The sequence below is a fragment of the Fischerella muscicola PCC 7414 genome (assembly GCF_000317205.1).
Lineage (GTDB): Bacteria > Cyanobacteriota > Cyanobacteriia > Cyanobacteriales > Nostocaceae > Fischerella > Fischerella muscicola.
In genome coordinates this window covers 1-46,343 of the sequence record NZ_AJLK01000146.1, presented here as the reverse complement: position 1 = coordinate 46,343, position 46,343 = coordinate 1, and the positions used below count along the sequence as shown (strand labels likewise).

The window sequence follows — 46,343 nt, the reverse complement described above, 5'->3', positions numbered from 1 at the left end:
AAAGAAATTCAACTGCTTTAACAAACAGAGTTCTTTCAAAAAACTCTAACTGAATTTTATATTTTTTATTTCAAATTCAATCATTTTCATAATTTTTCATATTATTAAATCTGCAAATTAAAAATCTGCACCAGCCCAATAATTATTAGATAAATTGCCACTATATAGTTCAGCAATCTAGGCAGTAAAAGAATTAGTATTCCTGCTATTAGCGCTACAATTCCATTAATATTAATACCTATTTGAATTGTATTACTTGTTTGGGCAAGCAAAATTGGCATGTCAAACATAGCTTGCTTTTGATGAGAGGTGTTAATTCTCAATATTAATCCAAAATAGTGACAGCAAAAAACGGTAGAAGATTTTCATCCCCTACCGTTTTCAGTTTAAATTTTAGATTCAACCCAAAATCTTATTCAACTCCAGGCGTCATCAATTCCCGGCGCTGTTCACCTCTGACTGTGACATTACCGCTCTCATCGACATCAACAATGGCTGTATCGCCTTCCTTGATGCGACCAGACAGAATCTCTTCTGCGAGGCTGTCTTCTAGTAAGCGCATAATGGCTCGACGTAAAGGTCTTGCACCGTAACTGGGGTTGTAACCCTCCTGCAACAAGCGCTCTTTGAAGCGATCGCTCACTTCGAGATTGATTCCTTTCTCGGTAAGACGACCAAATACTTCTCGAAGCATAATGTCGGCAATTAGCATTACCTCTTCCTTATTCAGTTGACGGAAGACGATAATTTCATCCAGACGGTTGAGGAATTCTGGACGGAAGTAGTTCTTCAGTTCTTCGTTGACTAAGAACTTAATCCGGTTGTATTGAGATTCGCTTTGGTCTTCAGCAAACTCGAAGCCGATACCGCCGCCACCTTTTTCGATTACCTTGGAACCGATGTTAGAAGTCAAAATCAGCAAGGTGTTCTTGAAGTCTACGGTGCGACCTTTGGCATCAGTTAAACGACCGTCTTCCAAAATTTGCAGCAGCATGTTGAAGACATCGGGGTGCGCTTTTTCGATTTCGTCGAATAACACCACGGTGTAAGGACGACGGCGTACTGCTTCAGTAAGCTGACCACCTTCGTTATAACCAACATAGCCTGGAGGCGAACCGATTAACTTGGAGACGGTATGACGTTCCATGTATTCGGACATATCCAGGCGGATCATCGCTTCTTCCGAACCGAAGAAGTAAGATGCCAATGCTTTTGCCAACTCGGTCTTACCGACGCCGGTAGGCCCAGAGAAGACAAAGCTAGCAATGGGTCGGTTGGGGTTCTTTAAGCCGACACGAGCGCGACGAATTGCCCGCGAAACAGCCTTCACAGCATCTTCTTGACCGATTAGGCGCTGATGCAAGGTGTCTTCCATGTGCAGCAGCTTTTCGGACTCAGACTCGGTGAGTTTGTTGACTGGTACACCCGTCCAAGAAGCGACAATGTGGGCAATGTCTTCTTCTGTAACTACTGGTTCTTCACCCTCTGTGCGGCCAGTACCAGTTTTGCTTTGAGCGATCGCACGAATTTCGGCTTTGATTTCCATTTCACGATCGCGCAGTTCTCCGGCTCGATCAAAGTCTTGAGCGCGAACTGCATCATCTTTTTCTTTTAAAATTTGCCGCAGTTCTCTGTCTAACTCTTTGGCTGCGGGTGGCAGTTGGGAGTTAATCAGACGGACCCGGGAACCAGCTTCATCGATTAAGTCGATGGCTTTATCTGGTAGGTAGCGATCGCTAATGTAGCGGTCAGACAATTTTGCCGCCGCAATCAAAGCTTCGTCAGAAATCTTCAGCTTGTGGTGTTGTTCGTAGCGGTCACGCAGACCACGTAAAATTTCAATTGTCTCATCGACAGAGGGTTCGCCGACCATCACTGGTTGGAAACGGCGTTCTAAGGCTGCATCTCGCTCTATGTGCTTGCGGTATTCATCTAAGGTTGTAGCACCAATACATTGCAATTCACCTCTAGCCAAGGCTGGCTTGAGGATGTTTGCTGCATCAATTGCACCTTCTGCCGCACCTGCACCAATTAGGGTGTGTACTTCGTCGATGACTAAAATGACATTTCCAGCCTGGCGAATCTCATCCATGATCTTCTTCAGGCGCTCTTCAAATTCACCCCGGTACTTTGTACCTGCTACGAGTAAACCGATATCCAAGGTGACTACGCGCTTGTCTTCCAGAATGTCGGGGACATCTTTGTTGGCAATGCGCTGCGCCAAACCTTCAGCGATCGCGGTTTTACCAACCCCTGGTTCCCCAATCAAGACTGGATTATTTTTGGTGCGGCGACCCAAGATTTGAATCACCCGCTCAATTTCCTTGGCGCGTCCCACCACTGGATCGAGCTTGCCGTCCAATGCCATTTGGGTCAAATTCGAGCCAAACTCATCCAAGGTCGGGGTTTTGTTGCCGCGTGATGGACCTCCTTGTGTAACCTCAGCGGTCTCTCCCAGCATCCGGATCACTTGAGTCCTTACCTTAGAAAGATCCACACCCAGATTCTCTAGCACTCTGGCTGCTACACCTTCCCCTTCTCGGATCAGGCCCAACAGCAGATGCTCGGTGCCAATGTAGTTATGCCCTAATTGGCGCGCTTCTTCCAAGGATAGTTCCAGAACTCGCTTTGCCCGTGGCGTAAACGGAATTTCCACGGCTACAAAGCCTGAACCCCGGCCTATGATTTTTTCTACTTCAATCCGAGCGTCTTTGAGATTGACGCCCATAGATTTCAGCACCTTAGCCGCCACTCCGGTACCTTCTCCAATCAGACCCAAGAGGATCTGTTCGGTACCAACGAAATTGTGTCCCAGGCGGCGTGCCTCTTCCTGGGCCAACATGATTACCTTAATGGCTTTTTCTGTGAAGCGTTCAAACATGGCATTTTTCCCATCACCTGCGTCGTGCCGGTACGCTGATTTTAGCACAGCCAAATCGATTGAATGTCTGTATAAAGAAATAGACATTCAATCGGGATCACCCAGCCTTCATGGGAAATTGCTAACTTTTTATTACTTTTTACTGAGTGTGTATTGAGGAGTCTGAATTTACTGTCTTTGTGGAGATTGACAAGCGAAAAAGAGTTTGGACTTGCAATGTTTTTAATGCCAATCCCAAGGAAAGATATATATCATATTTTTTTGTAACTGTCAATTTTCCATTGAACATTATGAATTTTTTTATAGGTAGTAAAAACTGCATAAAATTAAGAATTTTTATCAAAAATTAATTATTTTTGGGAATTGGGGATTGGGTATAGGGGAGAAGGGAAGGGAGACAAGGAGGACAAGGGGGACGACTTGGAGGATAAGGAAGACAAGGAAGAAATTACCTATTCCCTGTTAAGAGTTAAGAGTTCCCTCTTAGCAACCACTAACTACTAACAATTGACCATTGACAAATGACTTTTGACCACTAACCACTAACTACCCTTCGGGTTCGCCAGTCCCCCTACCCTTACCTTAAGCCCTCCGGGTTCGCAGTCGCTCATGGGGGACTCACCGGCCCCCACGACCGACAGGGAGTGGGGATTGGGGGAGAACCCCCTGCGTAAGAGTCGCTGTCTCACCACTTCGTGTCTACGTGACGGAGACCGCCTTTTTGGGGGGCTGGTCTCACCAACAAACAACAAACAACAAACAACTATTAACAATCAACTATAGACCAACTGTATAGCTTGAGGCGATCGCTCATTTTGATACGTAGCTTTTCCAAAGAATCTGGAAATTCTGGATATTGGATATTTCCTAACCACAAAATCAAGGCGTCTTCATCGTTATCTTTATAGTAACGCCTTCGCTGTCCTGCTGTTTTAAAGCCAAATTTTTGATACAGAGAAATTGCAGCTTTGTTAGATACTCGGACTTCTAGGGTAGCTCTTTCTAAGCCCAGTTCATAAGCAGCCTTAAGCAAGAAATAAAGAATAGCCTGTCCTAAACCTTGACCTTGGTATCGAGGATGAACTGCCAAAATGGTAATGTGGGCTTCTTCTAAAATTGACCAAAAGCAACCCATCGCCAGCAGATTGACAGTAGACAAAGGTGCAAATAAACCGAGTAAAACGCTGTTAGGACTATCTATCTCTCGTTGATAGGCATCTAGTGTCCAAAGACCACCAAAACAAGCCTGATCTAGTTCCACAACCGCACTCAAATCATCTGTTGTTATTGATTTCAGTTCTAATTGGTCAAAAGTCATTTGTCAATTGTCAATAGTTAGTGGTTGGTTGTTGGTTGTTGGTTGGTGGTTGGTGGTTGGTGGTTGTTGGTGGTTGGTTGTTGGTTGGTGGTTGTTAACCATACCCAATTACCGATTACCCATTACCAATTACCCATTACCGATTACCCATTACCAATTACCGATTACCCATTACCAATTACCGATTACCCATTCCCAATCAATGCCGAAAGACAGGGGCGAACAAGCACGTTATTCGGTAAACTGGGAATCGGCATATCCGCTCATCGCTTGTAATTAGTACGAAGGACAACTCTTAATAGTTATGGTATCGACTCACCCTGCCGGGGTTCAACTTTCTGGTAGACAGTATTTACCGCAAACAGGTAGTCACACTAATCTTTCACCCAATCAAGAACTTTTACCGCTGACTGCAAAAGTAAATAATCAAGACCACCTAGAAATAGGGGGTTGTGATGTGACTACTCTTGTGCAGCAGTTTGGTTCACCTTTATATATTTTGGATGAAGAAACCCTGCGAATAGCTTGCCGCCAGTACCGGGAAAGTTTCCAGCACTATTACAAGGGTGAATCTCAAGTATTATATGCCTCCAAAGCTTGGAGTTGTTTAGCAGTCTGTGCGATCGCTGCCTCAGAAGGCTTGGGAATTGATGTTGTCTCTGGAGGTGAACTCTACACAGCCCTAAATGCGGGTGTGAGTCCTGAAAAAATTTACTTTCACGGAAATAATAAATCTCGAGAAGAATTAACTCTGGCAATTCAATCAGGTTGCACGATTGTTGTGGACAACTGGTATGAATTGCGGAGTTTGGTGGAGATAGCTGAAAAGATGGGGAGAACCGGAGATGGGGAGAATGTAGAATCAAACTCTCCCCACCACCCCACCACCCCACCACCCCACCACCCCATCCGGATCATGCTGCGCTTAACACCGGGTATTGAATGTCACACCCACGAATATATCCGTACGGGACACCTGGATAGTAAGTTTGGCTTTGATCCCAATGATTTAGATGAATTATTTGCTTTTGTCAGTCAGCAATCTGTTTTAAACTGTGTAGGTTTACACGCTCATATTGGTTCTCAAATTTTTGAACGCCAACCACATCAGGATTTAGCAGCTGTGATGGTGCAGTGGATGAGTAAAGCTGCTGGTTATGGTTTAACTGTGACAGAGTTAAATGTTGGTGGAGGTTTGGGGATAAAGTATACAGAATCGGATGATCCCCCTAGTATTGAAGAGTGGGTAAAACCAATTTGTGAAGTCATTCAACAAGCGTGCGCAGCGCAAAACTTACCACTACCAAAATTATTGTGTGAACCAGGGCGATCGCTAATTGCCACAGCTTGCGTCACAGCTTACACTATAGGTTCTTCTAAAGTTATTCCAGATATTCGCACTTACATAGCAGTTGACGGTGGTATGTCTGATAATCCCCGTCCGATTACTTACCAGTCAGTGTATCGTACTGTAGTTGCTAACCGCATGTCTGCTTCCTTGACAGAAACAGCCACAATTGCTGGTAAACATTGTGAATCAGGGGATATTTTGATCAAGGATGCCCAACTACCCAAAACTGAATCTGGAGATATTCTCGTAGTGATGGCAACTGGTGCTTACAATTACAGTATGGCATCTAACTACAACCGCCTGCCCAGACCGGCTGCTGTTGTAGTCGCAAATGGCGAAGCAAATTTGATTTTGCAACGCGAAACTTATCAGGATTTGATTCGACAGGATTGCCTACCAGAAAGACTCAAAAATTAGTCAAGCGTCAATTGTCCATAGTCAAGTGTCCATAGTCAAGAGTTGTTTACTAATGGCTAATGACTAATGACTATTGACTAATGACTAATGACTATTGACTATTGACTATTGACTATTGACTTACTTTATTAGAGGTGAAAGGTAAAATCCAGATGTCATGGGAGATTGGTGGAAGCAATGGCTGATAAACCAAGGTTGGTCTCAGCCTTTGCTGCTTGAGACTCTGGATATTGTTTTAGTACTGGCGCTGACGTACATGATACTAATGATTATCAGTGAGCGCCGGACACTGTGGATGGTGCGAGGTTTTATTATTCTGATGCTGGCATCAGCCATCAGTGGGAAGTTACAGCTACAATTGCTAAATTTTGTACTAGAAAAATTAGTGATTGGCTGTGCTGTCGCAATGGCAGTTGCTCTCCAATCCGAGTTTCGGCGATTTTTGGAACAATTGGGACGTGGCGAATTCTGGCAATTATTTCAACCGTCCCGTCTAGCAGTTCCTAAATCTGATAGTGTAATTGATGAAATAGTCGAAGCAGTCAGAGAACTGTCGAAAAATCGGATAGGTGCGCTACTAATTTTGGAAACGACTGGCCCTATTGATGAACGGGATTTTTCTGTACCAGGAGTAAAACTAAACGCTGAAGTGTCCAAAGAGCTAATACAAACAATTTTTCAACCGAAAACTCTCTTACACGATGGTGCTACATTGATACGAGGTTCTCGGATCGTGGCATCGGGTATAATTTTACCGCTTTCGGGACGTACAGCTTCGCGCCAGTTGGGAACACGCCACCGGGCGGCGATGGGAATAACTGAGCGAGTCGAGAATTGCATTTGTGTCGTTGTATCTGAAGAAACAGGTTCTATTTCTTTAGCGGAAAAGGGAACTCTAAATAGACCACTGACGATTACGAAGCTGAAAGAGTCTTTAGAAGCGAGATTTTCACCAACTGTGGATCGGGAGGCTGTTGCCCCTGGTTTGATCAGTTTGGGTCGTCAGATTCGTAGTCAGGCCTTAGCATTGGTTTCACGTTTACTCGGATTACCATCGACCGCATCGCGAGACAAAAAATGACAGCACAACAAACTGAACTGCAATATCTGCCTCCTGACTTAAAACGAGAACTACTGCCCAAGCACGTTGCGGTGATTATGGATGGCAATGGTCGATGGGCAAAGCATCAAGGGCTACCCAGAATTATGGGTCATAAAGCTGGTGTTGATGCCTTAAAAGATTTACTTCGTTGTTGTAAGGATTGGGGGATCGAAGCCCTGACGGCTTATGCATTTTCTACGGAAAATTGGGGAAGACCGCACGAAGAAGTTGATTTTTTGATGACTCTATTTCAGCGAGTTTTGCGTCAAGAACTGCGGGAAATGGTGGAAGAGAATGTGCAAATTCGGTTTGTGGGTAATTTGAGTAGCTTACCGCGATCGCTGCAAGCAGAAATTAGCCGTGCGATGGAAGAAACGAAAGATAATTGCGGGATCAAGTTTACGATCGCTACCAATTATGGCGGCAGACAAGAAATTATTCAAGCTTGTCGAGCGATCGCCCAAAAAGTCCAACAAGGTTTACTCCAGCCAGATGAAATTGATGAAGCGACGTTTGAACGTCATCTTTACACCATCGGTATTTGTGACCCTGATTTATTAATTCGCACCAGTGGAGAAATGCGAGTTTCAAATTTTCTTCTCTGGCAAATAGCCTATTCAGAAATATATATAACCGATACTCTCTGGCCTGATTTTGATCGCCATGAATTCCACCGCGCTTTGTGTGCGTATCAGCAACGGGAAAGAAGGTTTGGGAAAGTGTGAGGGGTGTGAGGGGTATGAGGAGAAAATATTTATCTCTCAAGAAACACAGGGGGTATAGGGGTGTAAGGGTGTAGGAGAAAAATTGTGTTTATTTCATATGTTGCTAGTGGTATTCGCCGCTAGTGTAAGGCTCACTTCAAGCACATCTCCACTCCTCACACTCCCCCCACTCCTCTACTCTTCTTCACTATGGTCCGGAAAACACAGCCTGTTCTACATCTCGCCGACTCAAAGAATATTTAAAGGCGCGTTGGATATCTTGTCCATTTTCTCCTACGTTGAGATATCGAACCACAATTTGCTCAATGTCTAACCAAAGTTCTGCTTGCCAACTAGGACGCTGTACGCGCCAACAATGTAGTTGCATTTCATCTTGTTCACAACCTTGTTCTCTTAACCACTGCTCGATTTGAGGAAGAGGGTGATTATATAGTGGTGTGTCAGAAGGGGGAAGAGACATAACAATTAAAAATTAAAAATAAAGAGTTGTAATATCAATCCTACAGGTTGGAAAGCAGCTTCACCACGAGTTAAGCCAATGGTGATCGCTAACAGTAAGCAACCTAAAAATGTTAAACCCAGGATAAACAAAGCGAAGATTTCACCAGATGAGAGGGGGCGATCGCTAGCATCAAGATAAGCTGATTTAGACCAGTCGTAGGAACGGGAAACGGGACGATTTAAATCGGGAGGTGCTTGAATTACTCCAAACCGAGAATAACCAATTTTTAGGTCATAACTTAACCGTCGTTCTGGGTTACTTAGGGTAGCGTAGGCTTCGTTGAGTTGCTGAAATTTGGCAGTGGCGACAACTGTAGGTAAGCTTGTAGTATCAGGATGATAGCGTTTGCTCAATTCCCGATAAGCACGACGGATCTCGATTGGCGATGCACTCGGATGCAGTCCTAGCAGAGTATAGTATGTATTCTCGCTGCTTTGTGACATTGCACCATTCTGATTCACGGCTGTTTGATTCACCTAGCGCTAAACTTTTTTCTAATATTTTAAACTTACTCTGTAACTCCTGGTCCAAGCAGAGGGGGTGGGGAGGTGGGGGGTGTGTAGACATGCTTTGCGGGGCTTAAGGTAGGGTGGAGTAGTAAATAACCAATCAACCACTAACTACTAACTACTAACCAATATACAGACGTGCCATGGCACGTCTGGTACAACCACTAACAACCAACAAACAACAAACAACAACCTTATGAAAATAAATCAGCGCGGGGTTTAAAATTTTCAATCTGCCGTATTTTTTCGTATAATTGCCGTTCTTCTTGGCTAATATTTTTAGGAGTAACTATTTGAATTTCTACTAATTGGTCGCCGCGTTTACCTTTGTCGGTGGGATAACCCTTACCAGCTAAACGTAATCTTTGTCCAGACCTAACTCCGGGAGGTATGGTCATTTTCACCAAACCATCAAGGGTTGGTGCTTCAACTTGACCTCCTAATACAGCTTCACTGGGAGTAATGGGGATTTGACAGTGAATATCTGTGCCTTCTATTTTAAAAAGAGGATGAGGTTCGACGGTAATTTTTAAATATAAATCACCGCCATTAATGCCTTGATTTCGGAGACGAATCGTTTGACCTGTTACCATCCCTGCGGGCATTTCTACTTCTAGCGATCGCCCATCCTCTAAGCGAATTCTTTCCAAACCACCCTGATAAGCTTTTTCTAGGGGTAGAGATAATCTTGCTTCAATATCTCGCCGGGTAGGGCGTTGGTTTGGGGTGTATGCAACTTTTGTTCTCGGGGTACGGAAGGGATCGGCATTGGTAGTATTGGCAGTCGTAGATGTGGCGTTTCGACCTGTTTTGACACCAATGACTTCATTAATAAAGGTTGTAAAATCCGAATAATTACCAGGGTTTACATCCTGAGTACCGCGACCATTGCTACGGCTATCCGCGCCCCAAGGTTTTTTCTGTGCTTGTTTGTCGAAGCCTTTTTGCTTCCAGTAGCGACTAAATTGGTCGTATTGGGCCCGCTTTGTAGGATCGGAGAGAATTTCATAAGCTTCACCGATATCCTTAAATTTTTCCTCTGCTGCTTTGTTCCCTGGATTCAAATCTGGGTGATATTGCCTAGCTAAGCGTCGGTAATTTTTTTTAATTTCTTCATTGGTGGCATCTTTAGATACTCCCAAAACTTCGTAATAATCGCGAAAATTCCGCAAATTCTGCATAATCAGTTATGATTAAAGATTTAGTTTTTAAGATAGTTGGTAGTTGATTGTTGGTTGTTGGTAGTTGATTGTTGGTTGTTGATAATGAATGATCAATTGTTAGCGGTTGGTAGTTGTTGGGGAAAACAAATAACCACTAACCATTAACCACTAACTATTACTAATTACCTATCAATATTGACTAAATCCGAAATTCAAATCAATATTTATCACCTTTTTCTAACTAAATATTCAGTATTTTGCATTAGCAGTACATCTCAATAGCGAAGGAGTGATAATTTTTTACCTAACAAGCTTGATTACCAATCATCGTCATCATCCCAGTTATCTTGATAGGTGGGGCGAGAACGGCGTGAAGAACCACTGTTGTCAAAGGCAGAGGAACGACTGTCTCGGCCATAGCTTCTGTCGTAATCTCTGCTGGGACTGCGATCGTAATCTCTGCTGGGACTGCGGTCGTAATCTTTACTGGGACTGCGGTCGTAATCTTTGCCGTAGCCTCGGTCATAGTCTCTGTCATAGTAATCGCGATCGCGGAAAGTGTCTCTAGGATAATCCCGGTCTTTATCACCACCACCTGTAAAAATGTCTTTGATCGCACCCAACAAATCGTCATCTTCTTCTTCAGCGTAGTACTGGCGGACTTCGCGGTTGAGGTCATACAAGGCATCTTGTAGGTCGGCGTAAGCTTGATCTATGCCGCGATCGTCATTTTCTTTTAAACTCTCGCGCAGTTCCCGACAGATGTTGTCAATTTGTTGACGACGGTTGCGGGCAAATGCCATACCAAAATCTAGTGCTACTTCCCGTAATTGTCTTTCGGCTTGTAAAATCAAAGCCTCAGCCCGCGTACGTTTTTCAACTTTTTCTTTACGTTGTCTGTCTACGTCAGCAAATTTCTCGGCTTCTCGAATCGCTTGTTGAACTTCACTTTCACTCAAGGTAGAAGCACCTTGAATTGTAATACTCTGCTCTCTACCTGTGGTTCTATCTAAAGCAGTTACCTGTAATATGCCGTTAGCATCGATATCAAATGCTACTTGAATTTGGGGAATACCGCGAGGTGCTGGGGGGATACCGTACAGCTTGAATCGCCCTAAGGATTTGTTATCTGCTGCCATTTCCCGTTCACCTTGGACTACGTGAATTTCCACAGTGTTCTGGTTATTTTCTGACGTGGAAAAGATGTCAGAACGGCGGACAGGAATAGTAGTGTTGCGGGGAATTAGTACTTTCTTGACGCCACCTATAGTTTCCAGTCCCAAAGATAAGGGTGTCACATCCAATAACAATACATCCTTGAGTTCGCCAGCGAGAATTCCCGCCTGAATAGCCGCACCCACTGCTACAACTTCATCAGGGTTGACGTTTTGATTGGGTTCTCTGCCAATCATCGCCCGTACTAGCTGCTGTACCATAGGCATCCGTGTAGAACCGCCTACTAGTACAACTTCGTCAATATCATTAGGGGTGAGTCCAGCATCTTTTAAAGCGCGTTTGACAGGGACACGTAACCGCCCTAACAAGTCATCGCATAAGCCTTCAAACTGGGAACGAGTCAGGCGAGTTTCTAAGTGGACAGGTCCTTCTTCCGTAGCAGCGATGAAGGGCAAGTTTATTTCAGTGACGCTGACAGCAGAAAGTTCGATTTTGGCTTTCTCCGCAGCTTCCATCAAACGCTGCAAAGATTGTCGTTCTCTTCTTAAATCTACTTTTTCTTGTTCGAGAAATTGTTCTGCTAACCAATCGACTATTTTTTTATCAAAGTCATTACCACCGAGTTGAGTATCACCACTGGTAGCTTTCACTTCAAATACACCGTCACCAACATCTAGGATGGAAACGTCAAATGTACCGCCACCCAAGTCAAATACTAAAATGGTTTCCGTCTCACCGCGATCCAAACCGTAAGCCAAAGAAGCAGCAGTTGGTTCGTTAAGAATTCGCAAAACTTCCAGACCAGCAATTCTCCCAGCATCCCGCGTTGCTTGCCGTTGGGAATCATTGAAATAGGCGGGAACGGTAATTACTGCCCCTGTGACGGGTTCCCCCAAGTATTTACTGGCATCTTCTGCCAATTTCTTGAGAATCATTGCCGAAATTTCTTCTGGGGCAAAATCTTTATTTAAACGGGGACAAACAACTTTAATATTGCCAACTTCATCTTTACGAATGGTATAAGGTACACGCTTCGATTCTGGACTCAGTTCACTGTACCTACGTCCCATGAAACGTTTAATTGCAAAAAAAGTATTTTGAGGGTTGAGGACAGTTTGTCGCCTCGCCATTTGCCCTACGAGGCGTTCGCCGTCTTTGCTAAAGCCAACTACGGAGGGAGTTGTTCGCATTCCTTCTGCATTGGCAATAACCACCGGCTTGCCACCCTCCATGACGGCGACTACAGAGTTAGTTGTACCCAAGTCGATGCCTACTACCTTGCCCATGCGTTAAGTTTCTCCTAGTATTTCTATATAAATTTTTTGTTTAGAACTAATGCTTGATTTATTGTATCTTGCTGTTGATAAATACACCTTCAACCAGGTTCGCTGTTAGCATCTTGTGAATTTAAAACACCAACTGGAAACTCATCTTACTCAAATAGTCCGCGATCGCGACCCTTACATGGCAAGTGCTGGCCATTTTTTTGTTCAAGAATACATTCGCGCCTCATTTGCACAGTGGGGGAGTGTGGATATCCACACCTTTTATGTGGGTGGTAAAGCTTGCAAAAATCTCGTCTTGAACTTACCTGCTGCTGTGGATTCACAAAAAAGAGACTTGCCACCAATTTTAATTGGTGCCCATTATGATGCTGTGCCTGGTTCTCCAGGAGCTGATGATAATGCTACAGGTGTAGCAGTGTTACTAGAGTTAGCAAGGATGTTTGCAACAGAACCAATCAAATATCCCCTGCAACTTGTAGCTTTTGATATGGAAGAATATGGTTTATTAGGTAGCATTGAGTATGCAGCGAAGTTACAAAAAGAACAGCAACCACTACGCTTAATGATTTCTCTCGAAATGTTAGGTTACTGTAACTCTAACCCTGGTTCCCAAATTTACCCGCCACCTTTACAACATATTTATCCTAGTCGTGGCGATTTTATTGGTTTAATTGGTAATTGGCGAACCTTAAGAGATTTAATCAGCATTAGCCGCAGTATTCGGAAAGTTGGTGTAGCAAGTCAGTGGCTACCAGTACCTAATAAAGGTCATATAGTCCGGCAAACTCGACAGAGTGATCATGCCCCTTTTTGGGATGCGGGTTATCCAGCAATTATGATTACAGATACGGCTTTTTTGCGAAATCCCCACTATCACAAACCTAGTGATACAATTGCCACCTTAGATTTAGATTTTCTGACTGGTGTTTGTCAGGGTTTGGAAAAGGGAATTCGACGGTTGTGAAGGCAGAGGGCAGAAATCAGAGGGCAGAAGGGACGTAGTATGTGGAATCAAACCCCAACCAAGTGGGGTTTTAGACCTAGATGGGCTGAATTTAGTAATTATCAGACTTTTTCGGTGTGCGATCGCCTACTAGAAATCAAGCTAATAAAAGCGACAATTAAACCTGTCCACCAACCGAAACTAGTCACCATGAAAACCAAAGCTATGGAGATTGACCTAGCGATCGCAGCAAAATTTGTCCAATTGGTACTTAGCTGTATCAATCAAGAGTATCCCCATAGCGGTATTTACTGGTTTGATAGCAATGAAGATATCAAGCCACCACGGGAATTAACACCTGTTTTTTATGGTTGCTTGGATTGGCATTCAGCAGTGCATGGACATTGGTTACTCGCACGTCTAACTCGTTATTTTCCTGAAGCCTCCTTTCAGACAACAGTGAGGGAAGCCCTTACTCAAAGTTTCACACCCGAAAAAATTCAAGGGGAAATTGCCCATCTACACAAACATCCCTACTTTGAATGTCCCTATGGTTTTGCATGGCTATTACAACTGGCTGCGGAACTGCGTGAATGGAATGATACCCAAGCCAAAGAATGGCTAACTGTGTTAGAACCCCTAGAAACCTTGGTTGTAGATAACTTACATCGTTGGCTGCAAAACCTTGAACTACCCAACCGCACAGGTACGCATAGTCAAACAGCGTTTGCACTTGGTTTAATTATGGATTGGACACGAATCAGCAAAAATGATAACTTTGCTAATTTGATTGATAACAAAGCACAAAAATTTTATTTGAGCGATCAAAATTATCCATTGCATTTTGAACCATTGAGCTATGATTTTATCTCTCCCTGCCTGGCGGAAGCTGATCTGGTGCGGCGAATTCTTTCACCAACAGATTTTGCCAACTGGCTTACTGATTTTCTGCCACAATTACCTGTCGATGAGTCAGTAGATTGGTTACAACCCATAAAAGTAACTAATCCTCAAGACTATTTACAATCTCATTTTCATGGTTTAAATCTTAGTCGCGCTTGGATGCTTGAAGGAATAATCTTTGGTTTGCCTGATACAGATCCTCGAATAGAAACTCTTCGTGCTGCTGCTGTTCTACATCGTCAAAGTAGCACAATCGATGCCGTCAGTGAACACTATTCTAGTAGTCACTGGCTGGGGACTTTTGTAGTTTACTTGCTAACAGGTCGTGGGTTGTGTTGATGACCGAAGAAGTTTGTAAGGGTATGAGGGTAGCCCCTACACTCCTATTTTTGACGATAAATCTAAAAACTTCCTGAATATTGTGCGTCAAAAACTGCTGCTGGTACTTTTATCGTATAAGTGTCAAACTATGTCAAGATAACATCAACACATAGACGCTTTTAGTCATAACTTCTAAACTTATTAGCATGTAAGGTGAACGTAATGTTGGGTCACAAGCTTCGTGGACGTTACCAAATTGTCCAACAACTGGGATTAGGAGGAGGATTTGGGGCTACTTACATCGCGTGTGACACCGACCGCCCGGGTAATCCTAAGTGTCTGGTTAAGCAGCTAAAACCAAGAACTAACGACCCGAATACTCTACAGATAGCACAACGCTTCTTTAAGCAAGAGGCAGAAATTCAAGAAGAATTAGGCAATCATGACCAAATTCCGCGTCTTTTAGCTTATTTTGAAGAGAATCAAGAATTTTATTTAGTACAAGAATTTATTGAAGGTCACGACCTCAGGCAAGAATTACCTCCATTAGCTAATAGACTAACTGAAGCCGAGACAATTAAGCTGTTGACGGAAATCCTAGAAGTTTTAGCCTTTGTCCATCGTCAAGGAGTAATTCACAGAGATATTAAACCTGCCAATATCATGCGACGACAAGACGGAAAAATTGTCCTGATTGATTTTGGTGCGGTGAAAAAGGTCAGAGGTCTGGAAGTTAATCAACAGGGACAAACTGTCACCGTGGCTATTGGTACTCTTGGCTACATGCCCAGTGAACAAGCAGCTGGTGAACCACAATTTAGCAGCGATGTTTATGCCGTAGGAGTGATTGGTATCCAAGCCTTAACAGGCATATATCCTGACCCTTCCCAAGGAAGCAAACTACCAAGAGACCCCCAAACTGGAGAAATTGTTTGGCGTGACCAAGCGCGGGTTAGCCCTGAGCTAGCTAATATTCTAGATAGAATGGTACGCTATCACTTCGGTGGACGTTATCAGTCAGCGGATTCAGCACTACAAGCACTAAGACAAATCTCACACTCAAATCACACTTTTACACAGGGGCAAACAAGACTCCCATCGATTCTGAAACTTCGTTCTTCCACATCTGGTTGGAAATGGTTAATTCCTGTAGGCATAGTTGCAGTGCTTGCTAGTGTAGTTATAGCAATTCGACCTGGGCAGGAACCAGAAAAGTTTATACCCTATGAGAATTCTAATTATGGTATAAAAATCAAATATCCAGCCAGTTGGCAGCTACAAATCAAAGAAATTGATGTTTTAGGCGTTACTGAAGTAGTAACGTTTATATCTCCAAGACAAAGTGATACAGATAAATTCCAAGAAAAGTTAAATGTAGATATTGAGAAGTTTTCTGGAACATTAGCTGAGTCTAAAAAATTATTTGTTGATGAAATTAAAAATACTCTGCCAGAAGCCCAAATTATAAATACGAGTTCAACAACTTTGGCATTCAAACAAGCAAATCAGATCATCTACACAGGTAAAGACGAGGATACTAAGTTAAAAAATTTACAAATTTGGACTTTAAAAGGCGATAAAGCATACATAATTACTTATACAGCAGCGGTAGATGATTATGATGAATTTATTAAAACCGTGAATGAAATGATCAAATCTTTTGAAATTAATTAGATCATTGTCCTATCTTTTTTCTAAACGTAAATTTCTCCGCCGGCACAGCCCAACTTAGGCGAACAATCTGTTCATGCAATTTTTGATCTGCTTCGGAACCATCAGCAAATACTGAAGGAATATCCCACAAAGGATATGCGTGCATTCCATTCACACCGACTACTTCACCCTGATGATTGAGGAGTGGCCCTCCACTCATACCTTTTTGAATATCATTTGTGTAGCCAATTTGATAACCACCTTCTAAAGCCTTCGGTAATATTAGTGCTACTTTACCAGTTGTAAAGGTAAAGCCTTTGTCTTTTCCGTCATCTCCATAGGGAAATCCAGCAGCAAATACTTCATCACCTATGGCAGTGTTAAAAGCTATGGATGCCACAGTATAATTTCTATCTAGGCTACGAAACTGTAATATTGCTAAATCATTAGTGCCAAACTTGACATTTGCCAGCAAATTCGCAGACCAGATCCGCCCATCCGGTGTTTGAATCCGATAGGGAGGATCATCAGCACGCAATACATGGGCGTTAGTCAAAACTGTATAAACTGAGTCTTGCTTTTTTAGCAGAATTCCTGAACCTAAGAATTCTTTTGACATCACTTTCACAGTCATAGCTTGAGCTGTATGGCGTATTTGTTCTATTGACAATCGATTTTGCTGCGTAGTGTTTAGACTGTTACAGTTAATATTGGTACACTTTGGCGAATATCTCAGATATACTGCCGATACACAAATTATAAATAACAAGCCAGTAACCAATGTTACTGACTTTTGGTTGTGCCATTTCATTTGCCATTGCCCCTTTTTATAGGGGTTGGAAAATTCAAGTCTGTGAACACTTAATAAAAACTTAGCAATATTGACTACATAATTACCTAATTATAAACCCATTAGGGTGTGCTACTGTTTTCCGGATTAGGATTACTTGATTCAACAGTAGCACCTTGAATATAACTATCAAATTCAACGCTAAACGGACTATTATTTTTTTTGCCTCTAGATACGAACGCGTTTCCAGATGCCAAACCACGACGATCCATGAGCATTTTTAAAGCTTTTTCTGGATTGACATTACGGTTGAGAGTGAATAACAAAGTACTGTCCGTACAAGGATCACTTTGTTTGATGGCGGCACATACAACCGGTTGTCCTTTGAGTGTCCCAGTGTTTATACGTCTGAGCATCCCATTATCATAATTTTTTTGAAATCTGCGGGCTACTTCTTGACAACGCACTTGCGGAGTCCAATTTGATGAAAAGTAGTTGGTGTGTAACCAGCGAATCATTGCCACATTTCTACCATCTTGAGTACGAGCAAAAGTTGCAGGTACACTTTGATTACGGTATTTACTCGTACCACAGTAGAAGCTTGTACCTTGGGCGTAAGTTGGCTGATGAATGATTGTAGCGGTGGTGAGTGTCGCCAGCGAGGTGACTACTACCTTTGTCAAACCTTGATTAAATAACCCCAGCTTCATAAGTAATAAAGTTGATAGAATAAAGAGGGTTAACCTGAACTTTGGTGAGTATTATATCTAGTTACTAGTTGAAGATACAGCATTTCGGAATCACGGTTACACATATCAGTAATAATCAGGCATTTTGATAAAGATTTTGTAAAGGTGAGCATCTCTTTCCGAGAAGCCCTACTCTACCTTGAAGCCCGGCTTCTCGAAGAGTACCCGGAGGGCATAAGGTCAGGGTAGGGGGACTGCTGAACCCGAAGGGTGGACTCTTTCCCCGGCATAAAGTACCTGACGTCACGTGGCGTCCAAGACTGCGACTCCCTTCACCGCTGCGCGTCTACGGGTATTCTGCGAGAAGTTGCTTACACGTCTACGCCAGGTAATACCACATGCTTTTGTTGGGGAACGCGTCTACGCCAATTACTCTAAGTTTTAAAAGTTGCGTAAAAAGTTAGAATTTTCCCTATAAATATCTAAAATACGAAACTCTATCCCTCTATGGATAAATTGCTGTGTAACTGCAAAAGAGTAAGAATTACTTACAAAATTAGCAATGATGTGCTGTATTTAACATTTCAACTTTTAATTTTTAATTTTTAATTGCTATGTCGCTCCCTTTTCTGAATCAGTATATTCGCACTGTCTGGCAACCAAGAAGAGGTTTAGCGATCGCAGAAGCCTGTATTATTGGTCTAGTTGCCGCCCTCTGTGCTGTATGCTTAAAATTTGGTTCGGGATGGCTAGGAACATGGCGAGTTCATGGTTCCCAAGTTTTGCCAGCATGGCTATTCCTACCAGCAGTTGGTTTAGGTTTCGGGTTTCTGGCTGGATTATTGGTAGAAAGATTAGCACCAGAAGCTTCTGGTAGTGGTATTCCCCACGTGAAAGCTTCTCTTGCTAATATACCAGTCAAGCTTTCGTGGCGAGTAGCAATTGTGAAGTTACTCAGTGCCATGATCGCTTTGGCTTCAGGAATCACTTTAGGTAGGCAAGGCCCGACTGTGCAAGTCGGGGCTGGTTTGGCAGCAGGGATGAGTCGCTGGGTTCCCACATCCCCAGATCATCGACGGCAAATGATTGCCGCTGGTGCGGGTGCAGGTTTAGCAGCAGCTTTCAATGCGCCCATTGCTGGTGTTTTGTTTGTGGTAGAAGAGTTACTTCAAGATTTATCGGGGCTAACATTAGGAACTGCAATCATTGCTTCATTTATTGGTGGTGTTGTTTCCCGTCTGTTGGGTGGTCGTAGTTTGCTATTGAACTTGGAATTAACTCGATCTTCTAGCAGTTTTTCGATTATAGAAATTCCTTTTTACCTGGTTTTGGGTGTTTTAGCAGGATTACTGGCAGCATTATTTAATCGTGGATTAATTGAAAGTATCAAAATATATCGAAGATTACATATTAGCTTACCCCTCAGGGTGGCTTTGGCTGGATTTATTTCAGGTATAGTAATTGCCTTTTTACCACCATCTTTCCGTGATAATACGGGATTAAGAGAATTTGTGATCGCTGGTCAGGCCAACGCACCTATAGCAGTGATCGCCTTTTTGGTTCAATTTCTCTTAACCTTGGTAGCATTTGGCTCAGGGGCGCCAGGAGGGTTATTTGCGCCTAGTTTGATTTTAGGTTCTTGTTTGGGTTATATCGTCGGTGTCGTTGAATTCCAGTTATTTGGATTAGGTTCCCCAACTACCTATGCTTTGGCAGGTATGGGAGCATTTTTTAGTGCCGTCTCGAAAGTACCAATCACAGCGATCGTGATTGTCTTTGAAATGACAACAGATTTCAATCTGGTGTTACCCTTAATGATTGGCTCTGTCACATCCTACCTGGTTGCTGACAAACTGATGCCAGGATCGCTGTATACCAAACTTTTACACTTAAGCGGCATCAACATCGAAAACGCACCTCCCGTTGAGGGTGCATTGACTAAGTTAACAGCAAAAGATGTCATGCAGCGCCGGGTGGAAACCCTGGATGCAGAGATGTCTGTGGAAGAAGTAGTACAAGCTTTCTCTCGTTCTCACCATCGAGGATTTCCTGTAGTTGAACAAGGTAAATTGGTAGGAATTGTCACCCAAACTGATTTATTAAAAATACGCGATCGCAACTTAGCAAAAGATACTCCCCTACGGGAAATCATGACACCGCAGCCAGTGACAGTCACGCCCACCCATAATTTAAGCAATGTGCTGTATTTATTGGATCGTCATCAAATCAGTCGCTTGCCAGTAGTAGAAGGGCGCAGAATCATTGGTATCATCACTCGTGCTGATATTATTCGGGCAGAAGCCGACAGTCTCAACTGTCAAACTAGAGAACACGGGCCACAACCAGAACCTTCTTACGTTGTTTATCAAACGCGATCGCCTAGCATCGGTAGAGGTAGATTATTAGTACCAGTTGCCAACCCCGAAACAGCCGCCACACTTTTACAAATGGCAGCTGCGATCGCCCGCGATCGTCACTACGAAATAGAATGTCTGCAAGTAATCCTTGTTTCTCGTCAAAGTTCTCCAGCCGAAACACCTGTTAGGACAGCCAAAAGTCGGCGATTACTGCGAAACGCCGAAGTTTTAGGCAAAAAATGGAAAATTCCGGTGCATACCCAGATCCGAGTTACTCATGATATTGCCCATGCAATTTTAGAGACAATCCAAGAAAGACACATTGATCTTATTCTCATGGGGTGGAAGGGCAGCACTTCCACCCCTGGTCGCATTTTTGGTGATGTTGTGGACACGGTAATTCGGCAAGCCACTTGTGAGATGGTGTTAGTGAAGTTAGGGAAAACTCAAGAGTCAATCATCAATAATCAAAAACTCTCCCTACTTCATCTTTTCCCTACTCCTCCCCTCTCTCACTCTCCATCTCCCCATCTCCCCATTCCCCCATCTCCCCATCTCCCCCTCCCTCCTCCCCAATTCAACAGTTGGCTAGTGCCAATGGCTGGCGGTCCCAATGCTAGGGCAGCGATTAAATTACTACCTGCTTTGGTAACGCTTGGAAATGACCCAAAAATCCGCCTCACCCGTGTATTTAAACCATCCGAATCAGAACCAGACATGAAAGTTTTAGAAGAAGCTATTCGGATGCTTGTCCGTCGCCAGAAATCATCCAGCACTGTAGTAGCTGCACCCGTGCAAGCAGATTCTGTCACCGAAGGAGTAATCAACCTAGTAAAAACCGAACATTATGATGTAGTTGTTTTGGGTGCTTCCCGCGAGGGATTGCTACAACAGGCCATGAAAGGGAATATTCCCGAAGCGATCGCCTCTGGTGTAGACAGTACCGTGATTTTAGTCAGGGGAGCGATAAATAATTGAATCTAAGTCTGATTTGGCGACAAGGGACTTGCAACTTAAACTCATAACGACTATGATTTAATTAAAACAGTTAAATCAAAAATCCCAGATATGGACAGCCTTGTTATCGGTGCGATCGCCAGTTTAGGCGCGGGACTGGCGACAGTAGTAGGTGCTTTACCGATTTTGTTACCCATTAATCTAACGCAACGAGTACAAGGAATCATGCTGGGTTTTGGTGCAGGAGTGATGTTAGCAGCGACATCATTCTCATTGATTTTACCGGGAACCGAGGCAGCTATTGCTCAAGGAGCATCCAAACCCTATGCAGCTTTGACTATTGTCATTGGCATACTATTAGGTGGAGTTTTTTGCAACTAGTCCATAAGTTTTTACCCCATGAACATTTTTTTAAGGGGAAAGAAAACTGTAATGGTGCAAATTTGCAGAAAATTTGGCTATTTATTGGCGCAATTACTATCCATAACTTTCCTGAAGGTTTAGCTGTGGGAGTAAATTTTGGCAATCATAATATTACAGAAGGAATTCCCGTTGCCTTGGGTATTGGTTTACAGAATATTCCCGAAGGTTTAGTTGTAGCATTGTCTTTGGTTGCCGAGCGTTATTCAACAAATTATGCTTTATGGATTTCTTTGTTGACTGGTTTAGTTGAGCCAATTGGTGGATTGATTGGTGCTGGATTAGTGAGTATTGCTAACTTTATCTTGCCTTGGGCGATGGCTTTTGCTGCCGGAGCAATGTTGTTTGTCATCAGTGATGAAATTATTCCCGAATCTCATCGCAAAGGTTTAGAAAAAGAAGGAACAATCGGTGTGATGATTGGTTTTGTAGTCATGATGTTTTTAGATATCACCTTAGGGTGAAAAGATAACAATTATTAATTATGTGGTGATGAAGAGAAATACATGAAGACGTAATTATGATCAAATCAAAGGACAAACATATGAACTTTATTCGCTTTGAACACATTAACCTATCTTGTAAAAATATAGACGACAGCAGAAATTTTTACCAAACTTTGTTTCCTGATTGGTACATACGTGCAGAAGGTGTATTTAATGGTCGTCGTTGGATGCATCTTGGTGATCGCCAATTTTATTTAGCTTTAAATGATGAAAATCATCAAGAACGTGTCCATAATGCTTACGAAAACACTGGCATAAACCACGTTGGTTTTGTGATTAAAGATGGCGAAACCATGAAAAAGCTGCTTGAGGATAAAGGCATTGAGTATTACACAATGTCAGCACCAGAAACCAAGCATAGAATTTATGTCAATGACCCCGATGGTAATGAGATTGAGCTAGTAGAATATAACCAAAACTATGCTCTGAGGTAATTAATTTGAAGGGTGTGCTAGCTTTCGTTAACACACCCACATTATCAAGATTGAATAATCAGAGAACTAACGATATGGATACACCAAATCAGCTAAACAATCGCATAAGAAATTGATACGATTGTATAGCTTCACCTAATAACTCATAACCAAATCGGGGCAAGGAAATGGCTTGCTAAACGAGAAGGCTTGCACAGTTGAACCATAAAGTTGCAATAGTTCTAGTCTTTCCTTCGCTTCTGCGACTGTAGGGGTGTGTCCTGCGGGAATCCACCACAGTGCGATATTTGGTTGGTGAGATTTTTCAAACCAACGACGGCGATCGCGCATGATACTTGCGTGGTCGCTACGATAAACGTAATCTAATAAAGCTTCTAAAGATTTCCAAACAGTGAGAGTGATGAGAATCCGCTCATCCTCAAAAGCACGAATACTGGTAGCATCGTCTGCACCCTCACTACGTAAACGCCACACGAATCCAGAATCAGCATCAGCGATCGCATTCACTCTACTGATTTGAGCGACAAAATCAGCCATCTCCGGGGTATCGAGTGGCGCACGTAAAATGGCAGTATTGACCTGGGCAAGATGGTACTGCTCTAGCTTCATAAGTTGCACCCTCAAGATGCTCTTGCATTGATTTTGTTAAAACTTTCTCATAGGTCATCTATCCCAAGTAGTATTTTTACAAAAAATTAGTAAAAACTCAAGAAAGTATAGAATAAATTGTGTTGTAGCAAACATTTCATTGGCAATATTTATTGTGAGGACGCAAAGCTTTGCACCCTCACAAGTATTTGGTTAATTTGATTGACAATTGCTTTAAGAAAGAACCTTGAATTTCAAATATAAAATGGTCTGAAATACTCAAAAACCTGATTTCGATAGATTTAATTAGCCCAAAATCCCGCCCTCAAATAAATTTGGGACTAATAACCAAAACTCACTCCAAGTGGGTTGAAGGGTTTATTCAATAAGTCTACTTAAAGTAGACTTAGGTTATTAGGGTGCGGTTTACTTGCGCTCAAGTGATTGTTTAGTCTGACAATATTTATCGAACTCCTGGGAGACTAGAAAGTTTTTCTTAAGGCATAATAAATGCTGTTTGTTGGAAGCTCAGGTTAAAAAAATGCCCAAATTTGGGACAAAATTGTGTGCATTGATACGATACAGAAATAATAAATAAGATAGTATTTCAAAGCCCTTTACTTTTGTAATCTTAGCGGCGCTGTCCGCTAAAAAAACCACCAGAGCGCTGGGGAATTTACTTGTTACTAATTGCGATTATTATTTATTAATCGTATAAACTTGCTAGTTGAACAAAATTGTTGCAACAAAATAGGTGATTTCCTTCGCCCTGGTGATTTACTTAATTTGTGTCGCGTATAATTCTTTGAAAATCTTCATCGTTGGCAAACTTAGCAAAATTCTTGACTACATCTTTTCTCATATCTGGGTCTAGTTTCAAAGCCTCAGCCAAATATTCTAAGCAGTTATTCTTATCACCACACGCTGCATAACTCACTGCTACACGATACCAAGCTTCCTCAAAATCTGGTTCCAATTTTATTGCTTGTTTATAAGCTGTAATTGCATCTAAATAATGCTGGTGTTTTTCCAAAATTTTACCAAATTCGTACCACCAATCAGGATGAAATGATTCTAAAGCAATCTCCTGGAGTTAATGCTTGTATCTCTAGCCAAGCAATTCTGCCGATACTAATTATTGAAATCATTAACGACCAACTCAAGAATATTTCACAGATTGAACATTCACCGCACCGTAGTCCTGTTAATTTTTGCGTTTACTTCCGTGTGGATTCATCGCTTATTGCCATCAACCGAAGAAACCCAGCCTTCAGATGGAATAACTTTTATCTCAAAGTGCTTAACCCGAACTCAGGTTATTTATCAACAGATGTTGAATTGCTTCAGTTTCTTTTTGCGATCGCAACAAACTCATCTAGATTGCGAAAACTACCTCGCTGGGTTGAGGGATCATTGCACCAAAAATCTTAACTTTTGTAAATATGCAATCTATTTAGCTTGATTTTGGGAAAAAGCCATGAAAGCAAACAAAGGCATTTTACGAAAAGCTTTGTTCAGTATAGTTGGTGTGGGTAGCCTATTTGCCTTGTCTGCCTGTGGTCAACCTAACGCAGAAAATACTACCCCTTCCGCACAAACACCCACAGAAAATACTTCACCCGTAGCTGAAGTAACTCCCACAACCACTGCACCCGCAACACAAACTCCTGCTGGTACAACTGCAAACAAAAACTTTGCAGAACTTGCCCAAGCAGCAGCCAGCCAAGGATCATTTAAAATTTTGACACAAGCAACAAAAGCAGCAGGTTTAGAAGAACAACTAACAGCACAAGGGCCTTACACAGTCTTTGCACCTACTGATGCTGCTTTCAACGCATTACCACAGGGTACTTTAGAAAATCTCCTCAAACCAGAAAACAAACAACAACTAGTGCAACTTCTCACCTATCACGTCATTCCTGGACAAGTCACCTCAAGTCAATTGACATCTGGAGACGTAAAAACAGTTGAGGGTACTCCTGTGACAATCGATGTTAATAGTACTGCCAGAACAATATCAGTTAACGGTGCGAAAGTTACTCAAGCCGATATCTTGGCTAGCAATGGTGTTGTTCACGTAGTTGATAAGGTAATTTTGCCTCCCAATTTTCAAGTAAGTCCTACTTCTAGTAGTTCACCAAATTGATTTTGACAGTTTGGCTAGATCCCCGACTTTTTAAAAAAGTCGGGGATCTGACGTCTGGCAAGCTGTCAAAACTTGTGTGGTAGAGTACTAGTCCAACACCACAATAGTTAATTTCATCAAATTAAAAAACCGGGGAACATAATTGTTACCCGGTTCAGTCTACTAGGATGAGAATCCTCAGCTTAGGGACACCTTACTGCTGTGTCCCTATTTACTTATTTGTCTAAATTACAGAGCAACAGTTTTCTTGATAGCAGCACTGAGTTCGCCTTTAGCATACTTAGCAGCAAACTCTTCCAAAGAAACCTGCTTAATCTTACTAGCATTGCCAGCAGTTTCAAATTGTTGGTAGCGTTCAGCACAGACTTTTTGCATATACTTAATAGAAGGCTTGAGGAAGTGACGGGGGTCAAATTCCTTAGGATCTTTTGCCAAAGCTTCCCGCACAGCAGCAGTAATTGCCAAACGGTTGTCGGTGTCGATATTTACCTTACGTACACCACTCTTAATACCCTTTTGGATTTCTTCTACAGGTACGCCGTAGGTTTCAGGAATAGCACCACCGTACTGGTTAATCAAAGCAATCAAATCTTCGGGTACGGAGGAGGAACCGTGCATTACCAAGTGGGTGTTAGGCAAACGGCGGTGAATTTCTTCAATGCGGCTGATTGCCAAAATTTCACCAGTTGGTTTGCGGGTGAACTTGTAAGCACCGTGGCTAGTACCAATCGCAACAGCCAAAGCATCTACTTGGGTTTGCTCAACAAAATCAACAGCTTGGTCAGGGTCGGTTAACAGTTGGGAGTGATCAAGTTTACCCTCGAAACCGTGACCATCTTCAGCTTCGCCCATACCAGTTTCTAGAGAACCCAAGCAACCGAGTTCGCCTTCAACGCTGACACCCAAAGCATGAGCAACTTTTACTACTTCACGAGTGACATTAACGTTGTACTCATAGCTAGCTGGGGTTTTAGCATCAGCTTCCAGGGAACCATCCATCATCACGCTGGTAAAGCCGTTCTTAATTGCTGAGTAGCAAGTGGCAGGCTCGTTACCATGATCTTGGTGCATAGCAATGGGAAGATGGGGATAAGTTTCCACTGCTGCCAAAATCAAATGACGCAGGAAGTTTTCACCAGCGTATTTACGAGCGCCACGAGAAGCTTGCAAAATCACGGGGCTATCTGTTTCATGGGCAGCTTGCATAATCGCTTGAATCTGCTCCATGTTGTTCACGTTAAAAGCTGGAATACCGTAATTGTTTTCAGCCGCGTGATCCAACAGCAGCCGCATTGGCACGAGCGCCATAGATAGTCCTCCTAATTGTGTTGTCAGCTAGTCGGTTTGGAATCTAGCGTAAATAAATATTACGCCAATCTTAAGAAAATATTGTGAGCCTATAGGAAATTATAACTAGTGATGGGTGATTTCTGTAGAAAAACTTTGCCCTATGGCTCAACATAAACCTACCTAATAGTTGTCTATCTTTATTATCTATCTTTTTTATATGGGTCGCCTGGGATTCGAACCCAGAACTAATCGGTTAAAAGCCGAGTACTCTACCTTTGAGTTAGCGACCCGTTGCTAAGCAATTTGCAACTTCACCACTATATCACATATAGCTAGGAATTTGTAAAGGGGTTTAGAAAAATTTTGCCGAAATGCTCACATTCGCTGTACAAGTGGCTCCTGGTTGCAAAACTGTTAGATGTTCACCACTGTTGATGGCGTTACGGGGCGCACTCCAAGGTTCTAGACAGTAGAAGTCTTTGCCCTTGAGTGTCCAAAACACGAGCGTAGAAAAGATATTGTCGTATTTCAGCGTCAGTTGTAATTTCCGGCTGTTGTCAATCACACTAGCTGATTGACTAGCTAGTTGTTTAAATGCCACATCGATTTCATCTTGATTGAAATCAAATTTACCTGCAAAAGAGTGAATTTTCTTGCTTCTTTGGTCTTGGTATTCTTGAGCAGGAATCTCAAACTGCAATTGGGTTTTATCCTGGGTGAAAAAGTAAGGATGAAACCCAAAGGAAAAGGGCATTGCTTCTAAGGAGAAATTTGTATACTGTTGCTGGATTTCTAAGGTATTGCCTTGGATTCTATAATTAAAAATTAGCTGAAAATCAAAAGGATAAACTGCTTGTGTTTGTTCATTGCTATTAAGAGTAAGACTCAAACTCACTGCATCTTGAGTAACTTGATCAGTTACTTGCCAAGGTAAATCACGAGCGAAACCATGTTGTTTTAAGGTGTACTGCTTACCGTTGTAAGTGTAAGTATTTTCCGGTAAATTGCCGCAGATGGGGAACAAAATCGGGATACCACCCCTAACACTCAACTCTGGGTTAGCAAAGCGTTCTGTATCTAGGTAGAGAATTTCTTGCCCTTGAAGACGCCAGCGAGTGATGATACCGCCGCGTTCTGGAACAACTTCTAGCAGAGAGTTGGCGGTTTGAGTGAGAATATAGGTTTTGTATTGTTTTTGTTGAATAGAGATAGAAAACACTGCTTTGGAATGATGAATTATAAATGACGTCTAAAGTGAATTGAAGAAGCAATATCAGGTTTTTTGGCAATTGTCTAGATTTTGATTTTAATAAACGAACACGTGCAAGACGATGTAGACACCCCTAAGGGCGGCTTAAGGCAGGGTACACCATAATCTATCTGTGTTCATCTGTATTCGACCTTAAAAACATGATTTTTGCCATAGTTTTAATTCACATTAGGCGTAAAGAATGAATTATGAAGTTATGAAATGTCTCAGCATTCATAATTCATAATTCATAATTTCTACTAGTCTTCCGCAAATACGTAGCGATACAGTTCGCTTGGATCTGGTTCAGGGCTACTCTCAGCGAACTTCACCGCTTCTTCTATTTCTTGCTGGATTTTGCGGTCAATCTCTTTTAATTCTTCCGTTGTCGCCAGGTTTCTTTCTGTAAGATAGGCAGCAAATTTCTTAATTGGGTCGCGGGCAAACCAAAATTCTTTCTCATCCTTGCTGCGTAATTCATCTGGATCTGCCAAAGAGTGACCCCGGAAGCGGTAAGTCAGTGCTTCAATCAATGTTGGGCCTTCACCTGCGCGCGCACGGGCTACAGCTTCCTGGGCCACTGCACGCACTGCCATGACATCCATACCGTCTACTTCTACACCCACCATGTTGAAGACGCTGGCTTTTTTATAAATCTCGGGGTCGGAAGTTGCCCGTTCATGAGCCATACCAATAGCCCATTTGTTATTCTCAACGACGAACAGGACTGGCAATTTCCACAGCGCAGCCATATTTAAGGTTTCAAAAAACTGACCGTTGTTACAAGCACCATCGCCAAAAAAGCAAGCTGTAACTTGATCAGCACTAGGATCACCCAGCACTTCTCGGCGGTATTTACTTTGAAAAGCTGCCCCAGCTGCTACAGGAATACCTTCTGCGACAAAAGCATAACCACCCAGCAAACGATGTTCAGCAGAGAACATATGCATGGAACCGCCACGTCCTTTACTGCAACCTGTGGCTTTGCCAAATAACTCTGCCATTACTTCTTTTGCTGGTACTCCCGCACTCAAAGCATGAACGTGATCGCGGTAGGTACTGCAAACAAAATCTTCTCCTGGTCGCATTGCTCCTTGGATCACACCTGTGGAGACTGCCTCCTGACCATTGTACAAGTGGACAAAACCAAACATTTTGCCCCTGTAATACATTTCGGCACATTTGTCTTCAAAGGTGCGTCCTAGTACCATATCTTGATACAATCGCAGTCCTTGTTCTCTGTCAATCTGCGCGGTAGCAACGTCAAATTTGGGTAAAGTGCGTTCTTGAACCATTACTTTTTAGTATCCCTGTAGTAACACTTAAAGTTACCATTTTTAAAAGAATTGGATAATTTAGACTCGAAAAACGAGTTAAAAATTAAACAGTCCTTTGCTATTACTGTTTTATGTTTTTTCTTGGAGGAGTTAAGATAACAACCCTAGACCCAAGACTATCAACCAGGATAGCTTGCTTTCTGCATAGCCATTAACAAATTAAAAAATTGAATCTTTTATATTTTTACTTCCCTAGATAATTGCCATAAATATCTAACTATGTTATACTTCGGTTCGCTCGCCAGCAGCGGCAAACCTATGAAACGGCGTCTGTCTGATGGCATGTTTGGAAACTCTGTTCAGAAGCAGGCGCAGGAATGTTTAACTCCTACATTCCAGCCGGGAAAAAATAGTAAATATCTGCCAACAGAATATGATTGGTGCTGCTCTCGAAGAAATTGGAGGGGCAGAATAAAACTTGTTGCAAAACACACTTGTTGTGTGAAAACAACGAGTTATTATTATGGCACGGTTTTACACTCTTGGAATGCTCTCTTAGAATTATGTCGATCGCGCTGCAGGGGAAGTAGGCTGTGCGAATCCCGCTAGATTACTACCGAATTTTAGGACTGCCTTTGGCAGCAAGTGAGGAACAATTGCGGCAGGCGTATAGCGATCGCCGACAGCAATTGCCGCGACGCGAGTATTCTCAGGTAGCGATAAACTCTCGCAAACAACTTATTGAAGAAGCTTACGTGGTTTTATCAGATCCCAAAGAACGCAGAGCCTACGATCAAATTTATCTTGCCCATGCCTATGGTTCCGAGAGGGAAAACAATCCTACCGTAGCAGTGGAAAACCGTGCTGCTGACCATGACTCGATTGAGTCTCAAGGTCTCAGCATCGAAATTAACCCAGACGAATTAGCAGGTGCTTTGCTGATTCTGCAAGAGTTAGGAGAATACGAACTAGTACTAAAGCTAGGTCATCCGTACCTGACTAACAATAACAGTACTGGTGTCCAAGCAGGCAAAACTTCAGAAACTAGCGAATTTAGTAATATAGACTCCCAAAGAGCAGATGTTGTTCTTACAGTTGCGCTTGCTTGCCTAGAACTAGGTCGAGAAGAATGGCAACAGGGTCATTACGAAAATGCAGCTGCTTCCCTAGAAACAGGCGATCAGTTATTAGCACATTTTGGTCTCTTCCCAAATGTGCAAGCTGAAATTCAGGCAGACCTTTACAGACTGCGACCGTACAGAATTTTAGAGTTACTTGCCTTACCCCTAGAAAAAACTGCCGAACGCAAGCAAGGCTTACAATTACTACAAGATATCTTAGACGATCGCGGCGGTATTGATGGCACAGGGAATGACTACTCTGGTCTCAACATCGATGACTTTCTACGCTTTATCCAGCAACTGCGTAACCACCTCACAGTAGCAGAACAACATCAATTATTTGAAGCGGAAAGTAAGCGTCCTTCTGGCGTAGCCATATACTTGGCTGTTTATGCATTGATAGCACGCGGATTCAGCCAACGTCAACCAGCTTTGATTCAGCAAGCAAAACAGATGCTGATCCGCCTGGGCAAGCGCCAAGATGTGCATTTAGAACAGTCTTTATGTGCTTTGATGTTGGGTCAAACAGAAGAAGCTACCCGGGCTTTAGAACTGAGTCAGGAATACGAAGCCTTAGCTTTTATTCGGGAACATTCTCAAAACTCTCCCGATTTGCTTCCAGGCTTGTGTTTATACGGTGAGCATTGGTTGCAAAACGATGTTTTTCCTAACTTCCGAGATTTAGTCAAGCAGCAAGCTTCCCTGAAAGATTATTTTGCTGACCAGCGGGTACAAACTTATCTAGAACAGCTACCCACGCAGCCAGAAACTAATTATGAAGGGTCAACAACTAACCAACCTTCACATTCTCCAACCGAGATCAATCCTCAAAGTTACCGCAACGACCCTAATATAGTTTACCGACAATTTCCCAATAGTAGAACCAATTCAGCAAAATCTCCACTCCATTCATCTTCATCCTCTCCGACATCACCAACCCATTCACCCACTGAGGATACAAGAGTAGACATGCCCGTTATTCCCGTTTCTGGTGTGGAACGTGCAAGCAGAAGTAATAACTATTACATGAATGGTTCCGCGAGACCTGGTGTACCCCCTCAACCACAAACCCCAAGAAGGCGCACATCCAGCCCATCTGCTCATTCCAGAGGACACAACAGAGAGCAACGTCCACCTGCTACTTCACGGCGGAGGCGTTCTGCTTCTCGTAGGGGCAATACCAAAATGCGGTTACTTTGGGTGGTGGTGACTACTTTGGCAAGTCTATTAGTTTTATGGTTGGCGATTTCAACAACTGTAAAATTCGTACATAACGCATTGAGACCAGCACCAACTCTACAAGGTTCACAATTATCAATCCAAATAAATGAACCACCATTAACTATTCCTGACCGTAACAGTAAACCTCAGTTTCCCACAGGAGCTATAACAGAAGCGACAGCAGAAGAAGTGATTCAGACTTGGTTAGCAACTAAATCTGCTGCCTTAGGGCCAAATTATGAAATTGATAGTTTGGAGAATATTTTGATCGGCTCAGCCCTGACTCAATGGCAACGAGTTGCCCAACAAGACAAAGCTGATAACCGTTATCGCAAGTATGAACATAGCGTTAAGATAGAATCTTTAGAAATTGATCCTAAAGATCAGGAACATGCTGCGGTGCAAGCTTCGGTAACAGAAGCAACTAGTTTTTATGAAAACGGTTTACTAAACCAGCAGAAGTCCTCTAAAGAAACGGTGCGAGTTAGATATAACTTGGTTCGCAAACCTGATGGATGGCGTATCCGGGAAATATCGGTTTTGAATAAAGTTAGTTAATTGTTGGTGGTTGCTTGTTAGTGGTTAGTGGTGAGTCAGCGCGCAGAAGGGGGTCTTTCCCATGAGCGACTGACGAACCCGTAGACACGTAGACGCGAAGCGGTGAGGGGGTCGCAGTCTTGGACGCCAGGTGCTTTATGCCGGGAGACCCGTCCACCGCACTGGCTCCGCTTCCCGTCACGATTGCGAACCCCCGTAGACGGGCGAAGCCCGGCTTCTCGTAGAGTACCCGGAGGGCTTCCCGCAGGGTAGTGGCTTAAGGTAAGGGTAGGGTTAGTGGTTGATTGTTGTTGGTTGCGAACTAATGAATCGTTTTTCTTCCTTGTCTTCTTTGTCTGCCTTGTCTTCCTTGTCTTCCTCACCACTTCTCACACTTCCCCAATCCTCAACTGAGGTAGTGCATCCCTGAATAAATATATTGATGTTATGCACCTGATGATTTTTCATTTCTTGAAGTTAAGCCAAATTATCTACTTAAATCGGAGCAAAAGCCTCTGGTGGAATCGGTATCAGTTCAGGAGTTGCTAAGGTAGTTGCTTGTCTGTACCAGATGCCATCAACCTCAAAACTCTCGAATTGGGTTGTGAGGATCGCCCAAGTTTGTTCGTTTAACCCACCCCGGTGAGTCATAGTGAATCTACTCTGCTGACTGAGTCGTCGTTCCAGTTCTGCCAAATCTTCTGGTAGCCAGAACCTATTCATCACTCTTTGAGTAGCAACCTCCGGGGGAGTTTGTAGCATGTCAGACATTAGTTGATTAACAATTATTTGTTTATTGTTATCTTGTCTGATAATACTAATCGGGCGTTCACTTTCAGCAGCGGCAACCATACGTTTCAACAACCCTACTGGTAATTGCAGCTGACTGCAAAAAACTTCGCCTCCCACAGGTAACATGCGCTCAGCGGTTTCGGCGGGTGTAGGGGGTTTCTGAGATGCCATCCACCCATAAAATTCGATAGGTCGCTTGCAGTGTCTCCACCCAATTCGTACCTTACCGTTGATTTTTGCTGCGGTTTCACTTAAAGCATATCCGTAGCTTTGAGCAAGGTGGGTCGCATCTTTCTTGGTTGGGGCAAGGATAGAAACCCCATCATAAGACAATTTATAGTTCCAGCCCGGTTGGTTTAGGACTTTCAGAACGCTCGCACTCATTCACACCACCAAAATCATTGTTTAGGGAACTAAAAGTTTTTTGCCAAATCATTTTTTGTTCTTCCTCAGGGATAGCCAAACTAGACATAATGATGGCGAAGTCCCCTGGTGTAGGTAGAACTTCTCCTTTGGAAAGCGCTTGTAGGTTTTTGACTCCACAGCGCTTCAGTTTTGTCATGTTGGCTCGAACTACATCAGCAATTGTGATCAGGCGATTGGCCTGTTCTAGTTGGGAGGAGTTGGAAGCTGTTTTTTTGCCCAGCCACTCACGGATCATCTCTTCTAATGCGTCGCTTTGAGACACACCCTCACGAGCGCAGATGCTTTTGAATTCCCGCGCCAACTCTACCGGGACGTAACCGCTGACTTGTTTGTAATCCTCACAACGCCTTCTGTCGGTCATTTTGTGAATTGTATAGATATCACATTTGTCTTCTATTCTCTCTCATGATATCTAAATTGATTGACATGATTTTTTGTCATTTTTACATGAATCATTGACATGAAAAAATGACAAGTGTTAGCATGACAGTACTGACAGAATTAATCGGTCAGCTACTGCAACTTAGTAAAATTTAAAATTGACGGTAGATGCCTATAAAAAAGGTAGATACCCTGGTAATTACTTGGCTACCCTGATAACTAGCTTGCGGGTGAAAAACAAGGGGCTTAAAGCCCCTTTGCAAGTTATTATACAATCATCAAGTTTGATTATGTATAATATTTTATAAATTCTCTGATAAGAAATTGAAATTTAGCTACACACAGAGAAATTTAAAGAAATATTAAAGTATTTGGCTGAATTAGGCTAATTGTTTATGGTATTATGCCCTGTTTTTAGGCATTGGGCACTGGGGATGGGAAAATCATCAGTATCTTAATTACCCATTACCAATTACCCTTACGGGTTCGCGCTTACGCTCATGGGGGACTCACCGGTCCCCACTCCCCTTTGGGGTTGGGGGAGGGAACCCCCCTTGGGGCGCGCTGGCTCACCAATTACCAATTACCAATTACCAATTACCAATTACCAATTACCAATTACCAATTACCAATTACCAATTACCAATTACCAATTACCAGCCTAAGCGATAGTATAAGTGTTCCAGCAAACATGATATATCAAAAAATAAAAATTACTTGTAAGTCCCACTTTTGCTCTTGACGAAGAATTTTTACTTGACGAATGAATTCGCGAAAATAAAATCGTCGTTCTGCTTCTGATAAATCCAACCAAAATTGAGGGATGGAAACTGCAACAGCAACAGAACGCAAGTTTACTGGTGGTAAAGTCGCTAACTTTGCTTGCAGTGTAGATATTTCTGTGCGGAGTTTGTATGCTCTTAATTTGGCTGTTTCTGCATCTAGTACTCCAGTTTCGACTAAGGCTGGTAATTGTGTGAGTATTTCTTGCTGACGAGCGATCGCATCCCCTAAGCTATTCTTAACTGCATCTAATTGGGGAGAATTCATTTTGTCCACCGCCACAGGTAAGTCGCGGCAAACAGCTTGAATAGTATGGTCTAATACTTCTTGATAAGGAATAGCCCGACACTTGGGTCGTTTTATACAGCTAATTGGTCGTAAATAAAGATACTCTTTGTCTTGGTTGCGAATAGTAACACGAGCAACACCCATAGGTGATTGACATTCGCCACAGACAACCAACCCTGCTAGAGAACGTGGCGCACTCGCAGTTCGCGATGGTAAACGACTGTTACGGCGTAAAAGCCTGTCAACTTGCGCTGCTTCTTCCTGAGAAAGGATAGGGGGGTGGGTATCGGCAAGAATTTCTCCATTTTGATAAGCAGTATTACCACGATAAACTGGATTAGTCAACCAGCGACGCCCTGTGGTGACAGAAATTTTCTTGCCGTATTTTTTCGCGAGGTAACGCACTGCTCCCCGCAGGGAACCATAAAGCAGAAATTGTTCAAAAAAATCCTTGACTACAGGAGAAGTACTACGGTCAAGAATGTACTTATCTTTACCTCGACGATAACCATAGGGTGCTTTTCCAGGAGGGGGAGCAGCATCTAAACGGTTGCGGGCATGAGCTTGACGGATACGGCGACTGTGTTGCTGTCGTTGAATTTGACGTAGCAATTGCAACAAATCAGCATGAAGATTAGGAGATTTCTCGGCAGAATTGTAACCTTGCTCCATTGCAACCAGCGTTATCCCCATCGCTTCGATTTGGGAAAGGCGATCGCTCACTTGTTCAACATTATCCCCCAATTCGTCTAGACGCCGGACAAGGACATAATCAGGCGGATCGTTTTGACAGTCAATTAGTAACTGTTGTAACTCCGTGCGCTGTCCTAAATCTTGATACACTCTATCTATATCCCATCCCCAAGTCTGAGGATCGGCAGCAGTTTCTAGTAAAGGATCGCTGTAGGTGTAAGCAAGAATTTTCATCAGAATGGGAATTTGTTGGTTGTTGGTGGTTGGTGGTTGGTTGTTGGTTGTTGGTTGTTGGTTGTTGGTTGTTGTACCAGACGTGCCATGGCACGTCTGGTACATTGGTTAGTAGTTAGTAGTTAGTAGTTAGTAGTTAGTAGTTAGTTGTTGGTTGTTTACTACTCCTCACACCCTTCACACTCCCCATTGCCCCCCAACCCCACAAAGTGGGGACCCCTAGCCCCCCATCACCCCATCACCCCATCACCCCACTGCCCCATCACCCCACTGCCTCTAATCCCCACTCCTTTGGGGGAGTGGGGGCCGGTGAGTTCCCCATCACCCCTGACTCAACTCAATCACATTTCCATCCGGATCTTGGGTAAAAACAGCAGGACGACCAGAAGCACTGGGTTGTATTAGACAGTTATAATTTAATAGCTGCTGTTTAGCGGCATCTAAGTCGGAAACTAAAAAAGCAACGTGGGGATTGCGTCCCCATTTTTCATTTTTGGGTTCATCCTTAACGCTGGAAGCTACGATCAGGTGAATTTGATACTCGCCGACTTGATACCAAGCGCCAGGGAATTTCATCGGACGTTCTACTTTGGGTAATCCCAACACAGTGCCATAAAAATGTTCGGAGCGTTCTAAGTCAGTTACGAGAATGGCTGTATGAACACACTGGGTAATTTGCATATGGGGGACAAGGGGGACAAGGGGGACAAGGGAGACAAGGGGGACAAGGGAGACAAGGGGGACAAGGGAGACAAGGGAAATATCACACTCCTCACACTCCCCATCACCCCACCTCCCCACTGCCCCTAATCCCCTCTACGCAGGTACAATGAATTTCTCACTACCTGCGAGTCCAAATGCTGCATGAATAACTTGTAGTGCCTTCACACCTTCTTCTTGGGTGACTACACAACTAATTTTGATTTCTGAAGTAGCTATCATTTGAATGTTTATATTATGCTGTGCTAGGGCTTCAAACATTTTTGCAGCGATGCCTGGTTGTCCTACCATGCCGGCACCAACGATACTGACTTTGGCGATCGCCTGATCTAAGGCTACTTCACCCCAACCATATTCTGCTGCTTTGGCTTGTAACATTTTCTGTGCTGCTTCTGCATCCATCCGCGCTACAGTAAAAGCAATATCGCGCATTGGCACACCATTAACTAGATGACAGCGTTGGGACTGAATAATCATGTCCACACTAATATTGTTGTCTGCCAAAAGTCCAAAAAGTTTTGCCGCCGTTCCCGGACGATCCTGAACTTGGCGAATCGCTAGACGCGCTTGGTTCATATCGAGGGCGACACCGCGTACGGGAGGAGTAGTTGGATGATGGGGTGATGGGGTGATGGGGCGATGGGGCGAATTCTCCCCACCTCCGGTTCTCCCCACCCCCCCATCGTCTAGTACTTTCCCAATTTCTGCAATTTCAAATGCTTGCCGCAGGGCGGCGACGGCGCGATCGCATTCTTGGGCAGCAATTACGCAGCTGACTTTAATTTCACTGGTAGAAATCATTTGGATATTCACACCTGCTGCTGCTAGGGTGGCGAACATTTTGGCGGCGACTCCCGGACGCCCAATCATTCCTGCACCAGCAATACTGACTTTAGCAATATTTTGCTGCACCATCACCTCAGCTTCTTCATTTGGGCTACTCTTGTGACTACGGAGAACAGGAGCAATGGCAGCAGCTACGGCTTCGGCTTTTGGTAAAATTGGTGTAATTACAGTAAAAGCTATGTCATTTGTATTACCTTCGTGAATTGATTGAATAATCAAATCTACATCTACATCCTGACGAGCAATTTCTCCAAACAGCCGTGCTGCAACACCTGGTCTATCTGGAACACGTAATAAGGCTACCTTGGCTTGGTCAGTATCAGATTCGACACTATCTACCGGACGCGCAATTTCTAAATTGATCAGCGGTCGCTCTTTAACTGGAGGTGAAGCCACCCAAGTGCCGGGATCATCAGTCCAGCTAGAACGTACAACTAAAGGCACTCCGTAGTTACGGGCAATTTCCACAGCGCGCGGATGTAATACTTTTGCCCCTAAACTAGCGAGTTCTAGCATCTCATCGCAGGTGATTTCGCTCATCAACTGCGCCTCAGGAACTAGACGAGGATCGGTAGTGAGAATACCTGGCACATCAGTATAAATTTCACAAAAATCTGCATGGAGAGCAGCAGCGATCGCTACAGCAGAAGTATCTGATCCGCCTCGCCCTAAGGTAGTAATTTCTAATGCATCAGTACTGCTAATACCTTGAAAACCAGCAACAACAACTACTTTGCCTTCTTGGAGATGCTTGGTGAGCCGTTCTGTTTGAATATGTAAAATCCGAGCGCGGGTATGTTCAGCTTCGGTTACAATTCCTACTTGAGCGCCAGTCAGAGAAATTGCTGGTTGTCCTAACTCTTGCAGCGCCATACTCACTAGAGCAATAGATACTTGCTCACCCGTAGAAAGCAACATATCCATTTCCCGACGGCAAGGATTTTTAGAGATTTCCGCAGCTAATTTCACGAGTCCATCAGTGGTTTTGCCCATCGCAGAAACCACCACCACTATGGAATTTCCTGCTTTTGCAGTTTTAGAAACGCGTTGTGCAACAGAGACAATGCGTTCAACGGAACCGACAGATGTACCACCGAATTTCTGAACTATGAGCGACATAACTTTTACTAAATGAATTGTGCTTGCTTTATCAACACCCGCACTGCATGAGTAAGTTGGGAAGGCTCTGCAAGTATATTCATTTAACAACTTATCAGAATTAGCTGACACAAAAAATGTGAAATTTAAACTTCTTTGATAATAGTTGGTTGTGGTTGCTGGAGAAACACGCTAGCTTGTGTTCTACGAAGGATTATGGCTCAAATAAATAAAACTGTATTCAAGCACCTGCTTTTGGAGTCTATTGATATACACTAATCGTATCCTTACTCCTTGCCACTGTTGTTAATATACAAGTGTGGATTAAGTGTATTATTTATTGCAAACCTAAATCATTTGTGAAAAACAAGATCCCCGACTTTTTAGAAAAGTCAGGGATCTGGCTAACTTAATCAAAATCAATTTGGTGAACTAGTAGGTTGCCGTTCAGAGCAAATCTATGCGAGTCTACTGGAAGCCAATTATGACTGAGGTGCTATTATAAATTTTGCTGGAGTTAGCTCCTGGCAGTATAGATATGTTGGCGACAGTTGCTGAGTATATACAAGAGATTTCTTGGGTAACAACTAAAGCTGCAATTTAATTAGTTTTAACAAATATCAATGAACGAATGGAATTAAAGTTACCTTATGCATCCTATACTGTTGCATCTCCAACTATTGCTTAAAACTGATTACAAACGTTACATCTTTCGCATATTTCTACTTTGTGGATTAAAGCCATAGGAAAATTTGGTGCTGTCGTCGTAACAAGCCCCTGTTAAATTTGCTCCAAATAGCTTGGTATATTGTAGTTTAGCTCCGCGTAGATTTGCTTCTATCAACTTTGCACCACTGAGGTTAGCTCTGGTTAAATTTGCTTTGGCTAGGTTTGCTCCACCTAAATTAGAACCCCATAGTTTAGCTTTTGCCAGGTTAGCACCACTCAAGTCTGCTGCATACAAATTGATGCCAACTAAATCTGCTCCTATCAATTTAGCTCCAGCTAAATTGACAGCAGTAAAATCTCTTTCTCCGGCGGCGTAACGCCGTATTAATTCATCGGCATCCATAATTGTTTCACCTTCATCAGTAAATCAGAGGCAATTTCCTCCCATTCTTGATCAAGTCCAGCATGAAATTCTGGCTTACTACTACGTCTATACCAGTAACGAGCATTGCTCAAATCACCTTCTTTTCTATGCAAGTACGCATGAACCCAAGCACTATCAAGATCATTGGCATTTTGAACGATTTCATGCGCTCTATCCCAGTTACCTTTATAGTCAAACCACAAAGCTTGCAAGGCTTTTGGCAAGGAATCGGGACATTTTTGCTGTTTTACTATCAATTGCTTGAATTCTTCTAGGGTCATCATTTTTACTCATCCAGTATCAAGCCTCTATTTACCACTCTACCAATGAGTTGTGGCGATCGCATGTTAGATAGTAATTGAAATTTGGATTAGTACTAGTATAAAAAGGTAGGGAACTCTTAACAGCGAAACAATGTGTGTAATTAATTCTGTTTAGCCACTTATAAATATCTACCAAAACCTGCCCCTACTAACTACTAACTAATGTACCAGACGTGCCATGGCACGTCTGGTACAACAACCAACAACCAACAACCAACAACCAACTATGAATGATTGGCTGAGTCAGAACCGTTCTATTTTTCAACTAGCACAAGTTATTAGTTGGGCAGCTAATCACCCAATTATTAGTTTAATCATTCTATTGTTTGTCCTAGCTATAGTTGGCAGTATTATTCAAGCAATTAGCCGTTTGGTTGAAGTAGTTAGTAAATCAATATTACAAGTTCCTTTGAAGTTGATTTTAGCTGTTGTTAAGTTTAGTTTTGTATCGTTTACTCAAATTGGTAGTGTTGCAATCAAAAAGCTCACTAATTCTCAAAAAAATGACCATAATTTACTTGTTTTACCACCAGCAAACTCTCAACTGATGCACGTCCAAAAGCAACAAAGATTAGAAGAGATTTGCCAACGGCTAGCTGAAATTCACAAGGAACAACAGGAACTTTTGCAAGAAGCCAAAGAACTTTTAGCTAAATCGGAGATTACAAGCGAACAGGAGATAATTGGGAAATAATTTCGTCTTCTTTGCCAGTTAAATAATTCGCAAAGCGTTGAGCTAAAGGTGGTACGATTACTAAAGGGTTGCTAAATCCAGAGAATACGTAGATTCCACGATATTCGGGAATAGCACCAATTACGGGAAGGCGATCACTACTAAATGCCACTAAACAATGATGCCACGTTCCTGGTAAATTAGACAATGCTGGCAATATTTCTCCTATACTCCGCCTCAGCCAGCTTTCACTTACTTTTCTATCTATCTCAGCATTTACATCGGTGAGAAGACGGCTAATTTGACCCAAGCGTATACTACGATCTTGAAACTGAATTGCACCCGCATCTAAAATTGGCGCTGCTAGTTCATTTCCGGGTTCATTCCATAGTTCATCAACTTTGCTAGACTCTGCTTCCAATTGAAAGCGTTGCAGATTAGCCGGCATTACTAAGGTACGCAATTGCACTTCTACGGGTGGAGTTTGGATCATCTCTGCATGGGTGAAATACAAACGTATAGGAATACCGGCTGCTTTTAGTAATTGTCGAGAGAATCCACCAGCACAGACGACAACGTTAGCGCTGTGATAAGTTTTTGTAGTTGTTTTGATAGTTGGCGAAGAATTGTTTGAGGTGAAATTCTGTACTTGGGTAATTTCCATTTCACCCCCAAGGCGCAGAAATGCTTGAATGTAAGCTTGTGCTGTTTTTTCTGGGTTAAGATGACCGTGTTTGACAGTTAAAGCGCCTGCGATCGCTTCTTTGTTTAATAATGGTTCCATCTCCCATGCTTCATCAACACTAAGTAATTTGGGAGGAATCGCAAAATGACTATAGGACGCCGCAGCTACTTCTGGATCGCTATCGCTAGCGATGGTTAATAATAAATCCAACTCGCGAAATTCAATATCAGTTTCTAACTCTTGCGCCAGAAGGCGATAACGCGCTATTCCCTCATCATACAACTGACGCGTGAGGGGAGTTGTACCAGACCAAAAAGCTAAGCCACCATAACTATAATTAGTGGCATTGCGTAAGCTTGCATCTTGTTCTAACAAAAGTACTGAAAAGCCTGTTCTTACTAGTTCATAGGCAAGTGCAGCACCCGTAAAACCCGCACCAATCACAATCCAATCGTAGGTTTTCATCGTTTTGTTACAACTAAAGATGACTTAATCCAAGGATAAGCTGACTTTAGTCGACTTAAGCTATTAGCCCCAAATTTATTTGAGGGCGAGATGTTAAGTGCGCCCTTGAGATTATAGGGAAAAACGAACACAGATGTACACAGATGCACACCGATGATGCACACCGATAAAGTTGTAATTTATCCAAACGAGAAGCGCTATATATTTTTTATTTAATAATATTTACTGGCTTATTTCCCCTACGTTTTGCTTTTAGAGCAATGGCAGCTAACATAAAAAATAAAGCTGAACCCAAATAGGTTGAAGGCTCAGGTGCTGCTACTTTTACTTGACTTCTTCTTACTGCTACTAAAGTCAGATTTGTTTTATTCTCAAAAGAGCGTTTGTAAGAGCCATTAATAACAGCTCTAGCTAGTTCTTCATTTCCCACAAAATCAGATTCTTGAAATTCATTCAAAAAGCTAATACTTTGGCTGTTTTGATATGCTAGAAAATCATCATTTCCAGCAGTGTTGACATTGCCAATGAGTGAAAAGTAATCTAAAGGATTTATGCTAATGCTTTGATTGCCAGAGACCACAGCAGCGATCAAATCTGAGATATTTACTGGGTCAATATCACTCGTATCAAATAACAAGAATGAAATATCTCCAATTGCTCTGGCATTTTCTGCTAGGGGATCGTCTATTGATGTTCCCAAATTTAAAGAGGCTGTGAAATCAAAAGAAAACAATTCTCCTGCATCAATGTCAAAATTACCAACAATTTTTCCCAGAGTATCTGCTGTTCCTAAATAACTTGTACCCTGACCATTAGCGAGACTCAAACCTACTTTAGTATATGCTTGTGGCGGAGTAAATGTGAAATCTGTTTGTGTTTGTTGATTGAGAGTTAATACTGTTGCATCTTCACTGAAAGTTGAAGCATTGGTGTTAGCCTGATTTTGTCTATCAATGATTCCAAAACTTTCACTAAAGTTGGTAAAATTTAATTCTTCTTGAGCAAAAGCTAGAGTAGCAGCTTGGCTGGATGGGGTTGCTAAGACAGAACTAGCTACCACCGGAGTAATTACCAGTAAACATTGCTTAGCAAATCCCAGATGTCGCTTCATATCTTCCTCTTTATTAGTCGTGGAATCTTAGTTAATTTTCCTGAATTTTCGAGTAATAACAAATACTACTATGTGTGATACTTTAATTTCGTAAATTTTCAAAATTATTTTGCGGCTTTTACTTTTTAAGTAAAAATTAATGCTTATTTATCTATACTCTCATTTAGTCAAAGATATTTATTAACCCGACAGCTAAGCGATTATACGTAATTTAATGTAAATTTTCAACCAAAAAACCAATATTATTGTAAATTTTAGGTAATTAGTGCTGAAAGTGCGAATTTAAGCTCTAGGAAGTGGGTAAACGCTCTTAGGATGGCTTCTCTAGAGATAAAGGGATGAAAATTCTTTGTGTCTTGGAGTCTCAGTGGTTCAAGATTTTCACCACAAAGGCACTAAGTATTTTCCCAGGATTTAGGCAAAATTTATGTACGATCGCAATTTGAGAAATTAAGCCAATAGTTAGATCCATCCAGCTTTCGGCAACCTATAATCTACAAAAGTTGAAACCGAGAGATGAAACTGTGGATGCACTATTAGAGCGATCGCACCAACTCAAGCAAGCGTTAATTGACTTTATTTTGGATGCAGATGATGAACTAGCACAAGCGCTGGAGACTTATGCAGCAGCGCAGTTGCGTCGTGGTTCTGGTGATACTATCCAACAAGAGTTAACAATAGACAGCTTTGCTATGGAAGGCAAAGTTGGGGATAACTCACCAATAGATATGTTTATCCAAACTCATCCTGAATTATCGGAAAGCGATCGCCAATTACTCAATAGTTGGCATCGTAGTTTTATGGGTTTATTTGCGATCGTTAAAGTATTAGATGATGGCTTTGAGTTGATGAACTGGCTGACAGCCAAAAACTACATTGTTAAATTCAACAATGCTAAAACACAACAGGAAATGTCGCGGTTAAAAGAAGGAGAAATTCTCCTGACTCGCATTTCTCCTGTAACAGAATCCTACTTGACATTTTCTGGCCCCTATACACAAATGGGGAAACTGGGTAAACCAAAATTAGCGGTGGCTATTGGTAATTTTAAAGAAAACTACAAAAACCATCTTTATAGTGATGCACCCGATTTATTAGAAGAAGCTTGGCAGTCGGTAGTCAGATATCATGAACAGTTTGTTGAGTTTTTTGGTAGTGATGAAGTAACCATGCCAGGATACCAACTCAACAAAAAAATAGCTGAACTCCAGGAAATAAATACAGAAAAAAGCTTAGCAGCAGCAGGAATTGATTCCTCAAAATCCCTCGCCGAAATTGCTCAAGAAGCAGGAGTTGACGAAGAGGAAATCGAAAACGCAGCAGCAGATTTGGGTGCTGACTCTAAGGTAGTATCGCAATTATTGAATAGCAAAACTACCACAGCCAAAATGGTAGCATCAAAAGTAGAGTTGCCTGCTGAACTCAAAAAAGCAGAAGCAGTAACAGCCCTTTCTCATCCCCGTTGGGGACAGATGTTTTTACCAACCTACACTAAAATCAAAACTATTTTAGTAGCAGAAGATTGGCAAAGTATTGAAGGAGCCGAAAAGCTAATTCGCCACTATTTAGAAAGTAAAAATATCAATGCTTTCATTTGGTATCGCCTAGCAGCAGAGTATCCAAATTCATTAGAAAAAATATTGCAAACAGTCCTACAACGTCCAGACTTTAACTTGAAAAATGACTTAGATGAACTTTTGCAAGAACATGATAAATCTCTAGAACCAGAATTACCAGAAATAGCTAGCGTACCTGTACATCTACATAATTTATTCCAAGAGGCTTTAGGAGAAGTCCATAAATCTAAACCTAAAAACAAGGGACAAAAGAAAGCAGCAAAAGGCTTTCAAACACTGTAAGGTTTGAAAAGTCAAACACAGATGCACACCGATGCACACAGATAAATTATCGGTGTGTATCTGTGTTCATAGGTGTTCGATTTCTAAAATAATTATCTTCACCGCTTTAAATTCTATTCAGATATTAATAACAAAACGCCAAACAAGTGTACTATAAAAAACTAAGAACTTACTGTTAGGTCGCATCCAGAGGTCAGGCGCCATGCCTAAACGCCTTCTAGTAGTTGAATCCCCCGGTAAAGTCAAAAAGCTTAGTCAAATCCTGGGAACAGAGTGGATTGTGCGTGCTAGTTGCGGTCATATCCGCGAACTCAGCAATGAAGGCGAGGATTCCTTGGGCTTTACTATGGATGGTAACAGTGTCGAGTGTCGCTACATCCCCCGCGATCAGCAGGCAAAAGAAACGATTCAATCGCTAAAAGCTGCTGCCAAACAAGCTAAAGAAGTTATCTTAGCTACAGATCCTGATAGAGAAGGAGAAACCATTGCTTGGCACCTGAAAGAAGCTTTGGGATTAAAGGAACCAAAACGGGTTGTCTATACAGAGATTACAGAGTCTGCGGTGCGCGCTGCGATCGCTCATCCCAGAAAACTTGATTCTAACTTGATCGGAGCAGGGTTGTGTCGAGATTGCTTAGATAAGTTGGTAGGTTACAAGGGGAGTCCTTTAGTTTGGGCGTTGAATAATGGAGCAAAAAGTGTTGGCAGAGTCCAGAGTGCTACTTTACACTTGATTTGCCAGCGTGAACGGGAAATTGTCTCTTTTGTTCCCCAAGATTATTGGAGTGTTTGGGTAGATTACGCTGAAGGGTTCCGCGCTTTCTACAAAGGAACTGTCAATGCTCCCAAGGAAGAAACAAAGCAGGAAACTGAGGTGCATGATGATACCGCTGTAAATAATACAGAAGTAACCGAGTCTACCCGTGTGCTTTCGGAAGCCGAAGCCACACGCTTAGTTGAACAAGCAAAACGCCATCCTCATCAAGTTGCCCAATATGAGGGAAAGATCGTCAACCGCCAACCACCTCCAGCCTTTATTACTTCTACTCTTCAGCAGGCTGCTGGTTCTAGGTTGCGATTTCCCCCTGAGAAGACAATGCTTGTAGCCCAAAAGTTATATGAAGCGGGTCTAATTACTTACATGCGGACGGATTCAGTCATGCTGAGTCCAGAGTTCTGCAAGAGTGCGCGTCAATGGTTGGAGCAAAATGATCCGGAGAATGTACCACAGCAAACTGCTAGACACCGCAGTAGTAAAATAGCTCAGGAAGCCCACGAAGCGATTCGCCCCACCGATGTTTTTCGTCCTTCTGCTCAATTGCGAGTAGAACTTGATACCGATGAGTTTAACTTGTATGTGCTGATTTGGAAACGAGCGATCGCCTCCCAATGTCGTCCGGCGATTCTCCGTAAAACCCTCGTTGTGACTCAGTCGGGTGAACTTTTATGGCAAGCTAGAGGACAAGTAGTAGAGTTTCTCGGTTATGCTCGTTACTGGTCAAACCTCAGCAAAGATACAATTCTGCCTAACTTGCAACAGGGACAGATGTTGACTTTGGAGAATGCAGGACACGAGAAGAAACAGACCCAACCACCACCACGTTACAGCGAACCAAAATTAGTCCAACTGATGGAGCGCAAAGGCATTGGTCGTCCCAGTACCTATTCTCCCACGATCGCAACCTTAAAGAAACGAGGTTACGTCCAACTCACCAAGGAAAACTTACAGCCGACATCTTTGGGTTTGGAAGTTGATGCGTTTTTGCAAAAAGCATTACCAGATTTATTAGAAACAGAATTTACTGCCAAAATGGAAGATGCACTGGATGCGATCGCTTCTGGAAAACAACCCTGGCAGCATTATCTGACAAATTGGAACCAAAATTACTTTGCACCAGCCTTAGCAAAAGCCAAAACTGTACCTGTTAATTCTTCAGCAAATGGTGCGAAAGCATCTGGTGTAACTACACGCAAATTTGAAACTTCCAGAACTCGTTGTCCTGAGTGCAAAAACAATCTAGCCAAAATTCCTAGTAATAAA

40 protein-coding genes, 1 tRNA gene and 1 pseudogene are annotated in these 46,343 nt (G+C 42.6%); 17 read left to right on the top strand and 25 right to left on the bottom strand.

Going from position 1 to position 46,343, the window contains the following annotated elements; all coding sequences use genetic code 11:
* Positions 1-104 precede the first annotated feature (104 nt).
* The 3 genes from UYI_RS33250 to rimI form a co-directional block, all read right to left on the bottom strand.
* On the bottom strand, positions 105-281 hold the full coding sequence (locus UYI_RS33250; RefSeq protein ID WP_016868992.1) for a DUF3096 domain-containing protein: 177 nt from the start codon (positions 279-281) through the stop codon (positions 105-107).
* Positions 282-412: 131 nt separating this feature from the next.
* Positions 413-2,881 carry an ATP-dependent Clp protease ATP-binding subunit gene (locus tag UYI_RS0122825; RefSeq protein WP_026086125.1) on the bottom strand — a complete coding sequence of 823 codons (2,469 nt, stop codon included), beginning with the start codon at positions 2,879-2,881 and terminating at the stop codon, positions 413-415.
* A 766-nt stretch (positions 2,882-3,647) separates the two neighbouring features.
* Positions 3,648-4,199, bottom strand: a complete 552-nt coding sequence (rimI, locus tag UYI_RS0122815; protein ID WP_016868989.1) for a ribosomal protein S18-alanine N-acetyltransferase — start codon at positions 4,197-4,199, stop codon at positions 3,648-3,650.
* Positions 4,200-4,206: 7 nt separating this feature from the next.
* On the opposite strand from rimI, the gene UYI_RS33245 reads away from it, so the two are divergent.
* The 4 genes from UYI_RS33245 to UYI_RS0122795 all read left to right on the top strand — a co-directional run bounded on the left by UYI_RS33245 (position 4,207) and on the right by UYI_RS0122795 (position 7,794).
* Positions 4,207-4,479, top strand: a complete 273-nt coding sequence (locus UYI_RS33245) for a hypothetical protein (protein ID WP_016868988.1) — start codon at positions 4,207-4,209, stop codon at positions 4,477-4,479.
* Positions 4,480-4,503: 24 nt separating this feature from the next.
* Entirely contained in the window at positions 4,504-5,967 is a 1,464-nt protein-coding gene (gene lysA / locus UYI_RS0122805; protein WP_016868987.1) for a diaminopimelate decarboxylase, read from the top strand.
* Between the two features lie 157 nt (positions 5,968-6,124).
* Positions 6,125-7,048, top strand: coding sequence for a diadenylate cyclase CdaA (gene cdaA, locus UYI_RS0122800; protein WP_016868986.1), 924 nt, complete (start codon positions 6,125-6,127; stop codon positions 7,046-7,048).
* Positions 7,045-7,794, top strand: coding sequence for an isoprenyl transferase (locus tag UYI_RS0122795; RefSeq protein WP_016868985.1), 750 nt, complete (start codon positions 7,045-7,047; stop codon positions 7,792-7,794). The genes cdaA and UYI_RS0122795 overlap by 4 nt, the downstream gene beginning before the upstream one ends.
* A gap of 187 nt (positions 7,795-7,981) precedes the next feature.
* Here the strand turns inward: UYI_RS0122795 and UYI_RS0122790 are convergent, their stop codons facing one another.
* The 4 genes from UYI_RS0122790 to dnaK all read right to left on the bottom strand — a co-directional run bounded on the left by UYI_RS0122790 (position 7,982) and on the right by dnaK (position 12,430).
* Positions 7,982-8,254, bottom strand: coding sequence for a DUF3143 domain-containing protein (locus UYI_RS0122790; protein ID WP_016868984.1), 273 nt, complete (start codon positions 8,252-8,254; stop codon positions 7,982-7,984).
* 5 nt (positions 8,255-8,259) lie between these two features.
* The gene (locus UYI_RS0122785; RefSeq protein ID WP_035138981.1) at positions 8,260-8,739 is read right to left on the bottom strand and encodes a J domain-containing protein; all 480 of its coding nucleotides are present in this window, start codon (positions 8,737-8,739) and stop codon (positions 8,260-8,262) included.
* 260 nt (positions 8,740-8,999) lie between these two features.
* Positions 9,000-9,986, bottom strand: coding sequence for a DnaJ C-terminal domain-containing protein (locus tag UYI_RS0122780; RefSeq protein ID WP_016868982.1), 987 nt, complete (start codon positions 9,984-9,986; stop codon positions 9,000-9,002).
* A 299-nt stretch (positions 9,987-10,285) separates the two neighbouring features.
* Positions 10,286-12,430, bottom strand: coding sequence for a molecular chaperone DnaK (dnaK, locus tag UYI_RS0122775; RefSeq protein WP_016868981.1), 2,145 nt, complete (start codon positions 12,428-12,430; stop codon positions 10,286-10,288).
* 115 nt (positions 12,431-12,545) lie between these two features.
* Here dnaK and UYI_RS0122770 point away from each other — a divergent pair, with 115 nt between their 5' ends.
* The 3 genes from UYI_RS0122770 to UYI_RS0122760 all read left to right on the top strand — a co-directional run bounded on the left by UYI_RS0122770 (position 12,546) and on the right by UYI_RS0122760 (position 16,271).
* Positions 12,546-13,394, top strand: a complete 849-nt coding sequence (locus UYI_RS0122770) for a M28 family peptidase (protein ID WP_016868980.1) — start codon at positions 12,546-12,548, stop codon at positions 13,392-13,394.
* 189 nt (positions 13,395-13,583) lie between these two features.
* Positions 13,584-14,615, top strand: a complete 1,032-nt coding sequence (locus UYI_RS0122765; RefSeq protein ID WP_026086124.1) for a DUF2891 domain-containing protein — start codon at positions 13,584-13,586, stop codon at positions 14,613-14,615.
* 204 nt (positions 14,616-14,819) lie between these two features.
* Positions 14,820-16,271 carry a serine/threonine-protein kinase gene (locus UYI_RS0122760; RefSeq protein ID WP_016868978.1) on the top strand — a complete coding sequence of 484 codons (1,452 nt, stop codon included), beginning with the start codon at positions 14,820-14,822 and terminating at the stop codon, positions 16,269-16,271.
* 1 nt (position 16,272) lies between these two features.
* On the opposite strand, the gene UYI_RS0122755 is transcribed toward UYI_RS0122760, so the two are convergent.
* Positions 16,273-17,061, bottom strand: a complete 789-nt coding sequence (locus tag UYI_RS0122755; protein WP_026086123.1) for a S1 family peptidase — start codon at positions 17,059-17,061, stop codon at positions 16,273-16,275.
* A gap of 101 nt (positions 17,062-17,162) precedes the next feature.
* Entirely contained in the window at positions 17,163-17,750 is a 588-nt protein-coding gene (locus tag UYI_RS0122750; protein ID WP_016868976.1) for a COP23 domain-containing protein, read from the bottom strand.
* A gap of 593 nt (positions 17,751-18,343) precedes the next feature.
* Between UYI_RS0122750 and UYI_RS0122745 the strand changes: the two genes are divergently transcribed.
* The 4 genes from UYI_RS0122745 to UYI_RS0122735 all read left to right on the top strand — a co-directional run bounded on the left by UYI_RS0122745 (position 18,344) and on the right by UYI_RS0122735 (position 22,403).
* Complete coding sequence (locus UYI_RS0122745; protein ID WP_016868975.1) at positions 18,344-21,064, top strand: chloride channel protein; 2,721 nt, start codon at positions 18,344-18,346, stop codon at positions 21,062-21,064.
* A 90-nt stretch (positions 21,065-21,154) separates the two neighbouring features.
* Positions 21,155-21,424: a ZIP family metal transporter gene (locus UYI_RS40390; RefSeq protein ID WP_235148001.1), complete on the top strand. Its 270-nt coding sequence runs from the start codon at positions 21,155-21,157 to the stop codon at positions 21,422-21,424.
* Complete coding sequence (locus UYI_RS33240; RefSeq protein ID WP_235148000.1) at positions 21,415-21,927, top strand: ZIP family metal transporter; 513 nt, start codon at positions 21,415-21,417, stop codon at positions 21,925-21,927. Before UYI_RS40390 ends, UYI_RS33240 begins: the two co-directional genes overlap by 10 nt.
* A gap of 80 nt (positions 21,928-22,007) precedes the next feature.
* A complete protein-coding gene (locus UYI_RS0122735; protein ID WP_016868974.1) occupies positions 22,008-22,403 on the top strand; it encodes a VOC family protein in 396 nt (131 codons plus the stop codon).
* Positions 22,404-22,538: 135 nt separating this feature from the next.
* On the opposite strand, the gene UYI_RS0122730 is transcribed toward UYI_RS0122735, so the two are convergent.
* A complete protein-coding gene (locus UYI_RS0122730) occupies positions 22,539-23,012 on the bottom strand; it encodes a DUF3291 domain-containing protein (RefSeq protein ID WP_016868973.1) in 474 nt (157 codons plus the stop codon).
* Positions 23,013-23,772: 760 nt separating this feature from the next.
* Entirely contained in the window at positions 23,773-24,075 is a 303-nt protein-coding gene (locus UYI_RS0122725; protein ID WP_081589255.1) for a tetratricopeptide repeat protein, read from the bottom strand.
* Positions 24,076-24,125: 50 nt separating this feature from the next.
* Here UYI_RS0122725 and UYI_RS35170 point away from each other — a divergent pair.
* Positions 24,126-24,274 (top strand): annotated as a pseudogene (locus tag UYI_RS35170) (IS982 family transposase); the annotation flags it as partial.
* 194 nt (positions 24,275-24,468) lie between these two features.
* Entirely contained in the window at positions 24,469-25,137 is a 669-nt protein-coding gene (locus UYI_RS0122715) for a fasciclin domain-containing protein (RefSeq protein WP_016868971.1), read from the top strand.
* 228 nt (positions 25,138-25,365) lie between these two features.
* Here UYI_RS0122715 and fba read toward each other — a convergent pair whose 3' ends face one another.
* From fba to pdhA, 4 genes are all read right to left on the bottom strand, one after another.
* Entirely contained in the window at positions 25,366-26,445 is a 1,080-nt protein-coding gene (gene fba / locus UYI_RS0122710; protein ID WP_016868970.1) for a class II fructose-bisphosphate aldolase, read from the bottom strand.
* A 200-nt stretch (positions 26,446-26,645) separates the two neighbouring features.
* Positions 26,646-26,717, bottom strand: a tRNA-Lys gene (locus tag UYI_RS0122705).
* A gap of 62 nt (positions 26,718-26,779) precedes the next feature.
* The gene (locus UYI_RS0122700; RefSeq protein WP_016868969.1) at positions 26,780-27,646 is read right to left on the bottom strand and encodes an aldose epimerase family protein; all 867 of its coding nucleotides are present in this window, start codon (positions 27,644-27,646) and stop codon (positions 26,780-26,782) included.
* A 290-nt stretch (positions 27,647-27,936) separates the two neighbouring features.
* On the bottom strand, positions 27,937-28,971 hold the full coding sequence (gene pdhA / locus UYI_RS0122695) for a pyruvate dehydrogenase (acetyl-transferring) E1 component subunit alpha (protein ID WP_016868968.1): 1,035 nt from the start codon (positions 28,969-28,971) through the stop codon (positions 27,937-27,939).
* Between the two features lie 575 nt (positions 28,972-29,546).
* Between pdhA and UYI_RS0122690 the strand changes: the two genes are divergently transcribed.
* Complete coding sequence (locus UYI_RS0122690; protein WP_016868967.1) at positions 29,547-31,853, top strand: IMS domain-containing protein; 2,307 nt, start codon at positions 29,547-29,549, stop codon at positions 31,851-31,853.
* 273 nt (positions 31,854-32,126) lie between these two features.
* Here UYI_RS0122690 and UYI_RS37110 read toward each other — a convergent pair whose 3' ends face one another.
* The 8 genes from UYI_RS37110 to UYI_RS0122635 form a co-directional block, all read right to left on the bottom strand.
* Positions 32,127-32,300, bottom strand: a complete 174-nt coding sequence (locus tag UYI_RS37110) for a hypothetical protein (protein ID WP_016868966.1) — start codon at positions 32,298-32,300, stop codon at positions 32,127-32,129.
* A 27-nt stretch (positions 32,301-32,327) separates the two neighbouring features.
* Complete coding sequence (locus UYI_RS0122680; protein WP_026086120.1) at positions 32,328-33,008, bottom strand: hypothetical protein; 681 nt, start codon at positions 33,006-33,008, stop codon at positions 32,328-32,330.
* Complete coding sequence (locus UYI_RS0122675) at positions 32,959-33,411, bottom strand: ribbon-helix-helix domain-containing protein (protein WP_016868964.1); 453 nt, start codon at positions 33,409-33,411, stop codon at positions 32,959-32,961. Before UYI_RS0122675 ends, UYI_RS0122680 begins: the two co-directional genes overlap by 50 nt.
* A 719-nt stretch (positions 33,412-34,130) precedes the next feature.
* Positions 34,131-35,429, bottom strand: a complete 1,299-nt coding sequence (locus UYI_RS0122665) for a recombinase family protein (protein ID WP_026086118.1) — start codon at positions 35,427-35,429, stop codon at positions 34,131-34,133.
* A gap of 321 nt (positions 35,430-35,750) precedes the next feature.
* Positions 35,751-36,110, bottom strand: a complete 360-nt coding sequence (locus UYI_RS0122660) for a VOC family protein (RefSeq protein WP_016868961.1) — start codon at positions 36,108-36,110, stop codon at positions 35,751-35,753.
* A 135-nt stretch (positions 36,111-36,245) separates the two neighbouring features.
* Positions 36,246-38,114: an aspartate kinase gene (locus tag UYI_RS0122645; protein WP_016868959.1), complete on the bottom strand. Its 1,869-nt coding sequence runs from the start codon at positions 38,112-38,114 to the stop codon at positions 36,246-36,248.
* Positions 38,115-38,796: 682 nt separating this feature from the next.
* The gene (locus tag UYI_RS0122640) at positions 38,797-39,165 is read right to left on the bottom strand and encodes a pentapeptide repeat-containing protein (RefSeq protein ID WP_016868958.1); all 369 of its coding nucleotides are present in this window, start codon (positions 39,163-39,165) and stop codon (positions 38,797-38,799) included.
* Positions 39,147-39,467, bottom strand: a complete 321-nt coding sequence (locus UYI_RS0122635; protein ID WP_016868957.1) for a hypothetical protein — start codon at positions 39,465-39,467, stop codon at positions 39,147-39,149. Before UYI_RS0122635 ends, UYI_RS0122640 begins: the two co-directional genes overlap by 19 nt.
* Positions 39,468-39,687: 220 nt before the next feature.
* Between UYI_RS0122635 and UYI_RS0122630 the strand changes: the two genes are divergently transcribed.
* Positions 39,688-40,203 carry a hypothetical protein gene (locus tag UYI_RS0122630; protein WP_016868956.1) on the top strand — a complete coding sequence of 172 codons (516 nt, stop codon included), beginning with the start codon at positions 39,688-39,690 and terminating at the stop codon, positions 40,201-40,203.
* Here UYI_RS0122630 and UYI_RS0122625 read toward each other — a convergent pair.
* A complete protein-coding gene (locus UYI_RS0122625; protein WP_016868955.1) occupies positions 40,172-41,332 on the bottom strand; it encodes an NAD(P)/FAD-dependent oxidoreductase in 1,161 nt (386 codons plus the stop codon). The genes UYI_RS0122630 and UYI_RS0122625 overlap by 32 nt on opposite strands.
* 208 nt (positions 41,333-41,540) lie before the next feature.
* Positions 41,541-42,443, bottom strand: a complete 903-nt coding sequence (locus UYI_RS0122620; RefSeq protein ID WP_016868954.1) for a hypothetical protein — start codon at positions 42,441-42,443, stop codon at positions 41,541-41,543.
* A gap of 524 nt (positions 42,444-42,967) precedes the next feature.
* Between UYI_RS0122620 and UYI_RS0122615 the strand changes: the two genes are divergently transcribed.
* Positions 42,968-44,302 carry a hypothetical protein gene (locus tag UYI_RS0122615; RefSeq protein WP_016868953.1) on the top strand — a complete coding sequence of 445 codons (1,335 nt, stop codon included), beginning with the start codon at positions 42,968-42,970 and terminating at the stop codon, positions 44,300-44,302.
* A gap of 202 nt (positions 44,303-44,504) precedes the next feature.
* On the top strand, positions 44,505-46,343 hold a 1,839-nt coding region (topA, locus tag UYI_RS0122610; RefSeq protein WP_016868952.1), incomplete at its 3' end, for a type I DNA topoisomerase.

Coding starts and splice junctions, on each gene's coding strand:
- UYI_RS0122755 (WP_026086123.1), bottom strand. CDS start 17,061: ATGAAATGGCACAACCAAAAGTCAGTAACATTGGTTACTGGCTTGTTA.
- UYI_RS0122795 (WP_016868985.1), top strand. CDS start 7,045: ATGACAGCACAACAAACTGAACTGCAATATCTGCCTCCTGACTTAAAA.
- UYI_RS0122630 (WP_016868956.1), top strand. CDS start 39,688: ATGGCACGTCTGGTACAACAACCAACAACCAACAACCAACAACCAACT.
- UYI_RS0122750 (WP_016868976.1), bottom strand. CDS start 17,750: ATGAAGCTGGGGTTATTTAATCAAGGTTTGACAAAGGTAGTAGTCACC.
- UYI_RS0122785 (WP_035138981.1), bottom strand. CDS start 8,739: ATGTCACAAAGCAGCGAGAATACATACTATACTCTGCTAGGACTGCAT.
- rimI (WP_016868989.1), bottom strand. CDS start 4,199: ATGACTTTTGACCAATTAGAACTGAAATCAATAACAACAGATGATTTG.
- UYI_RS0122620 (WP_016868954.1), bottom strand. CDS start 42,443: ATGAAGCGACATCTGGGATTTGCTAAGCAATGTTTACTGGTAATTACT.
- UYI_RS0122745 (WP_016868975.1), top strand. CDS start 18,344: ATGTCGCTCCCTTTTCTGAATCAGTATATTCGCACTGTCTGGCAACCA.
- UYI_RS0122735 (WP_016868974.1), top strand. CDS start 22,008: ATGAACTTTATTCGCTTTGAACACATTAACCTATCTTGTAAAAATATA.
- UYI_RS0122715 (WP_016868971.1), top strand. CDS start 24,469: ATGAAAGCAAACAAAGGCATTTTACGAAAAGCTTTGTTCAGTATAGTT.
- UYI_RS0122760 (WP_016868978.1), top strand. CDS start 14,820: ATGTTGGGTCACAAGCTTCGTGGACGTTACCAAATTGTCCAACAACTG.
- UYI_RS33250 (WP_016868992.1), bottom strand. CDS start 281: ATGCCAATTTTGCTTGCCCAAACAAGTAATACAATTCAAATAGGTATT.
- UYI_RS0122665 (WP_026086118.1), bottom strand. CDS start 35,429: ATGAAAATTCTTGCTTACACCTACAGCGATCCTTTACTAGAAACTGCT.
- UYI_RS0122730 (WP_016868973.1), bottom strand. CDS start 23,012: ATGAAGCTAGAGCAGTACCATCTTGCCCAGGTCAATACTGCCATTTTA.
- UYI_RS0122645 (WP_016868959.1), bottom strand. CDS start 38,114: ATGTCGCTCATAGTTCAGAAATTCGGTGGTACATCTGTCGGTTCCGTT.
- UYI_RS0122790 (WP_016868984.1), bottom strand. CDS start 8,254: ATGTCTCTTCCCCCTTCTGACACACCACTATATAATCACCCTCTTCCT.
- UYI_RS0122825 (WP_026086125.1), bottom strand. CDS start 2,881: ATGTTTGAACGCTTCACAGAAAAAGCCATTAAGGTAATCATGTTGGCC.
- dnaK (WP_016868981.1), bottom strand. CDS start 12,430: ATGGGCAAGGTAGTAGGCATCGACTTGGGTACAACTAACTCTGTAGTC.
- UYI_RS0122780 (WP_016868982.1), bottom strand. CDS start 9,986: ATGCAGAATTTGCGGAATTTTCGCGATTATTACGAAGTTTTGGGAGTA.
- UYI_RS0122625 (WP_016868955.1), bottom strand. CDS start 41,332: ATGAAAACCTACGATTGGATTGTGATTGGTGCGGGTTTTACGGGTGCT.
- UYI_RS37110 (WP_016868966.1), bottom strand. CDS start 32,300: ATGAAAAATCATCAGGTGCATAACATCAATATATTTATTCAGGGATGC.
- UYI_RS0122660 (WP_016868961.1), bottom strand. CDS start 36,110: ATGCAAATTACCCAGTGTGTTCATACAGCCATTCTCGTAACTGACTTA.
- UYI_RS0122640 (WP_016868958.1), bottom strand. CDS start 39,165: ATGGATGCCGATGAATTAATACGGCGTTACGCCGCCGGAGAAAGAGAT.
- UYI_RS0122680 (WP_026086120.1), bottom strand. CDS start 33,008: ATGAGTGCGAGCGTTCTGAAAGTCCTAAACCAACCGGGCTGGAACTAT.
- pdhA (WP_016868968.1), bottom strand. CDS start 28,971: ATGGTTCAAGAACGCACTTTACCCAAATTTGACGTTGCTACCGCGCAG.
- UYI_RS0122635 (WP_016868957.1), bottom strand. CDS start 39,467: ATGACCCTAGAAGAATTCAAGCAATTGATAGTAAAACAGCAAAAATGT.
- lysA (WP_016868987.1), top strand. CDS start 4,504: ATGGTATCGACTCACCCTGCCGGGGTTCAACTTTCTGGTAGACAGTAT.
- fba (WP_016868970.1), bottom strand. CDS start 26,445: ATGGCGCTCGTGCCAATGCGGCTGCTGTTGGATCACGCGGCTGAAAAC.
- UYI_RS0122765 (WP_026086124.1), top strand. CDS start 13,584: ATGAAAACCAAAGCTATGGAGATTGACCTAGCGATCGCAGCAAAATTT.
- UYI_RS40390 (WP_235148001.1), top strand. CDS start 21,155: ATGGACAGCCTTGTTATCGGTGCGATCGCCAGTTTAGGCGCGGGACTG.
- cdaA (WP_016868986.1), top strand. CDS start 6,125: ATGGGAGATTGGTGGAAGCAATGGCTGATAAACCAAGGTTGGTCTCAG.
- UYI_RS0122675 (WP_016868964.1), bottom strand. CDS start 33,411: ATGACCGACAGAAGGCGTTGTGAGGATTACAAACAAGTCAGCGGTTAC.